At 73.2% G+C, this 50,822-nt stretch carries 49 protein-coding genes and 2 pseudogenes (1 of these 51 only partly in view); 20 read left to right on the top strand and 31 right to left on the bottom strand.

Annotation, left to right across the window (positions count from 1 at the left end):
- The 3 genes from ABZZ38_RS17960 to trxA form a co-directional block, all read left to right on the top strand.
- Positions 1-595 (top strand): alkaline phosphatase D family protein (locus ABZZ38_RS17960; protein WP_356740655.1); only part of this gene is annotated, 595 nt, incomplete at its 5' end.
- Positions 596-697: 102 nt separating this feature from the next.
- Entirely contained in the window at positions 698-1,150 is a 453-nt protein-coding gene (locus ABZZ38_RS17955) for a hypothetical protein (RefSeq protein ID WP_356740653.1), read from the top strand.
- Between the two features lie 96 nt (positions 1,151-1,246).
- Positions 1,247-1,636, top strand: a complete 390-nt coding sequence (trxA, locus tag ABZZ38_RS17950; RefSeq protein ID WP_356740651.1) for a thioredoxin — start codon at positions 1,247-1,249, stop codon at positions 1,634-1,636.
- A gap of 116 nt (positions 1,637-1,752) precedes the next feature.
- On the opposite strand, the gene ABZZ38_RS17945 is transcribed toward trxA, so the two are convergent.
- The 5 genes from ABZZ38_RS17945 to ABZZ38_RS17925 form a co-directional block, all read right to left on the bottom strand.
- Entirely contained in the window at positions 1,753-2,937 is a 1,185-nt protein-coding gene (locus tag ABZZ38_RS17945; protein ID WP_356740649.1) for a thiolase family protein, read from the bottom strand.
- Positions 2,938-3,060: 123 nt separating this feature from the next.
- Complete coding sequence (locus ABZZ38_RS17940) at positions 3,061-3,330, bottom strand: hypothetical protein (protein ID WP_356740647.1); 270 nt, start codon at positions 3,328-3,330, stop codon at positions 3,061-3,063.
- A gap of 100 nt (positions 3,331-3,430) precedes the next feature.
- The gene (locus tag ABZZ38_RS17935) at positions 3,431-4,399 is read right to left on the bottom strand and encodes a LacI family DNA-binding transcriptional regulator (protein ID WP_356740657.1); all 969 of its coding nucleotides are present in this window, start codon (positions 4,397-4,399) and stop codon (positions 3,431-3,433) included.
- 35 nt (positions 4,400-4,434) lie between these two features.
- Positions 4,435-5,235: a VOC family protein gene (locus tag ABZZ38_RS17930; RefSeq protein ID WP_356740645.1), complete on the bottom strand. Its 801-nt coding sequence runs from the start codon at positions 5,233-5,235 to the stop codon at positions 4,435-4,437.
- A 142-nt stretch (positions 5,236-5,377) separates the two neighbouring features.
- Entirely contained in the window at positions 5,378-6,244 is an 867-nt protein-coding gene (locus ABZZ38_RS17925) for a TIGR02452 family protein (RefSeq protein ID WP_356740643.1), read from the bottom strand.
- Between the two features lie 160 nt (positions 6,245-6,404).
- Between ABZZ38_RS17925 and egtA the strand changes: the two genes are divergently transcribed.
- Genes egtA through egtD form a run of 4 tightly spaced genes read left to right on the top strand, consistent with a single transcriptional unit; the run spans position 6,405 to position 10,715 of the window.
- Positions 6,405-7,700, top strand: coding sequence for an ergothioneine biosynthesis glutamate--cysteine ligase EgtA (egtA, locus tag ABZZ38_RS17920; protein ID WP_356740641.1), 1,296 nt, complete (start codon positions 6,405-6,407; stop codon positions 7,698-7,700).
- A complete protein-coding gene (gene egtB / locus ABZZ38_RS17915) occupies positions 7,697-8,998 on the top strand; it encodes an ergothioneine biosynthesis protein EgtB (protein ID WP_356740639.1) in 1,302 nt (433 codons plus the stop codon). Before egtA ends, egtB begins: the two co-directional genes overlap by 4 nt.
- Entirely contained in the window at positions 8,998-9,753 is a 756-nt protein-coding gene (gene egtC, locus ABZZ38_RS17910) for an ergothioneine biosynthesis protein EgtC (RefSeq protein WP_356740637.1), read from the top strand. Before egtB ends, egtC begins: the two co-directional genes overlap by 1 nt.
- Positions 9,750-10,715 (top strand): L-histidine N(alpha)-methyltransferase, encoded by a 966-nt coding sequence (gene egtD / locus ABZZ38_RS17905; protein WP_356740635.1) that lies wholly within the window; start codon positions 9,750-9,752, stop codon positions 10,713-10,715. Before egtC ends, egtD begins: the two co-directional genes overlap by 4 nt.
- On the opposite strand, the gene ABZZ38_RS17900 is transcribed toward egtD, so the two are convergent.
- The 4 genes from ABZZ38_RS17900 to ABZZ38_RS17885 form a co-directional block, all read right to left on the bottom strand.
- Positions 10,610-11,536, bottom strand: a complete 927-nt coding sequence (locus tag ABZZ38_RS17900) for a lysophospholipid acyltransferase family protein (protein ID WP_356740633.1) — start codon at positions 11,534-11,536, stop codon at positions 10,610-10,612. The two genes, egtD and ABZZ38_RS17900, sit on opposite strands and share 106 nt — an antisense overlap.
- Entirely contained in the window at positions 11,536-12,429 is an 894-nt protein-coding gene (locus ABZZ38_RS17895) for a GNAT family N-acyltransferase (RefSeq protein WP_356740631.1), read from the bottom strand. The genes ABZZ38_RS17900 and ABZZ38_RS17895 overlap by 1 nt, the downstream gene beginning before the upstream one ends.
- Before the next feature lie 201 nt (positions 12,430-12,630).
- Positions 12,631-13,881: an extracellular solute-binding protein gene (locus ABZZ38_RS17890; protein ID WP_356740629.1), complete on the bottom strand. Its 1,251-nt coding sequence runs from the start codon at positions 13,879-13,881 to the stop codon at positions 12,631-12,633.
- 107 nt (positions 13,882-13,988) lie between these two features.
- Entirely contained in the window at positions 13,989-14,870 is an 882-nt protein-coding gene (locus ABZZ38_RS17885; protein ID WP_356740627.1) for an acyltransferase family protein, read from the bottom strand.
- On the opposite strand from ABZZ38_RS17885, the pseudogene ABZZ38_RS17880 reads away from it, so the two are divergent.
- The 3 genes and pseudogenes from ABZZ38_RS17880 to ABZZ38_RS17870 all read left to right on the top strand — a co-directional run.
- Positions 14,767-15,042: pseudogene (locus ABZZ38_RS17880) on the top strand (iron ABC transporter permease); the annotation flags it as partial. The gene ABZZ38_RS17885 and the pseudogene ABZZ38_RS17880 overlap by 104 nt on opposite strands.
- A complete protein-coding gene (locus tag ABZZ38_RS17875) occupies positions 15,039-16,079 on the top strand; it encodes an ABC transporter ATP-binding protein (protein ID WP_356740625.1) in 1,041 nt (346 codons plus the stop codon). The pseudogene ABZZ38_RS17880 and the gene ABZZ38_RS17875, both read left to right, overlap by 4 nt.
- Before the next feature lie 106 nt (positions 16,080-16,185).
- Positions 16,186-16,413: a dodecin gene (locus ABZZ38_RS17870; protein WP_356740623.1), complete on the top strand. Its 228-nt coding sequence runs from the start codon at positions 16,186-16,188 to the stop codon at positions 16,411-16,413.
- Positions 16,414-16,430: 17 nt separating this feature from the next.
- Here the strand turns inward: ABZZ38_RS17870 and ABZZ38_RS17865 are convergent, their stop codons facing one another.
- Positions 16,431-16,919, bottom strand: coding sequence for an HAD family acid phosphatase (locus tag ABZZ38_RS17865; protein WP_356740621.1), 489 nt, complete (start codon positions 16,917-16,919; stop codon positions 16,431-16,433).
- A gap of 47 nt (positions 16,920-16,966) precedes the next feature.
- Between ABZZ38_RS17865 and ABZZ38_RS17860 the strand changes: the two genes are divergently transcribed.
- Entirely contained in the window at positions 16,967-18,106 is a 1,140-nt protein-coding gene (locus tag ABZZ38_RS17860) for an MsnO8 family LLM class oxidoreductase (RefSeq protein ID WP_356740619.1), read from the top strand.
- Here the strand turns inward: ABZZ38_RS17860 and ABZZ38_RS17855 are convergent.
- From ABZZ38_RS17855 to ABZZ38_RS17835, 5 genes are all read right to left on the bottom strand, one after another.
- Complete coding sequence (locus tag ABZZ38_RS17855; protein WP_356740617.1) at positions 18,088-18,915, bottom strand: tyrosinase family protein; 828 nt, start codon at positions 18,913-18,915, stop codon at positions 18,088-18,090. The genes ABZZ38_RS17860 and ABZZ38_RS17855 overlap by 19 nt on opposite strands.
- A gap of 18 nt (positions 18,916-18,933) precedes the next feature.
- Positions 18,934-19,362 (bottom strand): tyrosinase cofactor, encoded by a 429-nt coding sequence (locus tag ABZZ38_RS17850; RefSeq protein WP_356740615.1) that lies wholly within the window; start codon positions 19,360-19,362, stop codon positions 18,934-18,936.
- A gap of 324 nt (positions 19,363-19,686) precedes the next feature.
- A complete protein-coding gene (locus ABZZ38_RS17845; RefSeq protein WP_356740613.1) occupies positions 19,687-20,433 on the bottom strand; it encodes a succinate dehydrogenase/fumarate reductase iron-sulfur subunit in 747 nt (248 codons plus the stop codon).
- The gene (locus ABZZ38_RS17840; RefSeq protein WP_356740611.1) at positions 20,430-22,376 is read right to left on the bottom strand and encodes a fumarate reductase/succinate dehydrogenase flavoprotein subunit; all 1,947 of its coding nucleotides are present in this window, start codon (positions 22,374-22,376) and stop codon (positions 20,430-20,432) included. Before ABZZ38_RS17840 ends, ABZZ38_RS17845 begins: the two co-directional genes overlap by 4 nt.
- A gap of 1 nt (position 22,377) precedes the next feature.
- Entirely contained in the window at positions 22,378-23,082 is a 705-nt protein-coding gene (locus ABZZ38_RS17835) for a succinate dehydrogenase cytochrome b subunit (protein WP_356740609.1), read from the bottom strand.
- Positions 23,083-23,178: 96 nt separating this feature from the next.
- Between ABZZ38_RS17835 and ABZZ38_RS17830 the strand changes: the two genes are divergently transcribed.
- Positions 23,179-24,060: a LysR substrate-binding domain-containing protein gene (locus ABZZ38_RS17830; RefSeq protein ID WP_356740607.1), complete on the top strand. Its 882-nt coding sequence runs from the start codon at positions 23,179-23,181 to the stop codon at positions 24,058-24,060.
- Positions 24,061-24,150: 90 nt separating this feature from the next.
- Here the strand turns inward: ABZZ38_RS17830 and ABZZ38_RS17825 are convergent, their stop codons facing one another.
- From ABZZ38_RS17825 to ABZZ38_RS17815, 3 genes are all read right to left on the bottom strand, one after another.
- Positions 24,151-26,325 carry an EAL domain-containing protein gene (locus ABZZ38_RS17825; protein ID WP_356740605.1) on the bottom strand — a complete coding sequence of 725 codons (2,175 nt, stop codon included), beginning with the start codon at positions 26,323-26,325 and terminating at the stop codon, positions 24,151-24,153.
- Positions 26,322-27,131 carry an SAM-dependent methyltransferase gene (locus tag ABZZ38_RS17820; RefSeq protein WP_356740602.1) on the bottom strand — a complete coding sequence of 270 codons (810 nt, stop codon included), beginning with the start codon at positions 27,129-27,131 and terminating at the stop codon, positions 26,322-26,324. Before ABZZ38_RS17820 ends, ABZZ38_RS17825 begins: the two co-directional genes overlap by 4 nt.
- 265 nt (positions 27,132-27,396) lie before the next feature.
- Complete coding sequence (locus ABZZ38_RS17815; RefSeq protein ID WP_356740600.1) at positions 27,397-28,404, bottom strand: SCO0930 family lipoprotein; 1,008 nt, start codon at positions 28,402-28,404, stop codon at positions 27,397-27,399.
- 814 nt (positions 28,405-29,218) lie between these two features.
- Here ABZZ38_RS17815 and ABZZ38_RS17810 point away from each other — a divergent pair.
- Together ABZZ38_RS17810 and ABZZ38_RS17805 are read left to right on the top strand one after the other, a co-directional pair.
- Positions 29,219-29,983 (top strand): hypothetical protein, encoded by a 765-nt coding sequence (locus ABZZ38_RS17810; protein ID WP_356740598.1) that lies wholly within the window; start codon positions 29,219-29,221, stop codon positions 29,981-29,983.
- Positions 29,984-30,178: 195 nt separating this feature from the next.
- The gene (locus ABZZ38_RS17805; RefSeq protein ID WP_356740596.1) at positions 30,179-30,733 is read left to right on the top strand and encodes a hypothetical protein; all 555 of its coding nucleotides are present in this window, start codon (positions 30,179-30,181) and stop codon (positions 30,731-30,733) included.
- 133 nt (positions 30,734-30,866) lie between these two features.
- Here ABZZ38_RS17805 and ABZZ38_RS17800 read toward each other — a convergent pair whose 3' ends face one another.
- Positions 30,867-31,370, bottom strand: coding sequence for a hypothetical protein (locus tag ABZZ38_RS17800; protein WP_356740594.1), 504 nt, complete (start codon positions 31,368-31,370; stop codon positions 30,867-30,869).
- Positions 31,371-31,684: 314 nt separating this feature from the next.
- Here ABZZ38_RS17800 and ABZZ38_RS17795 point away from each other — a divergent pair, with 314 nt between their 5' ends.
- Positions 31,685-32,341, top strand: a complete 657-nt coding sequence (locus ABZZ38_RS17795; protein WP_356740592.1) for a class F sortase — start codon at positions 31,685-31,687, stop codon at positions 32,339-32,341.
- Between the two features lie 83 nt (positions 32,342-32,424).
- On the opposite strand, the gene ABZZ38_RS17790 is transcribed toward ABZZ38_RS17795, so the two are convergent.
- Together ABZZ38_RS17790 and ABZZ38_RS17785 are read right to left on the bottom strand one after the other, a co-directional pair.
- Positions 32,425-33,321 (bottom strand): polysaccharide deacetylase family protein, encoded by an 897-nt coding sequence (locus ABZZ38_RS17790; protein WP_356740590.1) that lies wholly within the window; start codon positions 33,319-33,321, stop codon positions 32,425-32,427.
- 95 nt (positions 33,322-33,416) lie between these two features.
- Positions 33,417-34,039 (bottom strand): annotated as a pseudogene (locus ABZZ38_RS17785) (amino acid--tRNA ligase-related protein); the annotation flags it as partial.
- Positions 34,040-34,276: 237 nt separating this feature from the next.
- Between ABZZ38_RS17785 and ABZZ38_RS17780 the strand changes: the two are divergent.
- Positions 34,277-35,716 carry an amino acid permease gene (locus tag ABZZ38_RS17780; RefSeq protein ID WP_356740588.1) on the top strand — a complete coding sequence of 480 codons (1,440 nt, stop codon included), beginning with the start codon at positions 34,277-34,279 and terminating at the stop codon, positions 35,714-35,716.
- Between the two features lie 63 nt (positions 35,717-35,779).
- Here ABZZ38_RS17780 and ABZZ38_RS17775 read toward each other — a convergent pair whose 3' ends face one another.
- Positions 35,780-36,994, bottom strand: coding sequence for a CapA family protein (locus tag ABZZ38_RS17775; RefSeq protein ID WP_356740586.1), 1,215 nt, complete (start codon positions 36,992-36,994; stop codon positions 35,780-35,782).
- A gap of 271 nt (positions 36,995-37,265) precedes the next feature.
- Between ABZZ38_RS17775 and ABZZ38_RS17770 the strand changes: the two genes are divergently transcribed.
- Positions 37,266-37,805: a sigma-70 family RNA polymerase sigma factor gene (locus tag ABZZ38_RS17770; protein WP_356740584.1), complete on the top strand. Its 540-nt coding sequence runs from the start codon at positions 37,266-37,268 to the stop codon at positions 37,803-37,805.
- Between the two features lie 192 nt (positions 37,806-37,997).
- Positions 37,998-38,495 carry a hypothetical protein gene (locus ABZZ38_RS17765; protein WP_356740582.1) on the top strand — a complete coding sequence of 166 codons (498 nt, stop codon included), beginning with the start codon at positions 37,998-38,000 and terminating at the stop codon, positions 38,493-38,495.
- A gap of 40 nt (positions 38,496-38,535) precedes the next feature.
- On the opposite strand, the gene ABZZ38_RS17760 is transcribed toward ABZZ38_RS17765, so the two are convergent.
- The 5 genes from ABZZ38_RS17760 to ABZZ38_RS17740 all read right to left on the bottom strand — a co-directional run bounded on the left by ABZZ38_RS17760 (position 38,536) and on the right by ABZZ38_RS17740 (position 43,167).
- Positions 38,536-38,754 carry a DUF6296 family protein gene (locus ABZZ38_RS17760; RefSeq protein WP_356740580.1) on the bottom strand — a complete coding sequence of 73 codons (219 nt, stop codon included), beginning with the start codon at positions 38,752-38,754 and terminating at the stop codon, positions 38,536-38,538.
- A gap of 58 nt (positions 38,755-38,812) precedes the next feature.
- The gene (locus tag ABZZ38_RS17755) at positions 38,813-40,042 is read right to left on the bottom strand and encodes a histidine kinase (protein ID WP_356740578.1); all 1,230 of its coding nucleotides are present in this window, start codon (positions 40,040-40,042) and stop codon (positions 38,813-38,815) included.
- On the bottom strand, positions 40,039-41,868 hold the full coding sequence (locus tag ABZZ38_RS17750) for a cation acetate symporter (protein ID WP_356740576.1): 1,830 nt from the start codon (positions 41,866-41,868) through the stop codon (positions 40,039-40,041). Before ABZZ38_RS17750 ends, ABZZ38_RS17755 begins: the two co-directional genes overlap by 4 nt.
- Complete coding sequence (locus ABZZ38_RS17745) at positions 41,865-42,263, bottom strand: hypothetical protein (RefSeq protein ID WP_356740574.1); 399 nt, start codon at positions 42,261-42,263, stop codon at positions 41,865-41,867. The genes ABZZ38_RS17750 and ABZZ38_RS17745 overlap by 4 nt, the downstream gene beginning before the upstream one ends.
- 142 nt (positions 42,264-42,405) lie before the next feature.
- Complete coding sequence (locus ABZZ38_RS17740; protein WP_356740571.1) at positions 42,406-43,167, bottom strand: LytTR family DNA-binding domain-containing protein; 762 nt, start codon at positions 43,165-43,167, stop codon at positions 42,406-42,408.
- Between the two features lie 115 nt (positions 43,168-43,282).
- Between ABZZ38_RS17740 and ABZZ38_RS17735 the strand changes: the two genes are divergently transcribed.
- Positions 43,283-43,891, top strand: a complete 609-nt coding sequence (locus tag ABZZ38_RS17735; protein WP_356740569.1) for a hypothetical protein — start codon at positions 43,283-43,285, stop codon at positions 43,889-43,891.
- Between the two features lie 188 nt (positions 43,892-44,079).
- Here the strand turns inward: ABZZ38_RS17735 and ABZZ38_RS17730 are convergent, their stop codons facing one another.
- From ABZZ38_RS17730 to ABZZ38_RS17715, 4 genes are all read right to left on the bottom strand, one after another.
- Complete coding sequence (locus tag ABZZ38_RS17730) at positions 44,080-44,940, bottom strand: DNA-formamidopyrimidine glycosylase family protein (protein WP_356740567.1); 861 nt, start codon at positions 44,938-44,940, stop codon at positions 44,080-44,082.
- 49 nt (positions 44,941-44,989) lie between these two features.
- On the bottom strand, positions 44,990-46,339 hold the full coding sequence (locus tag ABZZ38_RS17725) for a wax ester/triacylglycerol synthase family O-acyltransferase (RefSeq protein WP_356740565.1): 1,350 nt from the start codon (positions 46,337-46,339) through the stop codon (positions 44,990-44,992).
- 320 nt (positions 46,340-46,659) lie between these two features.
- Positions 46,660-48,738, bottom strand: coding sequence for a SpoIIE family protein phosphatase (locus ABZZ38_RS17720; RefSeq protein ID WP_356740563.1), 2,079 nt, complete (start codon positions 48,736-48,738; stop codon positions 46,660-46,662).
- Between the two features lie 72 nt (positions 48,739-48,810).
- A complete protein-coding gene (locus tag ABZZ38_RS17715; protein WP_356740561.1) occupies positions 48,811-50,007 on the bottom strand; it encodes a DUF6777 domain-containing protein in 1,197 nt (398 codons plus the stop codon).
- A gap of 172 nt (positions 50,008-50,179) precedes the next feature.
- Between ABZZ38_RS17715 and ABZZ38_RS17710 the strand changes: the two genes are divergently transcribed.
- A protein-coding gene (locus ABZZ38_RS17710) for a YndJ family protein (RefSeq protein WP_356740559.1) crosses the window boundary here: on the top strand, positions 50,180-50,822 show its 5' portion. It continues 203 nt past the right edge of the window; the window shows 643 of its 846 coding nt (coding positions 1-643); it begins with the start codon at positions 50,180-50,182; its stop codon lies off the right edge, out of view.

The following is a 50,822-nucleotide window of genomic DNA, read 5'->3' as shown; positions in this document are numbered from 1 at the left end:
CTGGCAGACCCCCGGCCCCGAATCCGAGGACCCCGCCCGCACCATGACCGGCGCCGAACAGGAACGGTGGCTCATCGACGGCTGGAAGAACTCCAACGCCGTATGGAACGTCGTACCCCAACAGGTCACCTTCGCCCAGCGGCGCAACGTCCCCACCCCCGACTACAAACTCTCCATGGACGCCTGGGACGGCTACCCCGCCTCCCGCCAACGCGTCCTCGACGGCGCACAGGCAGCGGGCGTGCGGAACCTGATGCTGCTGTCCGGTGACTCGCACGTGGCGTACGCCTTCGACCTGAAGGCCGACTTCGACAATCCGGCGTCCCGCACGGTCGGTACGGAGTTCTCCACGACGTCCCTCACCAGCGGTCGGGACGGCATCGACCGGCCCGCCAACTGGGAGAGTCTGACGCAGGCCAACCCCCATATGAAGTTCTACAACGGGCGCCGCGGCTACACCGTCGTCAGGCTCGGGACGACGCAGGCCCACGCCGCCTTCAAGACCGTCTCCGGCGTCACCACGCCCGGTGGAACGCTCGCGACCGCCGCGTCCTTCGTCACGTCGGCGAGCTCGCCGGGACTGCAGCCCGCCTGACCGGGGCGGCGGGCCCCGTCCGGCCGCGGCATCGACGGGCGGGCATCACCCGTTCGGCCTCACCCGCGAGCACGCCGCCCCGGCCGGGCTTTGCATGGGGACATGGGACACCGCAACCGTCACTCCCCCGCTGTGCGTGCGGCGGCCGTTTCCCTGCTCACGGCAGGTGTCCTCGTCCTGTCCGGTTGCGCCGGCGACCGGGTGCCGCCCGACCTGGAGGCGCGCGTCGCCGCCGACACGCTGTGCGAGGACCTCGGCGGCCTGCGGATGGACGCCGGGGAGCTGTCCGACCTCAGTCCGGCGACGGCCGGCATCGACGACATCAGGGACTTGCGCGAAGACGTCTCCCACGCCCTCGACGTCGTGACGCGGAGCGCTGAGCGGGTGCGGAAGGCGAAGGCCGGGGCGATCTCGGACGCGTACGACGACCTCTCCCGGGCCATCGACGGCCTCCCCCGCGACACCACGGGGGCGTCGGCCACCGAGCGGCTCCGGCCGCAGCTGGAAGCGCTGGACCAGGCCATCGCCGCTTCCCAGGCGGCCGTGAAGTGCTGACGTGTGCTCCCTGGCCACATGGGCAGTCGGAATAGGGCGGGCCCCGGGCACGGTTGTCCTGGGCCCATACCGACGGACCGGGAAGAGGTAGGCAGCATGAGCACTCTGGAGCTCACCAAGGACAATTTCGATCAGGTGGTCAGTGACAACGACTTCGTCCTGATCGACTTCTGGGCCGAGTGGTGCGGGCCGTGCCGCCAGTTCGCCCCGGTGTACGAGCAGGCGTCCGAGCGCCACCCGGATCTGGTGTTCGCCAAGGTCGACACGGAGGCGCAGCCGGAGCTGGCCGCGGCCTTCCAGATCCAGTCGATCCCGACCCTGATGGTCGTGCGCGACAACGTCGCCATCTTCGCCCAGCCCGGGGCGCTGCCCGAGGCCGCCCTGGAGGACGTGATCGGGCAGGCCCGCCGGCTGGACATGGATGAGGTGCGTCAGTCCATCAAGGAGGCCGAGGCTAAGGGCGGCGGGCCGCAGGCACAGGCCTGACCCGCGGCCCGGCAGCGGTCAGCCGAGCCGGTGCCGGGTTGCGCGGCGGCCGGGCGGTGATCCGTTCGCGGGTGCCGGGTCGGGCGGCGAGCGGCCGTCCGGCTGCGCGGTGAGGCTCAGCGTTCCAGCACCAGTGCCAGCCCCTGGCCCACCCCGATGCACAGCGCCGCGAGGCCGGTCCCGGAGCCCGCGGCGGCCAGTTGGTGGGCGACCGCCCCCGCCAGCCGGGCGCCGGAGGCGCCGAGCGGGTGGCCGATGGCGATGGCCCCGCCGCGCGGGTTGACCACGGCCGGGTCGAGCTCCGGCCACTCGGCGAGGCACCCGAGCGACTGCGCGGCGAACGCCTCGTTGAGCTCGAAGGTGGTCAGGTCGGCGAAGGTGCGGCCGGCCTTGGTGAGTGCCCGCTGGACCGCCTCGACCGGGCCCAGGCCGAAGAGCTGCGGCTCGATGCCGGTGACGGCGGAGGTGCGGATACGGGCCAGCGGCTCCCGGCCGCAGGCGCGCAGGCCCTCCTCGTCGACGAGGAGCAGGGCGGCGGCGCCGTCGTTGAGGGGCGAGGCGTTGCCGGCCGTGACCGTCCCGTCCGGGCGGAACGACGGCTTGAGCTTGGCCAGGGCCTCCATCGACGTGCTGTCGCGGACGCACTCGTCGCGGGTGAGCTCGACCCCGTCGTACGGCACGACCTCACCGTCGTAGAGGCCCCTCGCCCAGGCGTCGGCGGCCTGGCGGTGGCTGGCGAGGGCGAAGGCGTCCTGCTGTTCGCGGGTGAGGGCGTGCTTGTCGGCGACCTGTTCGGCGCCCTCGCCGAGCGAGACGGTCCACTCGGCGGGCATCTTCGGGTTGGTCATGCGCCAGCCGAGGGTGGTGGAGTGGAGCTGCTGGTGCCCGGCGGGGAAGGCGCGTTCCGGCTTCTGCAGTACCCAAGGCGCGCGGGACATCGACTCGACGCCGCCCGCCAGCACGACGGAGGCGTCGCCGAGCGCGATGGCGCGGGCGGCCTGGATGACGGCTTCGAGGCCGGAACCGCACAGACGGTTGAGGGTGACCCCGGGGACGGACACGGGGAGTCCGGCCAGGAGCACGGCCATGCGGGCGACGTCTCGGTTGTCCTCGCCGGCGCCGTTGGCGTCGCCGAAGTAGACGTCGTCGACGCGGGCCGGGTCCAGGTCCGGGGTGCGGTCCACGAGCGCCTTGACGACGTGTGCGGCGAGGTCGTCCGGTCGTACGGAGGCGAGGGCGCCCCCGAACTTGCCGATCGGCGTGCGGACGGCGTCGACGATGTAGACGTCGCGGATGCTCATCGGGTACTCCCACGTCACCTCGGTTGTTCGCCAGGTGAAGTTATCTTCGCCCTGACCTCAGCAGCCGAGTGTCCTTCCGGACCCCTCCCCTGTCAATGTCCTCCCGGACCGCGGGGAGAGGCCTCACAGGTCGGTACGGTCCGAGACGCGCGCCGACAGCCCGTAGTCCAGCTCGGCACCGTCCACCAGGAGCGCCTCGACGGTGCGGGTCTCGGGGTCGATCTCGGCCTCCATGCCGTCGCCGACGTAGCGGGGGTAGCCGGACACGCCGGTACGGCCGGTGGCGCGCACCACGCCCGAGCGGATGGCGGCCTCCGCGAGGTGGGCCGAGTCACGCCCCTCGACGTGTTCGGGTACGACCAGGATCTCGAAGCGCTGGGGAACGGTGCTCATGCAGGTGACGCTAGAGACGTTCGGCCGGGCGCGCACCTCAGCGGCGCTCGGCGGGCCATCCGGGCTTGCCCTCTGTCCGTCCGGGCGGGAGCGGGGCCGCTCAGGTGGACTCGCGTGCGACGACCCGCACGGCCATGAGGTCGTGCCGCTCCGGGGCCCCGTCGGGGTCGCGGACGACCCGGTCGACCAGTTCCGCCAGCCGCTGCCCGGTCTCCATCGCGATGCGGACCGTGGACAGCCGGGGCCGGAGCAGCCCGCCCAGGAGCAGGTCGTCGGCGCCCATGACGGCCGTGTCTCCGGGGATGCCGACGCCCGCGTCCTGGAGGGCGCGCATCAGGAGCATGGCGTACTCGTCGTTGTACGCGAAGACGGCGTCCAGGCCCAGGGCGGGCCAGCGGGACGCGAGGGCGGCGGCCGACTCCTCGGTGTACGCGAGGGCCAACGGCTCGATCACTGCGTCCGTCCCTGCGGCGGCGGTGCGCGCGCCTTCGAGCCGCGGGCCGGAGAACATCTCCAGGCCCGGCTCCTCGGGCACCACCACGCCGATGCGCCGGTGGCCGCGCTCCAGCAGGTGGGCGCACGCGCTCGCGCCCACGTCCCGCTGGTCCATGGCGAGCGTGTGGGCGCCCTCGACGGGTCGTGGACCGAGCGTGATGACGGCCCGCGCGCCGGAGCGCTTGAGGACGTCGACCCCGTGCGGGGTCAGCGCCACCTCGCCGAACGACACCACCGCGACCGGGCGCAGTTCCGCCCAGGCGCGGGCCGCCTCGTCGCCGTCGAGGCCGGTGCTGCCGTACTGGACGACGGTGTAGTCCAGTCGGCGCAGGGACCACTGGAATTCGTCGAGGAAGCGGCTGTAGAGGGGGCCGACCGGGACGTGCGCGGTGGGCAGGAGCACGATCCGGGTGTGGCCGGCGCGCAGGCTGCGGGCGGCGGCGTGCGGTACGTACCCGAGCTCCTCGGCGGCCTGCCGTACGCGTCGCCGGGTGGGTTCGCTGATCCGTACCGCCGTTGGCACGTACGAGACGGTGGCCCACCGGGGCGACTTGGACGACTTGGACGGCTTCATGACGGCGCCGGAGGGCTGGATCCGACGCCGGCCGTTCACGTCGTGGAGGGATCGCCCTTGATCAGGGCGAACAGGGCGCCGGCCGGGTCCTTCAGCAGGGCGATCCGGCCGACGCCGGGCACGCCGGTCGGCGGCATGACCGGCGTCGCGCCCAGGCCGGTCGCGCCGCCGAAGACGGCGTCGCAGTCGAGCACGCCGAAGTACGGGTGCCACTCGGACGTCGCCCCGGCGAGTACGTTCTCCTTCGACAGGCGGATGATGCCGCCCTGCCCCGGGTCCGCCTCCGCGCCACGGTCGGGGGCGGAGACGACGCTGTAGACCGCGTCGCCGCTCATGTCCATGTCCTGGTACTCCCAGGAGAAGACCGCGCGGTAGAAGTCCTTCGCGGCGGCGGCGTCGGTGGTGGCCAGCTCGGTCCAGCACAGGGCGTTCGGCTCCATGACCAGATCAAGCCCCGTGATGTCCCCCGGCTGCCACACGGCGAAGTCGGCGCCCGTCGGGTCGGTGAAGGCGGCCGACCGGCCGGCCGTGAAGACGTCCATCGGCTCGGCGCGCACGGAGCCGCCCGCCTGCCGCACCGCGTCCAGCGTGGCGTCCGCGTCCGTCGTCATGAAGTACGTCGTCCAGGCGGACGGGGTGCCCTCCTGCATCAGCGGGCCGACGGCGCCCACCGTCCGGCCGTCGAGCTGGAGGAAGCCGTATCCCCCGGCGTCCTGGCCGGCGGACTGGAAGGTCCAGCCGAACACCGCGGAGTAGAAGGCGACGGCGGCGTCGACGTCCGGAGCCCCCAGGTCGATCCAGTTCGGGGCGCCGGGGACGTACTCGGTCGTCAGCATGGCGGGTTCTCCGATCGCGCGGGGCATGACGCCATCCGGCCGCCCGGGGGCCGGATCTCGGCGCCTGCACCAGCATGGCAGGGGGCACTGGCAGCCGCCTGCCGGACGGCTCCGGCGGGGAGGGGGCCGACCCCGCCCGTGGTCAATACGCCTGGGCGCTGTCCGCGAAGGCGTCCCGGAAGGCCCCGAGCGTCGTCGCCCCCGCCGTGCGGTCCAGTACCGCGAAGACGATCTCGTCGAAGTGGCCCGCGAACCGGCCCCGGCCCGTCAGCAGCGACCGGAACGCCCCCGCCACCCGCGCCGGGTCGTTGCGGAACACCCCGCACCCCCACGCCCCCAGCACCAGACGCCGGTAGCCGCCCGCCACGGCCGTCTCCAGCACGCGCTCGGCGCGCGAGGTGAGCGCCGCCGGTATCCGGTGGGCCTCCTCGGGCATGCGGCTGCGGATGACGCCCGCGTTCGGCGCGGGCGAGGTGAGGAAGCCGACCGTGTACGGAGAGTCCAGGAGCCGCCCCCGGTCGTCGCGGAAGACGGGCACGCCCGGTGAGTGGATGACGCGATCGGTGTAGAAGGGGCTGCGCTCGGTGCGGTGGTGGTCGTAGAACTCGGGGGCGCGCAGGAGGGTGGCGTAGAGCGCGGAGGCGCGGCACACCGCCTCTTCCTGCGCCTGCGCGCCGTTGAGGTAGCCGCCGCCGGGGTTGCGGGCGGACGCGAAGTTGAGGACGGCGACCGGGCGGTCGGGGGCGGCGCCGGTGAGGCGGCGCGCGGCCTCCAGGCTGGACTCGCCGGTGACCTCGATACGGGTGGTCCGGTCGGTGTCGGGGGTGACCGGGAGGGGTTCGGGGCCGAACATCCGGGTGCCGGCCAGGGCGGCGGCCACGGCGGGGCCGATGGTGACCTCGCGGCCTCCCCCATGGCCTTCGGCGCGGGAGCCCCCAGGGGCGTCGTACCGGCCTGCCGCGACAATCTCCTCAGTCCTTCGCGCGGTCTCCCGCAAACGTGCACTCATACCCGGCATGGTCGATGATCAATCGAGCGCGCGGCAACCCGTTTTCCCTCCCCGGTCCCCACGTCCGGCGGGTCCGGAGCCGTCCTGCGGGGCGCTCTTGTGCGAACGGACAGCGGTGGCTTTAGGTGGTAGGGGAAGCCTTCGACGCCAGGGAGCCATCATGCCACCGTGCGACTTTCCGGAGGGCGGCACGCCGCTCTCCGCGGACGAGGCCGAGGACCTGTTGCGGTGCATCTGTTTCAAGACGGGCCCGCCTCGCATCACCGGGGTCGAACTGGAATGGTTCGTCCATGAATTGCACGTCCCGCAACTCACCGTCTCCACCGACCGGTTGCGCACCGCGTTCACCACGCTGCGGTCCCTGCCGCTGAAGTCGGCGCTCACCTTCGAACCCGGCGGACAGCTGGAGCTCAGCTCGCCACCCGCCGCGTCCCTCACGGAGTGCCTCACCACCGTCTCGGCCGATCTGACGGCCGTGCGCACCGCGCTGCGCGCCATGGATCTCGCCCTCGCCGGTTACGGCATCGACCCGTGGCAGCCCCCGCGCCCGCGTCTGCTGCACGAGCCGCGGTACGACGCCATGGAGACCTACCTCGACCGCTCCGGCCCCGCCGGGCGTGCCATGATGCGCGACTCGGCAGCCCTCCAGATCTCCCTGGACGCCGGTTACGAGGAACCGGGCCCCCTCGGATTCGCACGGCGCTGGCGGCTCGCCCACGCGCTGGGCCCGGTCCTGATAGCCGCTTTCGCCAACTCCCCCAGCCTCCACGGCGTCCGGACCGGCCTGCGCTCCACACGGCAGCAGTTGTGGTCGGACCTCGACCCGGTACGGGTCCTGGCGCCGCCGCTCGCCGGGGATCCGCGCGCCGCGTGGGCCGCGCACGTGCTGGACACGCCGGTCATGTGCGTCCGGGGCGACGACGGGCCGTGGGCGGTCCCGGACGGGCTGACGTTCCGGGACTGGCTGCGCGGTGGCGGTCCCCGGCCCGCGACCCGCGCGGATCTCGACTACCACGTGTCCACCCTCTTCCCGCCCGTACGGCCGCGCGGCCATATCGAGCTGCGCATGATCGACGCCCAGCCCGGCGAGGACGGCTGGATCGTGCCGCTCGCCGTCACGGCCGCGCTGTTCGACGACCCGGAGGCCGCCGAGGCGGTGTACCGCGCCGTCGAGCCCCTCCTGGACGACACCGGGCCCATGGCCCCGCCGCGCGCCCCGCTGTGGACGGCCGCCGCCCGGGACGGGCTGACCCATCCGGCGCTCCACGCCGCCGCCGTCACCTGCTTCGAGCTCGCCCTGGAGGCGCTGCCCCGCGTCGGCGCCGACACCTCCGTGCGGGACGCGGTGGCCGCCTTCCACGACCGCTGTGTCGTACCGGGCCGATGTCCGGCCGACGACCACCTCACCTGCGTACCAGGAGCGTCCGGGACCTCCGGGAAGGACGTCCGTACATGACCGACCCCGACACGCTCCGGCGACGGGCGCTCGACGCGCTGACCACCGCCAGGGCGCGCACCGCGCTGCTCACCGACTGCGTCGACGACGGCGAACTGACCGCCCAGCACTCTCCGTTGATGTCCCCGCTGGTGTGGGACCTGGCCCACATCTCCAACCAGGAGGAGCAGTGGCTGTGGCGTGCCGTCGACGGCCGTGAGGCGCTGCGCCCCGAGATCGACTCCGTCTACGACGCCTTCGAACACCCGAGGGCGACCCGCCCCTCGCTGCCGCTGCTTGCGCCGTCGGAGGCCCGCGCGTACGCGTCGGACGTACGCGGCCGGGTCCTCGACGTCCTCGACCGCACCCCACTGGAGGGTCGGCCGCTGGTCGACGCGGCGTTCGTCTTCGGGATGGTCGCCCAGCACGAGCAGCAGCACGACGAGACGATGCTCATCACCCACCAGCTGCGCCGGGGTCCCGCCGCGCTGCAGGCCCCCGAGCCGCCACCGGCCACCGATACGGACGGGTTCCCGGCCGAAGTGCGGGTCCCCGGCGGGCCGTTCACCATGGGCACCTCGGCCGAGCCCTGGGCGCTGGACAACGAACGCCCGGCCCACACGCGCGTGGTACCGGATTTCCTCATCGACACGGCGCCCGTCACCAACGGCGCCTACCTCCACTTCATCGCCGACGGCGGCTACCACGACGAGCGCTGGTGGGCCCCCGAGGGCTGGGCGCAGATCCGCGCGCACGACATCGGGGCGCCGCTGTTCTGGCGCCGCGAGGGCGGGCAGTGGCTGCGGCGGCGCTTCGGGGTCGTGGAACCGGTGCCCGAGGACGAACCGGTGCTGCACGTCAGCTGGTACGAGGCCGACGCGTACGCCCGGTGGGCGGGGCGTCGGCTGCCGTCCGAGGAGGAGTGGGAGAAGGCCGCGCGCCACGACCCGGCCACGGGCCGCTCCCGGCGCTACCCCTGGGGCGACGAGGACCCGACGCCCGAGCACGCCAACCTCGGCCAGCGGCACCTGCGCCCCGCGGCGGCGGGAGGCTACCCGGCGGGGCGGTCACCGCTGGGGGTGGGGCAGTTGATCGGCGACGTGTGGGAGTGGACGTCCAGCGACTTCCTCCCCTACCCCGGTTTCGTCGCCTTCCCGTACCGGGAGTACTCCGAGGTCTTCTTCGGCCCGGCGCACAAGGTACTGCGGGGCGGCTCGTTCGCCGTCGACCCGGTGGCGTGCCGGGGTACGTTCCGCAACTGGGACCTGCCGGTGCGCCGCCAGATCTTCTCCGGGTTCCGCACCGCGAGGGACGCCTGATGTGCCGTCACCTGGCCTATTTGGGCCCGGCCGTGCCGTTCGGGGACGTGCTGGTGGAGCCCGCGCACGGCCTGTACCGGCAATCCTGGGAGCCGCGCCGGCAGAGCTCCGGTGTGGTGAACGCCGACGGTTTCGGGGTCGGCTGGTACGCGGACGGGGACCCCGTGCCCGCCCGCTACCGGCGCGCCGGACCCATCTGGGCCGACCTATCGTTCGCGGACCTGGCCCGGGTGGTTCGTACGGGGGCCCTGCTGGCCGCCGTGCGGGACGCCACGCTGGCCGGCGCCGACGCGGAGGCCGCCGCCGCGCCGTACGCCGCCGGACCCTGGCTGTTCAGCCACAACGGCGCGGTGCGGGGGTGGCCCGGTTCCCTCACGCCGCTCGCCCGGCGGCTGCCGGGCGAGGAGCTGTTGTCGCTGGAGGCCCGCAACGACTCCGCACTCGTGTGGGCGCTGGTCCTGCACCGCCTCCGGGACGGCGACGAACCGGGCGAGGCGCTGGCCGACACCGTGTACGAGGTGGCCGCGGCGGCCTCCGGGTCGCGGCTGAACCTGCTGCTCACCGACGGCGTGACGATCGCCGCCACCGCCTGGGGCGACACCCTCTGGTACCTGACCGGGCCCGGCCGCCGCACGGTCGTGGCGTCGGAGCCGTACGACGACGATCCCCGCTGGCGCGAGGTGCCCGACCGCACCCTGCTCACCGCCGGCCGTACCGACGTGTCCCTCACCCCGCTCAAGGAGCCCCCCGCGTGAGCCCGTTCCTGTTGACCCGCACCCTGCCCGAGGACGCCGTCGAGGCCGATCTGCGCGCCGACGTCCTGCACGGGCTGACCCGCACGCCCAAGGAGCTCCCGCCGAAATGGTTCTACGACGCGCGGGGCAGTGAACTGTTCGAGGAGATCACCCGCCTGCCCGAGTACTACCCGACCCGCGCCGAGCGGGAGATCCTGATCGCCCGGGCATCGGAGATAGCCGCGGCGACCGGGGCCCGCACCCTGGTGGAGCTCGGATCGGGCTCCTCGGAGAAGACCCGCCATCTGATCGACGCGTTGCTGCCGGGGCTGGAGAACTATGTGCCGGTGGACGTCAGCGAGAGCGCGCTGCGCGGCGCCGCCGAGGCGCTGAACGCCGAGCGGCCCGGGCTGATGGTGCACGCCCTGGTCGCCGACTTCACCCGGGGCCTCGCGCTGCCGGGCACGCCGGGGCCCCGGCTCGTCGCCTTCCTGGGCGGCACGATCGGCAACCTCCTGCCGGAGGAGCGGAGGCTGTTCCTGCGCTCCGCGCGGTCGCTGCTGTCGCCCGGTGACGCGCTCCTGCTCGGCACCGACCTGGTGAAGGAGGAGCGGACGCTGATCGCGGCGTACGACGACGCGGCCGGCGTGACGGCGGAGTTCAACAAGAACGTCCTGTCCGTGCTCGCCCGGGAGCTCGGTGCGGACGTGGACCCCGGCGACTTCGACCACGTGGCGGTGTGGGACCGGGACAACGAGTGGATCGAGATGCGGCTGCGGGCGCGGGAGGCGCTGACCGTGAAGATCCGGGAGCTGGATCTGGCGGTGTCGTTCGCGGCCGGTGAGGAGCTGCGTACGGAGGTGTCGGCGAAGTTCCGTCAGGAGGGGGTGCGCGCGGAACTGGCGAGCTGCGGGCTGGAGTTGGCCCGCTGGTGGACGGACGGGGAAGGGCGGTTCGCGCTGTCGCTGGCGACAGCGGTGTGAAGTCCGGCGGTGGTGTGCAGGGCGGCCGTGTGCGGGACCCTCGGGCGGCCGGTCCCGGTGACGGCCGCCTCGGCGGCCCGCGCCAGGGAACGGCGGTCGGTGTGGCGGCCGGCGGGAACCGGGTCCAGGATCCGGATCTCCGCGGTCAGCCGGCCGGCCGTCACCACCCGCCACAGCGAGGCGGCCAGCGGGTCCTCGCCGACGAACGCCGCCGGCCCTGCCGGGTCGTAGCCGATGCGCACGGGCTGTACGCCGGTGCCCGCGTCCAGCGCGGCCTGGAAGGCCGCCGGGCGGAACCGCCCCTGGGCACGGCCGCACCAGGTCGAGCCCTCCGGGAAGACGACCACGCGCGAGCCGCCGCTCAGCGCCCGTGCGAGCTCCCGGACCGTGCCGGGCAGGGCGCGCAGCCGGTCGCGGTCGAGGAAGAGGGTGCCGCCGCGGGCGGCGAGCGCGCCGAGCACCGGCCACCGCCGCACCTCGCTCTTGGCGAGCATACGTCCGGGCAGGACAGCGGCGACGAGCGGTATGTCCAGCCACGAGATGTGGTTGGCGACCACCAGGTGCGGGCCGCCCCGGGGCGTACCGACGATCCGCAGCCGTACGCCGAAGGCGCGGATCACCGCCCGGCACCACAGCCGCGTGAGGAGTCGGCGGGCGGCCGGGCCGAGCGGCACGGTCAGCGGCGAGAGCAGCACCCCGGCGAGCACGGCCAGGATCCCGGCCACCAGCCGCACGACGGCCCGGGGACGGGAGGCCGCCCTTCCCGGTGTGCGGGCGCAGTGGCGCGGCGTGCAGGGCGCGGCGGGCAGCCAGGCGTTCATCACGCCGGGGCGAGGGAGAGGAAGTGCCGCAGGTAGCGGGGGTTGGCGCGGCGCAGGGACAGCAGGACGTAGAGGTCGGCGACGCCGAAGTCGACGTCGTGGGCGGGTGCCCCGCAGACCCAGGCGCCCAGGCGGAGGTAGCCGCGCAGCAGCGGCGGGAGCTCGTTGCGGGCGGCGGGGCGGGTGGTGGTGTCGGCTGACCAGAGCTTGTGCGGCGTGACCCAGTACTCCTCGGGTGCCAGGTGCCGGGCCTTGACCGTGTCCCAGGTGGCGGCGGCCAGGCCGCCGCCGTCGGCGAGCGGGACGGAGCAGCAGCCGGCGAGCCAGGTGTGACCGGTGCGGGTCATGTAGCGGGCGATGCCGGCCCAGACGAGGGAGATGACGGCGCCGTTGCGGTGGGCGGGGTGGACGCAGGAGCGGCCGACCTCGACGAGGTCGTCGCGGATGGGCGCGAGCCGGGTCAGGTCGAACTCGCTCTCGGAGTAGAGCCGTCCGGCGACACGGGCGCGGTCGGGCGGCAGCAGCCGGTAGGTGCCGACGACCTCGCCGGTGGCCTCCTCCCGCACCAGGAGGTGGTCGCAGTACGCGTCGAACGCGTCGCTGTCCAGACCGGGTTCGGGCCCGTCGATCCGGGCGCCCAGCTCACCGGCGAACACCTGGTGGCGCAGCCGCTGGGCGGCCCGCACCTCGTCCTGTTCGCGGGCGAGCGAGACGACGTACCGGAGCGGGGGTCCGTCCGCCGCCAGGCCGTCACCGGCCTCGTACGCGGGCGCCGGGCCGGTACCGGAGCCGGCGCCGGAGTCGGAGCCGACACCGACGGCGGGGGCCGGTACGGGGCCGGGGAGCGGGCCGGGGAGCGGGCCGGGCGTGAGGGTGGCGGGGGATGCGGGCATGGCGGTCTCCTGGGCCGGACGGAAGGGCGGACGGAACCGGGCGGGCCGTCGCTACGGAGGCCCGCCCCCTACTTCTTCCGTGACCGGCTGGATTCGACATGACCGCCCGGCGGAGCGCGGATGTGCGCCTGCTGAATGACGCGTACCGCGCCCCGCACGGGTGGCCGCCCCCGGCCCTCCGGGAACCCCTCGTGCGCAGGCTCAGCCGTTCGCGAGGAGGCTGGTGATCCTGGCCGACGCCGTCTCGGCCGCCCGCTCGGCGTCCTCGCCCTCCAGCACGGCCGTCATGTAGGGCTTGATGGGGTTGGCCTCCTCGACGGCCGCCCACTGGGGCGAGTTGGGGGTGGCCCGGCCCCGCGCCGCGCCCGCGGCCATGGCGGCGGTGGCTTCCCGGTTTCTGACCACGGACGCCAGGGACGGCTTGTTGGGCACGTAGTTCATGGTGCGGGCGAGGTCGGTCTGCCACTTCTCGCCCGCCAGGGCCTTGACGACCTCGATGGCCGAGTCCCGCTGCCTGGCCTTCTCGGGGATGATGAGGTCGGAGCCGCCCGTGAAGACGGCGCACGGCTTGTCGGCGGTCCTGCCGGGGATCGGGAAGAAGCCGAGCTTGCCCTTGAGCGCGGGGTTGCGTTTCTGGATGGCCGTGGCGGCGCTCGGCGGCGCGATGATCTGGGCGACGTCGCCCTTGGCGAAGACGTCGGCCTGCGGGGGCGTCTGCTCGTCCGCGTCCTTGGGGCCCGGGCCGAGTGCCTGGAGCCGCTTGTAGAACTCCATGCCCCGCAGTGCGGCGGGGGTGTGCAGCGCGCCGGTCCACGCGCCGCCCTCGTCGACCGCGAGATCGCCGCCCTCGTCCCAGATGAACCCGGCGAGGGTGTACCAGTCCTGGCCGGAGAGGTAGAGGCCGTGCGTGCCGTCGCCGTTGAGCTTCTCGGTGTCCTCGATCCACTGGGCGCGGGTCTTCGGCGGCTGCGTGATGCCCGCCCGCGCGAAGAGGTCCTTGCGGTGGATGACGACGCGGTTGGCGGCGTACCAGGGGATGCCGTACTGGGAGCCCCTGACGTTTCCGGGGTCCTTGAGGCCGGGCAGCCAGTCCTCGTGGCCGAGGTCCCGGACGGACTCCAGCGTCAGGTCGTACAGCAGCCCGGTCTCGGCGTACTGCGCGACCTGGGTGTTGCCGACCTCGATGACGTCGGGCGCCTCGTCGCTGCCCAGCGCGGCCGTGACCTTCCTGCCGATGCCGGTCCAGTCCTGGAAGGTGATCTCCAGGTCGACGGAGTGCTCCTTCTCGTACGCGTCGGTGAACCGCTTCAGGAAGTCGTCCGAGACGCTGTCCCGCATCAACCAGATCCGCACCGTGCGGGTGCCCGCCTCGTCGTCGGGCAGGAGGCCGCAGCCGGCGGAGGTCAGGGACACGAGCAGGGCGACGGCGCAGCTGAGGATGCGCTTCTTCACGTAGGTCACCTTTTGCGTATGCGGAGAGCGGACCCGACGTGGGGGGAAGCGAAAGGGAGTTCGCCACGGGCGTGATGGCTGGATTTTGGTATGGACCAAGGGGCGGGTCAAGCCCTTCGGCGCCGCACGGCGCGCAGCGCACGGGTGACGCGGGTGGCCAGGGCCGCGTACGCGATACCGGCGGCGAGGGACGCGCCGAGGGCCACCCAGCCCGAGAGGTGGTCGATACGCGGGAAGACCTGCCAGTGGACCACGTAGATGTGGAGCGAGCTGCCCGCCAGCACGCCCGCCGCGCGGTTGACGGACCGCAGACTCGGCAGGCTCGGCACCCACACGAGCAGGGCGAACCCCGCCACGATCAGGGCTTCGCGCGCCGGCTCGCCGTCGAAGAAGCCCGGGACGGTGGCGAGGGCGGCGGCCGTGACGAGCAGTCGCTGACGTACCGTGCCCGCCTTCGCCGCCGCCCAGCCCAGCGCGAACAGCCAGGGCACCACGACCGCCGACGGCAGGTGGATCCGGTCGCGCAGGCCCAACACGTCATAGCGCGTGAGGAGCCCCAGCGCCATGAGCGCCATCGGCAGGCCGAACGGGTGGCGCCGCTCCAGCCGGTCCACGGCCGGGAGGGTGAGCAGCGCGCCGACGACGAGCAGGGTGAAGAGGAGGACCTCGATGAACCAGAAGGGCGGAACGTGGTCGGGGCGCGGCGGGAGGAAGCTCTCGAAGAGGAAGAGGGTGGGGAGCCCGTAGTCGTCGGTGAGGAGCAGCATCAGAGCCGTCCAGGCCATGGTGGGCACGGCGATGCGCAGCACGCTGCGCCGGACGTGGCGGACGCGGTCCCGCCGCCCGGCCGAGGTGAGGTGGAAGCGGGCTGCTCGTGGCGCTGTACGTGCCCTGGGGCGCACGCCGCTGGGCGTGCTGCGGGAGGTGACCGTGCCGCTGGCCGCCCCCGGTGTCGCGGCCGGGGCGGCCCTCACGTTCGTGGTGTGCATGAAGGAGCTGCCCGCCACGCTGCTGCTGCGGCCCACCGGCATGGACACCCTCGCGACCCGGCTGTGGACGGAGACGGGCGCGGGGTCGTTCGCCGCCGCGGCGCCCTACGCGGCGGCCCTCATCCTGCTCGCCGCCGTCCCCTCCTACCTCCTCGGAAGGCACCGCGCATGACCGACGACCTGAGGATCGAGGGCCTGGTCAAGGCGTACGGGCCGGAGGGCGCCGTGCTGCAGGGCCTGGACCTGACCGTGCCGGGCGGCGCCCTGGCCGCCGTGCTCGGCCCTTCGGGCTGCGGCAAGACAACCCTGCTGCGGGTCGTCGCCGGTTTCCTGGCGGCGGACGCGGGCACGGTGGCGGTCGGCGGCCGGGTGCTGAGCGGACCGGGCACGCGGGTGCCGCCGGAGCGCCGCCGGATCGGGATCGTTCCACAGGAGGGCGCGCTCTTCCCGCACCTGAGTGTCGCGCGCAACGTCGCCTTCGGGCTGACCGGTCTCGACCGGGGCGCACGAGCCCGCCGCACCGAGGAGATGCTGGACCTCGTCGGCCTCGGCGGCTACGGGGGCCGGATGCCGCACGAGCTGTCCGGCGGCCAGCAGCAGCGCGTCGCCCTGGCCCGCGCGCTGGCTCCCGAGCCGCAGCTGGTGCTGCTGGACGAGCCGTTCAACGCGCTCGACAGCGCCCTGCGCGCGGGGGTCCGCGCCGATGTGCGGGCCGCGCTGCGCGCCACGGGCGCCACGGCCGTCCTCGTCACGCACGACCAGCAGGAGGCGCTGTCCACGGCGGACCTGGTCGCGGTCGTACGGGACGGGCGGGTCGCGCAGTGCGGTACGCCGCAGGAGGTGTACCGCCGCCCGGCCGACCCGTGGGTGGCCGGTTTCGTCGGGGACGCCGTGGTCGTGCCCGGCACCGTCGAGGGCGGCACGGCCGCGACGGCCCTCGGTCCGGTCCCGGTCACGGGCCCCACGCCGGCCTGTGAGGGGATGGTGCTGCTGCGCCCGGAGCAGCTGCGGCTCACCGCGGAGCCGGCGCAGGCCCCCGCGCGGGGCACGGTCGTCGACGTCCGCTTCCACGGCCACGACGCCATGGTCACCGTCGACGTCGCGGGGCTCGACGGCCCGGTGGAGGTGCGCGCGGCCGGACCGGTCACGGTGCGGCCCGGTGACGCGGTCGGCATCCGGGTCACCGGCGAGGCGAGCGTGCACCCGTGAGCGGTGGTCCGGTCGGCCGACGCCTCGCGGACCCCGTCGGCGTGCGGCACGGTGGAAGGGAGGCACCCATGACGGTGCTGACCACCGGGTGAACGAGGAGACCCCCATGTCGCACCACACCTACCGCGTCACCGAAATCGTCGGCACCTCGCACGAGGGGGTGGACGACGCCCTGCGCAACGGCATCGCGCGGGCGTCGGAGACGCTGCGCAACCTCGACTGGTTCGAGGTGACGCAGGTCAGGGGGAACATCGAGAACGGCCGGATCGCCCACTACCAGGTCGGCATCAAGGTCGGCTTCCGGCTGGAGGAGGCGTCGGAGCACGGCGCCTGACCGGTGACCCGCGGGGGTCAGGTACGGCCCTCCTTCTCCTGGGCGACGCGCAGCTCCGGCGAGCTGTCGGCCCAGCGGGCCCGTACGACCCGGAACCCCGCCCGTTCGGCCTCGTCGCACACCAGCTCGTCGTCGTCGACGAGCACGCGGATCTCCCTCTTCCGTGCCAGCCGCCGCAGCGTGTCCAGCTTGGTGCGCAGCGCCGGCCGCCGGTCATCGTCGCGCCGCATGTGGAGGCGGCCGTCGGGCAGCCCCTGCGCGGCCAGCCAGGCCACGGTGTCCTCGCGGCACCGCTCGGGCCGGCCGGTCAGGTAGACCACCTCGCAGTCGGTGGCCGCCTCCCGGCACAGCGCGACGCCTTCGGCCAGCGGCGGGTCCTGTGGCGCGGCGGCGAAGAAGGCGTCCCAGTCGCGCGGTCGGCGCTCCAGGAAGCGCTGCCGGTGGCGGGCGTCGGAGAGCGTGTTGTCGAGGTCGAAAACGGCCAGGGGCCTGCTGTTTCCTGTCACGGGCCCAGCGTAGGGAATCCCGCCGCGGCACAGACGTTGTAAGGGGCGTGAGTTCTTCGATCGCCTCCGCCCGCTTCTCCGTCCTGGACCGTTCCCGCACCCGCGAGGGGCAGGACGCCCCCGGGGCGCTGCGCGGCACGGTGGACTTCGCCCGGGAGGTGGAGGCGCTCGGCTACCACCGGTTCTGGGTGTCCGAGCACCACGGCGTGCCGGGGGTGGCCGGCTCCGCCCCGACCGTGCTGGCGGCGGCCGTGGCCGCGGCGACGCGCACCATCCGGGTCGGCACGGGCGGGGTGATGCTGCCCAACCACCAACCCTTGGTGGTGGCGGAGCAGTTCGGGGTGCTGGAGTCCCTCTTCCCGGGCCGGATCGACATGGGGCTGGGCCGTTCGGTGGCCTTCACGGACGGGATACGGCGTGCGCTGGGCCGGGACAAAAAGGACGCCGACGACTTCGCGGGGCAGCTGGACGAGCTGCTGGGGTACTTCCGGGGGCCCGGTGACGGCCCCCCGGAAGGGCGCGGGACGGGCGCGCCGTCGGCCCGCGCCCGGGTACGTGCCCTTCCGGCCGAGGGCCTGCGGGTGGAGCCGTACGTGCTGGCCACCGGGGAGGGCGCGGACATCGCCGCCGCCGCGGGGCTGCCGCTGGTGATAGGCGACCTGAAGGGGCGGGCGAAGGTGCTCGCCGCGATCGAGCGGTACCGTTCCGCCTTCCGCCCGTCGGTGTGGGCCGAGGAGCCGTACGTCGTCGTGGCGGGGACGGTGGCGGTCGCCGCGAGCGAGGAGGAGGCGGCGCGGCTGCTGGCGCCGGAGGCGTGGTCCCTGGCGTACTCCCGTACCCGGGGCGTCTTCCCGCCGCTCGTGCCGCCGGAGCGGATCGCGGACGTGGCGATGACCGGCAAGCAGCGGGAGTTGTACGAGGCGGGGCTGCGCGGGCACGTCCACGGGACGGAGGAGCAGGTGCGGGTCGCGCTGGAGGAGGTCCTCGCCGAGACGGCCGCCGACGAGATCCTGGTGACGACCAGTACGTACGACCGGGGCGCGCTGCTGGACTCGTACCGTCGCCTCGCCCGGGTCGCGGGCCTGGCCGGGGCGGACGCCCGGTCCCCGGTCGCGGGCCTGGCCGGGGCGGATGCTCCGCGTCCGTACAGGCCCGCCGGCGCCGCGCGTCAGGCCGCCGTGTCGTAGGTGTAGTGGCGGGTGTGGTCGAGCATGTCGGCCGGGGTCACGTCGTTCCACGGGCGCATGGTGTCGCGCAGGTCCACGACGTTCGGGGTGCCCGCGGCCGGGAGGTAGCCGGAGCGGGGGTGCAGGGCCTGCCAGTCGGCCCACAGCTTGTCGATGAAGGCGTGGTGGAGCCAGAACACCGGGTCGTTCGGGGACGCGCCGGTGCCCATGTGGCCGCCGACCCACACATGGACGCGGTTGTGCAGGTTGACGCCGCGCCAGCCCTCCAGGTGGTTGCGGAAGCCGTCGGAGGAGCTGTTCCAGGGCGCCATGTCGTAGGTCTCCATGGCGAGGACGGAGTCCACCTCGGCGCGGGTGGGCAGTTGGCGGCCGTTGGCGCCGAGCGCGCGGCGCAGGTAGTCGCGGCCGTCGACACGGACGCTGATGGGCCAGCGGCCCCCGGATGCGGCGAACGGCCCGTCCATGACCCGCCCGTCGCGGCTGCGGCCGGTGCCGCCGAGGAAGTCGGGCGCCCACAGGGAGGAGCCCGGCGTGCGGTCCACCGTCCAGTCCCAGTACGGCAGGGTGACGGACGCGTCGACGGACTGGAGGGCCTGCTCGAACTGGAGCAGGAACCTGCGGTGCCAGGGCAGGAAGGACGGTGAGCGGTGGCCGACGCGGTCACCGCTGTCCGTGTCGCTCATGATGAAGTCGTTGTGGGTGGAGACGAAGGTGTCGTACCGGCCGCTGCGCTTGAGCTCAAGCAGCGCGTCGATGAAGCGCTTCTTCTCGTCGGCGGTCAGGCGGGCCTGGTTCTTGCGTACGGTCATGGTGCCGGGGCTCCTGGGTCAGGACGAGGTGAGCGGGACGAGCGGGGCGCCCTGCAGGTCGCGGACTGCGGCGCGGGCCACGGCGTGGGGCGTGGCGAGCGGCTCGTAGTGGTTGATCACGCTGATCCAGGTCGCGTCGGCGTTCTGCATGACGTGCAGTTCCTCGCCGTCGATACGTACGGAGTAGCCGCCGCCGTGGTGTCCCCCGTGGTGGCCGCCGGTCGGTGCGGGGCCGCCCTGGATGCGGCGGCCCAGGAATATCTCGTCGAAGGGCGCCGGGCCCGCCCCGTGGGCCCCCCGGGCGACGGGGCCGGGCGTCGCGGTGCCCGCCGTGGCGGTGCGGGGAGCGGGTACGCCGGGAGCGGCGGTCGCGTGGCCGGCGACGGCGAGGCCGATCGCGGTGCCGGTCGTGACGCTCAGCGCCTGCCGACGGGTGATTCTGGACATGGATCTCCCCCAGAGAGTGCGATGGTCGGGTGTGCCGGGGGTCGGTCATGTGCCCCCGGCATGCCTCATACCTACGCGGCAGCCGTGACCAGCGGAAATCTCCGGGGAGGGGTTGGCCGCGATACGGACATGTCCCCATTCGTTGTGCAGGGTTGAACCAAGTGGATCTTGCTGTCCGCCCTCGCGGAGACGCCCCGGGACGGAATTCTTGCGGAGAATGTGACGGCTCCGAGGGGAATATTCTGTTCCGGGGCGGCGAGCGTGGTCGGGGTCACGCCCCGAAGCTGTCCGGAAACAGCCGCCCGCACTCAGCAGTGGAGCGGTTCAGCGGCGCGCCTTCCGGGTGGCGCGGAGCCACTCCTTGTTCATCGCGGCGATGGACGGCAGCGGGATCCCCTTGGGGCAGGCCGTCGCGCACTCGCCGGTCAGCGTGCAGCCGCCGAAGCCCTCCTCGTCCATGACCCGGACCATGTCGAGGACGCGGGTCTCCCGCTCGGGCGCGCCCTGCGGCAGCACGTTGAGGTGGTTGACCTTCGCCGAGGTGAAGAGCATCGCGGAGCCGTTGGGGCACGCCGCGACGCACGCGCCGCAGCCGATGCACTCGGCGTGCTCGAAGGCGTGGTCGGCGTCGGCCTTGGGCACCGGGGTGGCGTGTGCCTCCGGCGCCGAGCCCGTCGGGACGCTGATGTAGCCGCCGGCCTGGATGATCCGGTCGAAGGCGGACCGGTCCACCACCAGGTCCTTGACCACCGGGAAGGCGGCGGCCCGCCATGGCTCGATGTCGATGGTGTCGCCGTCCTGGAACGACCTCATGTGCAGTTGGCAGGTGGTGGTGCGCTCGGGGCCGTGGGCGTCGCCGTTGATGACCAGGCTGCACGCGCCGCAGATGCCCTCGCGGCAGTCGTGGTCGAAGGCGACCGGCTCCTCGCCGCGCAGGATGAGTTCCTCGTTGAGGGTGTCGAGCATCTCCAGGAACGACATGTCGGCGGAGATGTCGTCGACCTCGTAGGTGGACATGGCGCCGGGGGCGTCGGCGTTCTTCTGGCGCCAGACGCGCAGGGTGAGCCTCATGCGTAGCTCCGCTGGGTGGGGTGGACGTACTCGAAGACGAGGTCTTCCTTGTGCAGGACGGGGGCGGCACCGGTGCCGCTGAACTCCCAGGCGGCGGCGTACGAGAACTCCTCGTCCTTGCGGGCCGCCTCACCGTCCGGTGTCCGGGACTCCTCGCGGAAGTGACCGCCGCAGGACTCGGTGCGGTGCAGCGCGTCGAGGCACATGAGCTCGGCGAGCTCCAGGTAGTCGACGACGCGGTTGGCCTTCTCCAGCGACTGGTTGAGCTCCTCACCGGTGCCCGGGACCTTGACGCGGCGCCAGAACTCCTCGCGGATCCGGGGGATCCGCTCCAGCGCCTTGCGCAGGCCCTCGTCGGAGCGGGCCATGCCGCAGAACTCCCACATCACCTCGCCCAGTTCACGGTGGAACGAGTCGGGGGTGCGGTCGCCGTCGACGGCCAGCAGCCGGGCCAGCCGGTCCTCGGTCTCGGTGACCACCTCCCGTACCACCGGATGGTCCGGGGTGACCTTCTCCGTGAGCGGGTTGCGGGCGAGGTAGTCGTTGATGGTGGACGGCAGGACGAAGTACCCGTCGGCCAGGCCCTGCATCAGCGCGGAGGCGCCGAGCCGGTTGGCGCCGTGGTCGGAGAAGTTGGCCTCGCCGATGGCGAACAGGCCGGGGACGGTGGTCCTGAGGTCGTAGTCGACCCACAGGCCGCCCATCGTGTAGTGCACGGCGGGGTAGATCCGCATCGGCACCTCGTACGGGTTCTCCGCGGTGATCCGCTCGTACATGTCGAAGAGGTTGCCGTACTTCTCCTCGACCTTCGCCCGGCCCATACGGCGGATGGCGTCGGCGAAGTCCAGGTACACGCCCTGGCCGCCGGGGCCGACGCCGCGGCCCTCGTCGCAGACGTTCTTGGCGGCGCGGGAGGCGATGTCACGCGGGACGAGGTTGCCGAAGGACGGGTAGATCCGCTCCAGGTAGTAGTCGCGCTCCTCCTCGGGGATGTCGTTCGGCGGCCGCCGGTCGCCGCGCGCCCTGGGCACCCAGATGCGGCCGTCGTTGCGCAGCGACTCGCTCATCAGGGTCAGCTTGGACTGGTGGTCGCCGGTGCGCGGGATGCAGGTGGGGTGGATCTGGGTGAAGCAGGGGTTGGCGAAGTAGGCGCCGCGCCGGTGGGCCCGCCAGATGGCGGTGGCGTTGGAGTTCATGGCGTTCGTCGACAGGTGGAAGACGTTGCCGTAGCCGCCGGACGCCAGCACCACCGCGTCCGCGAAGTGCGTGGTGATCCCGCCGGTGATCAGGTCGCGGGCGACGATGCCGCGCGCCCGCCCGTCGATCACGATCAGGTCCAGCATCTCGGTGCGCGGGTACAGCTCGACGTTGCCCGCCGCGACCTGCCGGGACAGTGCCTGGTAGGCGCCGAGCAGCAGTTGCTGACCCGTCTGGCCACGTGCGTAGAAGGTGCGGGAGACCTGGACGCCACCGAAGGAGCGGGTGTCGAGCAGGCCGCCGTACTCACGGGCGAAGGGCACGCCCTGGGCGACGCACTGGTCGATGATCTCCACCGATATCTGGGCGAGGCGGTGGACGTTGGACTCGCGGGCGCGGAAGTCGCCGCCCTTGACCGTGTCGTAGAAGAGGCGGTGCACGGAGTCGCCGTCGTTGCGGTAGTTCTTGGCGGCGTTGATGCCGCCCTGCGCGGCGATGGAGTGGGCCCGGCGCGGTGAGTCCTGGTAGCAGAACTGCACGACGTGGTAGCCCTGTTCGGCCAGCGTCGCGCCGGCGGAGCCGCCCGCGAGGCCGGTGCCGACGACGATGATCGTGTGCTTGCGGCGGTTGGCCGGGTTGACCAGCCCGGCTTCGAAGCGGCGCTTGTCCCACCGTTCGGCGATGGGGCCGGTGGGCGCCGCCCCGTCGGTGATCGGCGCGCCGATCTCGTAGTCGAGGTAGCTCATGTCAGCTCACCACTCCGGTCATGACGGCGACGGGTACGGAGATGAAGCCCGCGGTCAGCACCAGCGCGAGGATGTCGGCGAGGGCCTTCAGCGCGCGGTCGCGGGAGGCGTTGCCCACGCCGAGGGTCTGGGCGGCGGACCAGAAGCCGTGCCGGATGTGCAGCCCGACGGCGAGCATCGCGACGATGTAGATGACGTTGCCGTACCAGGTGGAGAAGGTCGCGACGACGTTCTCGTACGGATGGCCCGGCTGGGCGTTCGGGTTCACGGTGAGCGTCGTCAGGTCGAGGATGTGCCAGACGATGAACAGCGCCACGATCACCCCGCCCCAGCGCATGGTGCGGGTCGCGTAGCTCGCGCGGCGCCGCTTGTGGACGTAGGCGGTGGGGCGGGCCCTGATGTCGCGCCTGCTGAGCTGGTACGCGGAGACGCCGTGGGCGATGACCGCCGTGAGCAGCACCACGCGGGCGATCCACAGGCCCCACTCGTGGTGCAGGACGGGCTCGCCCATGGTGCGCAGCCAGTGGCCGTACGCGTTGAACTCGCCGGGGCCGAAGAAGACCTTCAGGTTGCCCATCACGTGGGCGACGAGGTAACCGATCATGATCAGGCCGCTGACGGCCATCACCGTCTTCTTGCCGACGGTGGATCCCCAGAACGTGCGCGTGAGGGACGGTTGTCGATCCGTCCGCGTTGCCAGAGCCATGGCACAGACGCTAGGCGCGGTGGTGGCCAGAGGTCCAAGACATGGTTCCGCTGATCTCCATAGGGCCGGGCTATGGTCGCCACCTATCGTGGACGTATGCAGTTCCAGCAGCTGGTCTACTTCGTGGCGGTGGCCGAGACCCGGCACTTCACCCATGCCGCCGAGCGGGTCCATGTCTCGCAGCCGTCGCTGTCACAGCAGATCAGGGCCCTGGAGAAGGAGCTGGGCGCGGAGCTGTTCAGCCGGGCGCGCGGCAACATCGCGCTCACCGACGCGGGCGAGGCGCTGCTGCCGCTGGCCCGCCGCATCCTCGCGGACGCCGACACCGCGCGCCACGAGGTACAGGAACTGGCCCAGCTGCGGCGCGGGCGGGTGCGGCTGGGGGCGACGCCCAGCCTGTGCACCGGGCTGCTGCCCGACGTCCTGCGGGCCTTCCACGATCTGCACCCGGGCGTCCAGCTGCTGATCGAGGAGAGCGGCTCCCACGACCTGGTACGCGAGCTGGCGCGCGGCGGGCTCGACCTGGCCCTGGTGGTGCTGCCCCTGCCGACCCCCTCGCCCGCGCTCACCACGGTGGAGCTGCTCCGGGAGGACCTGGTGGTGGTGTCTTCGGCCGCGGCCCCGGCGCCGCGCCGTCCGGTACGGATCGCCGATCTGCGCGACCAGCCGCTGGTGATGTTCCGGCACGGCTACGACCTGCGGGAGCTGACCGTCGCGGCGTGCCGGGCGGAGGGCTTCGAGCCGTCGTTCACGGTGGAGGGCGGGGAGATGGACGCGGTGCTCGGGTTCGTACGGGCGGGGCTGGGCGTGGCCGTCGTGCCGAGCATGGTGGCGGCCAGGGCGGGCCGGGACCTGCGGGTCACCGCCCTGGCCCGCCCCGGGCTGCGCCGCACGATCGCGCTGGCGCACCGCAGCGACGTGGCGCCGCCGCGGGCCGCGCGGGAGCTTCAGCGGTTGCTGCTGGCACGCCGCGGGTGACCCTGGGGGGTGCGGGGCGCGGGGGCCGCGCCTTTGTGGCCGGGGCCCTCCCCCCGGCGCTTCGTACCGGGGGGAGAGTGTCCGCGGGTCTCACACCGCGTCGGCCAGGAGCAGCGAGTGGATCCGGTCCGGGGCGCCCGGGCGGGCGTAGTACCACCCCTGGGCCGTGTCGCAGCCCAGTTCCCGCAGCTGCTCGGCCTGCGCGCCCGTTTCGACGCCCTCCACTGTCACCGCCAGCTCCAGGCTGTGCGCCAGTGACACGATCCCCTCGACGATCTTCAGGTCGACCGGGTCGGCGGGGTGCTGCTGCATGCCCTGGGTGAAGGAGCGGTCCAGCTTCAGCACGCTCACGGGCAGCCGGCGCAGGTTGGCGAGGTTGGAGTAGCCGGTGCCGAAGTCGTCCAGGGCGATGTTCACGCCCATCTCGGCGAGCTGCCGCAGCGGCTTGAGCAGATCCGCGTCGGCGCCGATCAGCGCGGACTCGGTGACCTCCAGGCAGAGCGCGCCCGGCTCCAGCCCGGAGCGGTCCAGGACGTCGACGATGTCGGTGACCAGGCCGGGGTGGTGCAGCTGGGTCGGCGACAGGTTGACGTTGATCCGCAGGGGCCCGCCGTCGGAGTGGCGTCGGCTCCAGAACCGGGCCTGGCGGACGGCCTCCTGGAGCACCCAGCGCCCGAGCGGCACGATCAGCCCGGTGTGTTCGGCGAGCGGGATGAACCGGTCGGGGCCGAGGACCCCGTGCTGCGGGTGGCACCAGCGCACCAGGGCCTCCGCGCCGTGCACGCTGCCGTCGCCGAGGTGGACCAGCGGCTGGTACTCGATGAAGAACTCCTCGCGCTCCAGGGCCGCCGGCAGCGCGGTGGTCAGGCCGTGCCGCGTGATGGCCCGGGCGTCGGCCTCGGGGTCGGCCCGCTCGAAGCGGTTGCCGCCCGCCGACTTGGCGCGGTACATGGTGATGTCGGCGCTGCGCAGCACGTCCGCCGAGCCGCGTTCCCCCGCCGGCCCCTCGACGATGCCGACGCTGCCGCGCACGGTCAGTTCGCGGCCGTCCAGCCGGATGGGCGTGGCCAGGGCCGCGAGGATGCGGTGGGCGAGCTCGTCGGCCGTGCGCTCGGTGTCCGTGCCGGTGGTCAGCGCCACGAACTCGTCGCCGCCGAGCCGGGCCACCATCTCACCGGGCCGGGTCGCGACGGACTGCAGCCGGTCGGCGACCTCGACGAGCAGCCGGTCGCCGGCGGCGTGGCCGAGGCTGTCGTTGATGGCCTTGAAGCCGTCGAGGTCGAGGTAGCAGAGCGCGAAGCGGGCGCCGTCGCCCGCGGAGAGCGCCTTGTCGAGCCGTTCGAAGAAGAGCGTGCGGTTGGGCAGTCCCGTGAGCGCGTCGTGGGTCGCCTCGTACCGCAGCCGCAGATTGAGCAGCCTGCGCTCGGTGGTGTCCTCCATCAGCGCCAGCTGGTACTGCGGGTTGCCGTCGGCGTCCCGCAGCAGGGAGACCGTCAGGTTGGTCCACAGGACGGTGCCGTCACCCCGGTAGAAGGGCTTCTCGACCTGGAAGTGCTCGCGCTCGCCGCGCACCAGCTCCCCGTACATCCTCCAGACGTGTGGCGCGTCCTCGGGATGCACCCACTCGCTCACCCTGCGGCCGCGGACGTGCCGTTCCAGCCCGCCGAACATGCGCGTGAGGGCGCCGTTGACCTCCAGGACGTTGCCGTCGAGGTCGGCGATGCCGATACCGATGGCGGCGCCCTCGAAGACGGCCCGGAACCGCGCCTCGGTGGCGTGCAGCGCCTGTTCGGCGAAGTTGCGCGCGGAGAGCGCCGAGCGGGCGATGGCCTCCTGCTCGGCGCGGGTGCGTTCACGAAGGGCCTGGGCGAAGCCGGCCGCCAGCGCGTGCTGCAACCGCGAGCAGCGGGCCCGGAGCTCGTCGGCCGGCAGGGCCGGGCCGGTGTCACCGCAGTAGAGCACCAGGTAGGAGTCGACTACGCCGAGGGTACGGCTGAGCGCGTCCGGTTCGGTGCAGTGCGCGGCGACCAGGGCGGCCCCGACACGGTGCGCGGGCGCGGTGTCGAACGGCCGGGCGTACAGCGCGCCGCTCAACTCCCGTGCCAGCGGCAGCAGATGTCCCTCGAATTCGGAGCGGGTCAACGACGTGGCGGTGACCGGGAAGATGGCCCGGCTCCAGATCGTCGCGAACCGCCGGAGTCTGTCCTCGAGGCCGTCCGGCTCGTCGCCCGACCCGGCCCCGGACTCCCGCACCGGCACGCTCACGCCTTGCGCCCCACCCCTGCGAAGCCCGAGAAGGCGTATGGATCCTCCTGGTCGAGGGGGCCCTCGGGGCGCCACTCGGGCATCTGCACGAGGCCCGGTTCGACCAGCTCGAACCCGTCGAAGAACCGCGCGACCTCCTGGCGCCCGCGCATGACCAGCGGGTTGCGGATGTCCCGGTAGACGCCCACCGCGCCCCCGGCCCGCTCCTGGGGCAGTGGGATGCCCTCGTACGAGGCGTGCGTGAGGATCAGCAGGCTGCCGGGGGCGAGGGCGTCACGCAGTTCGGCGACGGCCCGCCCGGGTTCGTCGGCATCCTCCAGGAAGTGCAGGACGGCGACCAGCAGCAGCGCCACGGGCCGCTCCAGGTCGAGGAGTCCGACCTCCGGGGCGGCGAGGATGTCCCGTGGCTTGCGCAGGTCGGCGGCGAGGACGTCCGCGTCGTCGTTGCCCTCCAGAACCGCCTTGCTGTGGGCGACGGCGACCGGGTCGTGGTCGACGTAGACCACGCGGGCACCGGGACTGGCGCCCTGGGCCTCCTCGTGGACGCTGCCGAAGGTGGGGATGCCGGAGCCTATGTCGAGGAACTGGGTGATGCCCTCGCTGACGGCGTATCGTACGGCGCGGCGCATGAACGCCCGGTTCGCCTGCATGATTTTCGGCAGGCCCGGCATGAACTCCATCGCCCTGCGCGCCGCTTCCCGGTCCACCTCGAAGTTGTGCGAGCCGCCCAGGTAGTAGTCGTAGATGCGGGACACGCTCGGGACCGAAATATCGATACCCGGCGGGGCCCAGGCGGGACGCTCCATCGATGTCTCCAACAAGTCGCCACGGGAATACGACCATGTTCATGGCCGGTGTTCGAGCCGAGGCTACTGATCGCCCGCCGGGAGGGCGAGAGGAAACGGAAAATAGCGGTCCGTTCTTGGTCACACGCCGTTGGCACGTGCGACCGCCCGCCGGGCACGCGGGGGGCGTGTCCGGCGGGCAGCGGGGGCCCGGCAGGTGGGAGCCGGGCACCCGGTCGGAGCCGCGTGGGGACGTGATGCGGACGCTCCGACCGGCTGAGGGGGGCTACTTGACGACCTTGCCCTCGGGGGAGACGGCGAACCAGGTGCCGCCCACGCCCTGCCCTTTGGTGTCACCGGGCTTCTTGTCGCCGGCGAAGGTGTAGAGGGGCCAGCAGTCGATGGTCTGCTGCTTGATGCCGTCGGGCCGGTTGAACGTCACGTAACCCTTGAGCTTGATGCCCTCGGTGTCGTTCTTGTCGACGGGCTCCACCACCGGCCACTTCTTGAGGCAGTCGCCGGTGCACGCCGTCTTCATCGGCCAGGCCGAGTCCTTCTGGAAGCGGTAGACCGTCATGCCGTTCCTGTCGACGACGACCTCGCCCAGCTTGGGGTCCTTGCGGACCGACAGACCGGCCTGCTCGGCGGGGGTGGTGCCCTCGCCGGTGTCGCCGCTGCCCTCGGCCGCCTCGCCGCCCTCCTCCTCGGGCGCCGCGTCGCCGCCCGCGCCCACGGCGGCCTTCTTTCCGTCGGGGGCCGCCGCGTACCACGTGCCGCCCACGCCCTGGCCCTTGGCCTCGCCGGGCTTGGTGTCCTTGGCGTAGCGGTACATCGGCCAGCCGTCGACGGTGAGTTGCCTGGTGCCGTCGGCGCGGGCCACCTCACCCATGAGGGAGGCGTCGACCCCGGCCGGGGGCTTGGCGCCCTCCGCGGAGACGACGGGCCAGGCCTTGGCGCACTCACCCTCGCAGTTCGACTTCGGCGGGCTCGCCGTGTCCTTGTCGAAGCGGTAGAGGGTGAAGCCCTCGCTGTCGGTGAGTACCTTGCCGAACTCCTTGCTGTCCCACACGGCGAGTTGCCCGGCCGTCTTCGCCGCGGCGCCCTGGGCGGCGCCGCCCGAGCCGTAACCGTCGGATCCGTAGCCGCCGGCGTTCTCGGCGGGTGCGCCGGCCGGTGCGGCGGCGCCGACGGACTGGCTGGGACTCTGCGTGCCCTTCTCCTGACCGCACGCCGTCGTCAGCGCGAGTACGGCCGCCGCAGTGACCGCGAGCGAGGCGTTCCGCCAGGTCTTCATGTCAACTCCCGTGAGGTTCAAGCCGGTTGTGGCGCCCCGTGTTGCGCCGTTCATGGCCATAGGTACGGGCGCGGAGGTGGTCGGTGTTCAACACGTCGCGGGAAAAGTTCCGCGGGGCGGCAACGGGGCACCGAAGAACCGCTCCTTCAGGGGACATCGCACCGGTTCGGCGGGTTCGGCGCCCCTGGTGTGATCATGCTGTGCGGCGTGTACGGAACGATCGTCGCGCGGCTGCTGAGCACCGCCGTCCTCGGCTGGCTGCTGGCGGCTCCGCTGCCCGCGGTGGCCGACAGCTGCGCCTACGCCCATATCGGCCCCTCGGGCCCGGACCACGCGGTGGCGATCGCGGGATCCGCCACCTGCTCGCCGAGCCCCCCGCCCCCTGCGCCGGCCCCCACACCGACGCCGGCCCCGACTCCCCCACCCCCGCCGCCACCGCCGCCACCACCACCACAGAAGCCGTCGCCGAAACCCACGCCGCCGCAGGAGCCTCCGGCGCCGCCACCTCCGCCGCCCGCCCGGGCCGCGCCGGAGCCCCCGCCACCTTCGCCGCCGGCCCCGGCGCCCGGACCGAAGCCGGCGCCCACGCCGGTGCCCGAACCCGAGCCGGCGCCGGCCCCGTCCCTGCGGCCGAAGCCCCCTTCGCCGTCCTTCGTTCCGCTGCCCGCCTACCGGCGCGCCCAGCCCCCGGAACCAGGCGGCGGCCCCTCCCCGGTGTCCGTGATGCTCCTGCTCACGGCCCCCGCGGTGCTCGCCGCCGCCGCTCTGCGCCCCCGCTCGACCCGCTGACCAGCCCTCAACGCCGGAGACCGCCTTGTCGGAATGGCTTGTTCTGTCCATCGCGATGGCCGCAGCGTGCGCCGTCGTCCTCACCATCGTCGTCATCAACCACCGGCGTCTCGGCGACGACGACGATCCGAACGAGACGCCGGACGTCATCGAGTACATGACGATGATGATCGGCGTGGTGTACGCCATCGTCCTCGGCCTGGCCATCGCGGGCGTCTGGGAGGGCCGCAGCGCCGCTCAGGAGACCGTCCGCCAGGAGGCGCAGGCCCTGCACGAGGTGGACGTCCGCGTGGAGGTGTGGCCCGAGGCCGTCCGCGACGTCATCCGCGAGGACGTGCGGGCGTACGTGTCCCATGTCGTCGACACCGAGTGGCGGCGCATGGCGGAGCGGGGGGAGCTGACCGACAAGGGCACCGACCTCCTGGAGCGGATGCGGCGGGACGTCACCGACTACCGGCCCGCCGACGAGCACGAGGGCGAGGCGTACCAGCCGCTGGTCGACCAGGTGGCGGTCGTCGACGACGCCCGCACCGCGCGGGCGGAGAGCGCGGGCGCCACGATGCCGGGGGTGGTGTGGTTCGGGCTGATCACCGGGGCGCTGATCACGGTGGGGCTGATCTTCACGCTGCAGATCCGGCGTACGTTCCGCGAGCTGCTGCTGGCCGGCCTCTTCAGTGTGCTGATCGCCTTCCTGCTCTTCCTGATCTGGGCGTTCGACGCACCGTTCGGCCGGGGTGTGTCCGCGAACGACGAACCGTTCCGGATCCTCTTCCCGCATCTGGGGGGCTGACGACGGCTTCGCCGGCTTCGGCCAACGGCGGGGCCCTGCCGATGTCGGCCGTTCGGGGGACCTCGGTGCCCCATTCGCCCGACTGGGATCGCGGGTGTGGTACGGCGCTCCTAGCGTTTCGGGCATCGAGGTGCATATCAGTCTCCTTGCGGAAATCCGTTCCGCAGCTGCTCCTCGGGACCCGGAGGATCGACCATGCGCGCGATACGTGCCGCGTCCGCCGCTCTGCTCGGAGCGGCCGCTTTCGCCCTGACCGCCCCCGCCGCCGCCGCGGCGTCCGGCAAGTTCGCCCCCGGTGACTTCGTCGTCTCCCCGTCGACGGTGCAGCCGGGTGGCAGGGTCGTGCTCTCGGCCCCCGGCTGCCCGGGGACCGCGATGGCGTCGTCGGGCGTCTTCGACACGGTGACCATCCCGGCCGGCCGCTCGGCGACGGCCACCGTCGACTGGGACGCCAGGCGGGGCGCGGTCTACACGGTGTCGTTCACCTGCGCGGGTGGCACCCCGGGCACGGTGAACCTCACCATCGCCATGGCCACGTCGACCCCGACGACCAACTCCACGGCCGCCCCGACGGTGACCAGGACCGCCACCGCGGTCGCGCCGCCCTCCCAGGGCGTACGCGGCGGTCTGGGCGGCAGCGTCGGCGGCTGGCACACCGGCCAGCTCGCCCTGGGCACGGGCATGGTGGTGGCCGCGGCCACCGGCGTCATCCTCGTGGTGCGCCGACGGGCCGAGACCCGTCGCCACTGAAGAAACCCCCGACCCGTCGCCACTGAAGAACCCCGCGGCCGGGGAGAAACCGAGAAGGAAGCCCGTCGCCCCGAGTCCTCGTCGAGGACTCGGGGCGACGGGCGTATTCGGCCGGACCGGGAGGTTCGGCCGGTCAGACCTTTCCGCCGCTCAGACGGCGGCGCCGGCTGATGAACAGCCCGCCGCCGACGGCCGCCGTGCCGACGAGCGCGGCGCCGATGGCCATCTCGGTGGAGCTCGGGGCCATGGAGCCGCCGATGCCACCCTGGGCGCCCCGGCCGGCGATGACCGTGAAGGTGCGGGTGACGACCAGCTGGCTGTCGTGGCACCGGACGGCGAGGTTGTACTGGCCGGGCGTGGCGTGGTCGTAGATCCGCGGCGTGGCCGCCGAGTTGCCCGCGCGGTTCAGGGTGAGTGCGGTGGGAGGGAAGGCGTTGGACGTGACGCTGCCGCCGCGGTTGCAGCCCGAGGCGCTCACCGCGAGCTGGCCGCCCTGGTGCACCTGCGTGGGACGGACGGTGACATTGGTGGGGCCGTTGCCGCCCCCTCCACTGCCGGTGGCGACCGCGATCGGAGCGCAGACTCCGACGGTCGCGAACGCGGTGGCCGCCACCGCGAAAGCGCGTGAAGCACGCATGGTTGAACCTCCAGTGGAAGACGCCCCAAAGCGGCGCTCCGGGAAATTCGACGAGTACGCCTTCCACGATGAACCATCACAAGCCGGTGTGATCACCGCATTTCGACAATTGGTCCACCCCAGTGAGGCGACACGCCGGTGCGGTGACCCCGCAGCTGATGGAGCCGCAGGTCACACACTGTCAGGGCGGTGTCCGACGATTACTCGGATGGGTCATCACCCGTACGGCCCGTCCGCCACCCGTTCGCCCTCCACTGATCGCCCGCCCCGCGGGCCGCCCTTAGCGTGCGTACAGACGCCTCGAAGGGAGAACCATGGGTCTGGACCGCAGTGGCTTCGAGTGGACGAGACGCTCGCCGTGGGGCGCATTGGCCCTCGTCATGCTCACCGGTCTCGCGATGATGCGGAACGGCGTCGACGACCAGCTCGGCCCGCCGCAACCGGCCGCCCTCGCGACCCCGTCGGAGCGCGGCGTCGCCGAGGCCCCCACTCCGCCGGCCTCACTGCAGACACTGGCGTACGCGCCCGCGTCGCGCATCCGGATCGAGGCGATCAACGTCGACGCCCCGATCATGGACGTGGGTCTGGACAAGGAGGGCTGGATCGACGCGCCGCCGGCCCAGGACCCGAACCTGGCGGGCTGGTACCAGAACGGCATCTCGCCGGGCCAGCGCGGTACGTCCGTGATCGTCGGCCATGTCGACAACGCGGCGGGCCCGGCCGTCTTCTACGGCCTGGGCTCGGTCAAGCGGGGCCAGCTGGTCGAGGTGACCCGGTACGACGGCCGGGTGGCGGTCTTCGAGGTGTACGGCATCGAGGTCTTCTCCAAGCACGACTTCCCGGGCGTGCGCGTCTACGGCGACACCGGCCACGCGGAGCTGCGCGTGATCACCTGCGGCGGTGGCTACTCCAGGGCGGGCGGCTACGACGGCAACGTGGTCGTCTTCGCCCGCATGGTGCAGACCCGCTGAGGCCGCGGCCCCCGCGGGGTGCGCAGGCGTGAAAAGGGCGGGCCCGCCGAGGAGGCGGGCCCGCCCCACAGGAGCCGTACGAATCATCTGCGCGGGACGGTGAGGTGGTACCCCGCGTCCATCAGCCGGGGCAGATAGGTCCGCAGGGCAGCCACGCTCTGCGAGCGGTTCCCGCCCGCGTCGTGGGAGAGCACCACGACACCGGGCGCGGCGCCTTCCATGACCCGGCTCACGATGGTCTGGGTTCCGGGCTCGGTCCAGTCGAGGGTGTCCACGGTCCAGGCGAGCGGCTCCATGCCGAGCTCGGCGCCGATCCGGAACGAGTGCCGGTTCCAGGCGCCGTAGGGCGCGCGGTACCACAGGGGCGGGGCGCCGGTGTGGCGTTCGATCAGCTCGCTGGTGCGGCCCAGCTCGTCGCGGATGGCGGAGGGGGCCAGCTTGGTGATGTTCGGGTGGGACCAGGAGTGGTTGCCGACGACATGGCCGTCGGCGGCCATCTCGCGCAACAGGTCCGGGTGGGAGACGGCCATCCCGCCGCAGACGAAGAACATCGCGCGGACGCCGTGCGCGCGCAGCGTGCGCAGGATGCCGGGGGTGTAGCGGGGGTCGGGCCCGTCGTCGAAGGAGAGGACCATCGTGCGGCCGGTCCCCGACATCCGCAGGAAGGGCCGCTGGCGCACCGGTGGCGCGGCGCGGCGGTAGCGGGGCGGGGCTTCCGCGGTCATGGGCTGGAGGCGGTACGAGGAGGGGGCGTGGCGCGCGCGTGCCGGGGGTCCGGCGGCAGCGGGCGGTGCGGTGGCGGTGCGCGGCCGGGTGGTCGGGGAGCGGCCGGGTGGGGTGGTGGAGGGGCCCGGCGCGGTGGTGGCCGGTCCGGGTGCGAGGCGGTCCGGGGCGAAGAGTCCGACGGTGGTGGTGGCCCCGAGCGCGGCGGCGATGCGCAGCACCATCCGCCGCCCCGTGGGCAGCTGATCCTTTTTCATGATTAATAACTCGCATGGCCGATGCCCCGGGTTCTTGACCCACACCGGCGGGGCGGCCGATTGCACTCGATGGGACGAGCCCGCCCCGGTGCGTTTCAGCGGCGCCGGACGAGCGGGAAGGGCAGCGTCTCGCGGATCGTGAGCCCGGTGAGGAACATGACCAGCCGGTCCACACCGATGCCGAGCCCGCCCGTCGGCGGCATCGCGTACTCCAGCGCGTCGAGGAAGTCATCGTCGAGCTCCATCGCCTCCGGGTCGCCGCCCGCCGCCAGCAGCGACTGTTCGGTGAGGCGCCGCCGCTGCTCCACGGGGTCGGTCAGCTCGCTGTAGCGGTGCCCAGTTCCGTACCGAAGGCGACCAGGTCCCAGCGTTCGGCGAGGCGCGGGTCACGGCGGTGCTCGCGGGTGAGCGGGGAGGCGTCGGTGGGGAAGTCCTGGTAGAAGGTGGGCAGCAGGGTCTTCTCCTCGACCAGCCGCTCGTACATCTCCAGCACCACGTCCCCGCGTGTGTCGTCGGGGCCGTGCGGCACCCCGGCCCGGTCGCACAGACGGCGCAGCACCGTCTCGTCGGTGCCGGCGTCGACCTCCTCGCCGAGCGCCTCGGACAAAGCCCCGTACACGGTCCTGACGGGCCACTCCCCCGCGATGTCGTGCTCGACGAGCCGTCCGTCCCGGTCCGCCTCGCGGGCGACGGGGGCGCCGAAGGCGGCGCCCTGGATCCCCGGCCGTCGCGGAACCGGTCGGTCCGGTGGATCCGGCAGACCCCGCCGGCCCGGAGGAACCCGCGGGCTTGTCGGCGCTGACACTCATGATCCGAACCGTAAGGACGGCCCCGCCGTGCCGCCTGTCGGTGGCGGCGGGCGAATCGCCCCGTGTGTGGCGTCTTCCGTCGCGCCCTCGCCTGCGCCATCATGATCCGCCGTCAGCCGATGCCGGCCCGCGAAGAGGTGACGCTCATGGCCCGAATCCGTGCGGGGCAGGGAATTCTGCGCCGCAAACCCATCGAGCAGATCGAGGAGGGCACGGCCGAGGAGCGGCTCACCCGGACCCTGGGGCTGGGGCAGCTCACGGCGATCGGTGTGGGCGGCATCATCGGCGCGGGGATCTTCACCCTGGCCGGTACGGTCGCCAACGGCACGGCCGGCCCCGCGGTGCTGGTGTCGTTCCTGATCGCGGGGGTGGCCAGCGCGGCGGCCGCGTTCAGCTACGCCGAGTTCGCCGGGCTGATCCCGAAGGCGGGGTCGGCGTACACGTACGGCTACGCGGTCCTCGGCGAGCTCGCCGGCTGGTTCATCGGCTGGGACCTGCTTCTGGAGTACACCGCGATCGTGGCGGTCGTCGCGATCGGCATCTCCGGGTACTTCAACTTCCTGCTCGGCGAGGTGGGCGCGGAGCTGCCCGCGTGGATGCTGGGCGCGCCGGGGACGGGCGAGGGCCACAGGGTGGACCTCTTCGCGGCGCTGCTGTGTCTGCTGATCGCCTATCTGCTCACGCTCGGCATCAGGAACGCGGCCCGTTTCGAAACGGTCGTCGTGGTGCTGAAGGTGCTGGTCGTGCTGCTGGTGATCGTGGTGGGCTTCTTCCACATCGACACCGCGAACTACAACCCGTTCTTCCCGTACGGGGTGGGGGGCGCGTTCACGGGCGCGGCGACGGTGTTCTTCGCGGTCTTCGGCTACGACGCGATGTCGACGGCGGCGGAGGAGTCCAAGGACGCGCAGCGCCACATGCCCAAGGCGATCCTCTACTCGCTCGCCATCTCGATGGTGCTGTACGTGCTGGCCTGCCTGGTGCTGACGGGCATGCAGAACTACACGGAGGTCGACAAGGAGAGCGGGTTCTCCACCGCGTTCAAGTCGGTGGGGCTGGGCGGGCTCGCGAACGTGATCGCGGTGGGCGCGATCATCGGCATCCTCACGGTCATGTTCACCTTCATGCTCGGGGTGACCCGTGTCTGGTTCTCGATGTCGCGGGACGGGCTGCTGCCGAAGTGGTTCGCCAAGACGCACCCGACCCGCCACGTGCCGACGCGCGTGACCTGGATCGCGGGCGTCGCGTCGGCGCTGATCGCCGGGTTCCTGCCGATCGGCGAGGCCGCCGAGCTGACCAACATCGGCATCCTGCTGGCCTTCGTCGTGGTGTGCGTCGCGGTCATCGTGCTGCGCTACAAGCGGCCGGAGCTGCCGCGCACCTTCCGCACGCCGGGCATGCCGTTCGTCCCGGCGATCGGTGTGGTCTTCTCCCTCTGGCTGATCACGTTCCTGCAGTGGCAGACGTGGGCGCGGTTCGCCGTGTGGTTCGCGCTGGGGCTGGTGGTGTACTTCGCCTACTCGTACCGCAGGTCGAATCTGTCCGGGGGCGACGTCCGGGCGGCGCAGGGCCCGCCCGGCGCCTGACGCGCAGACGTGCACGACGACGAGGCACGAGGCACGTGACGCGGGGTACGCGCCGCCGCCGGGCTACTTCCCCTCCACGAGGCCGTCCTTGTCCGCGCCGCGGCTGAGGACGGCCCGCCGGATCTCGTCGCGTACGGGGGTGAGGTTCTCGCCGCGGTCGATGGCGGCGTTCACGTTGGTGACCCGGCCGGTGGCGGTGTTGAACCACTGCGGCAGGTACTCGGCCTTCGCCACCTGCCAGCGTCCGCCGGGCTCGGTCGGCGGCGCGAAGGTGAAGCGGCCGATGGTGCCCTGGTTGCCGCGCGGGTCGAAGGCCCCGGCGTTGTTGATCATGTCCCCTGCGATCTGGTCGCCCATGCCGTAGACGACCCAGGTTCCGTCGACCTTCTCGTACGCCTGCGGGACGTGGGCGTGGGTGCCGAGGATGAGGTCGATGTCGGGACGGCCGCCGCTCCGGGATGCGGTCAGGCCGCGGGCGAGGCCGAGCTGCTGCTCGTCGGGGTCGTTCTGCCACTCGGTGCCCCAGTGCATGCTGACCACGACGACGTCGGCGCCCGACCCCCGGGCCGCCCGGGCGTCGGCGACGATCTTCTCCTCGTCGATCAGGTTGACGGCCCACGGCTGCCCCTCGGGAAGGGGGAAGCCATTGGTGTCGTAGGTGTAGGCGAGGTGGGCGACGGTGGCGCCGCCCGCCTTGAGGAGGGTGGGGCGGGCGGCCTCCTCGGCGGTGCGGGCGGAGCCGGCGTGCCGTACGCCCGCCTTGTCGAGGGCGTCCAGGGTGCGGCGCAGGCCGTCGGCGCCGTCGTCCAGCGTGTGGTTGGAGGCGGTGGAGCAGGAGTCGTAGCCGGTCTCGCGCAGTGCCGTGGCGATCTGGGGCGGGGACTTGAAGGCCGGGTAGCCGGTGAAGGGGCCGCCGTCGGGGCCGTACACCGTCTCCATGTGGCAGATCGCCAGGTCCGCCCGGGCGACGACGGGGCGTACCCCGGCGAGCATCGGCCGGAAGTCGTAGCCGCTGCCGTTCGCGTCCCGCTGGGCCTGGCGGATGATCGAGGCGTGCGGCAGGACGTCGCCGCTGGCCACCAGCGTGAAGCCGTCCGCCCCGGCGTGCGCGGCGGGGCCGCCGGCCGACGTGGACGCGGGAGACGTCGTGGCGCGGTGGGCGGCCGGGGCGGTGGGGCGGTGCGACTGCGGACTCGCGCAGCCCGCCGTCACGGCGAGCAGTGCGGCGGTCGAGACCACCGTCTTCCGTCGGGTGCGTCTGGTGCGTGAGGGGGTCATCGCCGGGCTCCGTAGGACTTCGGGGGCATCGGGGCAGCTGGTGCGGGCTCCCTGGATCCATACGGGAAATGGGGATGTTCCAACCCTATAAATCACAAAATCACACAAATCCAGCGAAGAGGGCGTACTGCCTCCGGGTGACCGCTCACCGCACCATTCGCCGCTCGGTGCGACCGCTCGCCGCACACCGCGGTGCGCCGCCTGTCCCTCCGCGCCCGGATGCGCTCGGATACGGACCGAGTGCCCGGCACGGCGCGAAAGGGTGTGAACGATGACGACGGCCACGGCGACGACCCCCGCAACCACCGACGAACGGACCCTGGCGGAGCTCCAGCGCGACCACGGGCCCGCGCTGCTGAGCTTCCTGCTCGGCCTGACCTACGGGGACCAGCAGCGCGCCGAGGACCTCCTGCAGGAGACGCTGGTACGCGCGTGGCAGCACCCCGAGGCGTTCCGGGCGCCGTACGAGTCGATGCGACCCTGGCTCTTCACCGTCGGCCGACGCCTCGCCATCGACGCCCGGCGCTCCCGGATGGCCCGCCCCACCGAGATCGGGGACGGCGCGCTCGCCACCACGCCCGACCCGGCGGACGCCACGGAGTCCGCGATGGCCGCGCTCGACGTCCGGGCGGCGGTACGCGAGCTGAGCCCCGAACACCGCGCGGTGCTCGTACGGATCTACTTCGACGGCCTGACGGTGAACGAGGCGGCGGCGGACCTCGGTATACCGGCCGGGACGGTGAAGTCGCGCTCGCACTACGCGCTGCGCGCGCTCGGACGCTGCCTGCCGGGTTATCCCGTACGTCACTGACGGCGCTCCGGCGACCTCCTGCCCCGCGGGTCACGGCGTCCGGGCCGACGTAGCCGAAACCACACCGCCGAGTTGGCGAAAGCGCGCCCCCGGCCGTGTCCGACGGTGGAGGCTCGTCGTCGACATATGCGCGCCGTGCGCGCCGGTACGAGCGCGCAGGCGGAAAAGAACCTCCGGGAGAAGGTGGGAACGTTGCGGCCCGAGAGCACGAACGGCACGGACGAGGGCGGGCCGGCGGTCCCGATGGCCTGGCTCTGTGCCGAATATGTGGCCGATGAGCTGTTGCGGACGGGCGGACTGGTCGAGCCCGGGTCGCTCGAATACCAGGCGGGGCGCCGGACGCTCGCCCTGACGGTCTACCTCTGCGACGGCGCGGAGAGCTCCTTGGGCCCCCGGGACGAGTCCCGCCTGGAGGAGTGGCTGGCCCTCACGGCGTACGGCCACCCGTGGGAGGAGTGGGTACGCGCGCGCCTGACCGACCGGCGTCTGCGCGACGGCGACGACGAGGGGCTCGCGCTCGCCCGCAAGTCGTGGCGCCTGCTGGCCCACACCCACCTGCTCGCCACCGACCTCGGCGCGCTCTCGGCCGCGTCGGCTGCCGGGCTCCCGGTGGACGAGTCGGCCCGGGCCTGGCTGCCGGCCTGGCAGGTCGGCCTGCCGCTCGGCCACCTGGCGCTACGGCTGTGCTGACGCGGCCGGCGGTCGCCCGTCCGGCTCCGGCGGGCCGGGCTCAGTGCGGCTGGACCGGGCGGGCCCGGACGCGTGCGGCTGGGTCCTGGTGGCCGCCGCTGGCGAGCATCCGCACCTCGCCGCGGTCGCTTATCTCGGCCAGGATGATCCCCGTGTCGTCGGCGTACACGGGATGCCCGCCGGGGCCGGTGCGGTCCGTGCGGCGCACCTCCACGACGTCCGTCCCGAAGTCCAGCTCGTATTGATCATGGATGCGCATGGCTTCCTCCCGATGGGGTGTTCGGCACCCCGCCCCCGCGTCCCCCTAACCGGTCTTTTCATTCCTTACCGGGCACGGGTGGGTCGCGGTGAACACCCGGGCGGTACTTGGGGACACGCACGGTGACCTTCATGCCCGCTCCGACGCCCGTCTCGACGACCAGGCCGTAGTCGTCCCCGTACACCTGGCGCAGCCGTTCGTCGACGTTGGACAGACCGATGCCGGACGTCTGGGGCCGCTCACCGGCGAGGATGGCCCGCAGGACGTCCGGGTCCATGCCGACGCCGTCGTCCTCGATGGTGACGACTGCCTCGGCGCCCGCGTCCCGCGCGGCGATCGTCACCCGGCACGCCGTGCGGGGGTCCTCCAGGCCGTGCTTGACGGCGTTCTCGACCAGCGGCTGGAGGCAGAGGAACGGCAGAGTCACCGGCAGCACCTCGGGGGCGATCTGGAGGGTCACCTGGAGCCGGTCACCGAAGCGTGCGCCGGCGAGCGCCAGGTACTGCTCGATGGAGCGCAGTTCGTCGGCGAGCTGGGTGAAGTCACCGTGCCGCCGGAAGGAGTAGCGGGTGAAGTCGGCGAACTCCAGCAGCAGTTCGCGGGCCCGCTCCGGGTCGGTGCGGACGAAGGAGGCGATGGCGGCCAGCGAGTTGAAGATGAAGTGCGGGGAGATCTGGGCGCGCAGGGCGCGGATCTCGGCCTCGATGAGCCGGGTGCGGGAGCGGTCGAGCTCGGCCAGTTCGAGCTGGACGGAGACCCAGCGGGCGACCTCGGTCGCCGCGCGCACCAGGACGGCCGACTCCCGGGAGCCGTACGCGACCAGCGCGCCCTGCACGCCCTCCTCCCCGGTCAGGGGTGCGATCACGGCCCAGCGCAGCGGGCAGCCGAGGTCGTCGCACTCGGTGCGCACGCTCTGACTGCGGCCCGAGTCGAGCAGTTCGGCGACCTGCTCCATCACCTGGTCGCGGTGGTGGGCGGCGCCGGGGCCGTCCCAGGCGAGCACGGCGGCGCGGTCGGTGAGGCACAGCGCCTCGGTGCCGAGGAGGGGGCGCAGGCGGCGGGCGGCCTTGCGGGCGGTCTCCTCGGTGAGCCCGGCGCGCAGGGGCGGCGCGGCGAGGGAGGCGGTGTGCAGGGTGTGGAAGGTGGCGCGTTCGACGGGGGTGCCGAGGTCGAGGACGTCCCTGCCGGCGCGCCGCGCGGCGAGCCGTCCGAGGGCGAACCCGGCGGCGAGGAGGACGGCTCCGGCGGCGCAGAGGGCGGCCAGGAGGGTGCCGGTCGCCCCGCTCACCGCTCGGCGCCTTCGCGGGACGGGCGGTCGCCGGGTGCCGCACGGTCGTCCTGCCCCGGCTGGTCGTCGGGCCGGGGGCGGTCATCCGGGTGCGGGCGGTCCTCCGGCTGGGCGCGCCCGATCAGGTCCTCGGGGAGGTGGAGCCGGGCCAGGATCGCCGGGGTCCCGGGCGGTACGTGGCGGGGGGTGGCCAGGGACACGGCCACCATGGTGAGGAAGCCGAGCGGCACCGACCAGACGGCGGGCCAGGCCATCAGGGCGTGCGGCCAGCCCTCGGGGGCGAGCCCCGCGCGGGTCGCCATGACGGCGGTGAGCGCCGCGCCGCCCCCGGTGACGAGCCCGGCCATCGCGCCGGGCGGGGTGAGCCGCCGCCACCAGATGCCGAGCACCAGCAGCGGGCAGAACGAGGACGCGGAGACGGCGAAGGCCAGGCCCACCGCGTCCGCCACCGGCACCTTGGTGGCCACCAGGCTCGCGCCGAGCGGTACCGCCATGGCGAGCGGGGTCGCCAGCCGGAAGTGCCGTACGCCCCGCGAGGGCAGCACGTCCTGCGTGAGCACGCCCGCCACGGACATGGTCAGGCCGGAGGCCGTCGACAGGAACGCCGCGAACGCGCCGCCCGCGAGCAGCGCGCCCAGCAACTCCCCCACCGGCCCGCCCACGACCCGGTCGGGCAGGACGAGCACGGCGGCGTCCGCCGCGCCGGTGAGGGCGAGCTCGGGCGCGTAGATCCGGCCGAGGGCGCCGTAGACCGGGGGCAGCAGGTAGAAGGCACCGACCAGACCGAGGACGACGAGGGTCGTGCGGCGGGCGGCGCGCCCGTTGGGGCTGGTGTAGAAGCGGACGGCGACGTGCGGCAGGCCCATGGTGCCGAGGAAGGTGGCGAGGATCAGCCCGTAGGTGGCGTACAGCCGGCTGCCGTCGTTACCGCCGGCGAGCGGTTGCGACCAGCTGTGGGGATCGGTCCCGGTGGCGGCGCGCTCGGGCACCCGCGCGCCCTCGGGGAAGCTCAGGGTGGTGCCGGCCTCGATGCGGTGGGTGCCCTCGGCGAGGGTGACCGGGCCGTCGCCCTCCTCGTACGGGACGGAGTCGACGCGGCCGGAGACGGTGAGGGTCAGCGGCGCGTCGACGTCGACGCGCACGGTGTCGTCGACGCGTACCTCCGTGTGCGCGCGGAAGACGGCGGGCGCGTCGAAGCGGGCGCGCGGCGCGTCGTCGCCGAGCCAGGCGGTGATCAGGAAGAGCGCGGGCACCAGCAGGGCGGTGAGCTTGAGCCAGTACTGGAACGCCTGGACGAAGGTGATGCTGCGCATGCCGCCCGCCGCGACGGCCCCGGTGACGACGACGGCGACGACGAGCCCGCCGACCCATTCGGGGGCGCCGGTGAGGATCTCCAGCGTCAGCCCCGCGCCCTGGAGCTGCGGCAGCAGATACAGCCAGCCGATGCCGACGACGAAGAGGCTGGCGAGGCGGCGGGCGCGGGCGGACTCCAGGCGGGCCTCGGCGAAGTCGGACAGGGTGTACGCGCCGGAGCGGCGCAGCGGGGCCGCTACGAGGACGAGGAGAACCAGGTATCCGGCGGTGTAGCCGACCGGGTACCAGAGCATGTCGGGACCCTGGAGGAGGACGAGTCCGGCGATGCCGAGGAAGGAGGCGGCGGAGAGGTACTCGCCGCTGATGGCGGCGGCGTTGAGGCCGGGCCGCACGGTGCGGGAGGCGACGTAGAAGTCGGAGGTGGTGCGGGAGATGCGCAGGCCGAGGGAGCCGATGAGCACGGTGACGAGGACGACGACGGTGACGGCGGCCACCGCGTAGGTCTGGTTCACCGGTCTTCCAGAAGGCCGATGAAGTCGCGCTCGTTGCGCTCGGCGCGACGGACGTACCAGCGGGCGGTGAGCCACATGACGGGGTGGACACCGACGCCGAGGGCCGCCCACACGAAGGGCGACGGCGCGGTGGAGTCCAGGGCCTCCGGAAGGGCGAACAGCAGGGGCAGGGTGCCGACGGCCAGGGCGAGGGTCGCGAGCGCGGTGAGCGCGGCCCTCAGCTGGCTGCGCATCAGGGACCGTACGTAGGTGTGACCGAGGGAGGTCTGCTCGCTGATCTCGGAGCGGGCCGGGGCGTGACCGAGCGGGCGGGGCGGTCTGCGCGCCGAGCGCGGCACGCCGGTCACGGTCTCGCGGCGGGGGCGGCGCGCTGCTGCTGGCTGCTCTGCGGGCATCGTCGTCCGGGGGTCGGCTGGCTCGGGCTGTGGAGTCTACGCAGCAGGTCCGAGCGGGGGTAGAGGCTCGGGAACCGTCTCCCGGACCTCGCCGGGCCCGCGTGCGCCGGCACGCGTCCGCGACCGCGTACGGAATCAGACCCTAGCCGCGGACGTGCCGCGTCAGCAGGTCGCGCAGTTGGCGGGCGTGCCGGCGGCTGACCGCGAGTTCGGCGCTGCCGACGCGGACGGTCGTCGCCCCGGCGTCGAGGCGGAGCTCGTCGATGCGGCCGAGCGCGACGAGGTGGCTGCGGTGAATCCGGACGAAGCCGCGCGGCGCCCACCGCTCCTCCAGCGTGGACAGCGGGACGCGCACGAGGTGGCTGCCCTCGGAGGTGTGCAGGCGGGCGTAGTCGCCCTGCGCCTCGACGTAGGCGATGTCGTCGATCGGGACGAAGCGGGTGACGCCGCCGAGTTCGACCGGTATCTGTTCCACCGGCGCGCCCACGGGCGGGGCGGTGGGCGGGGATGCGGGGGCGGTGAGGTCGCTGACCCGGCGTACGGCTTCGGCCAGACGCTCCTTGCGGACCGGCTTGAGGACGTAGTCGACGGCCTTCAGATCGAACGCCTGGACGGCGAACCCCTCGTGGGCGGTGACGAAGACGATGAGGGGCGGGCGGGCGAAGCCGGCGAGCAGGCGGGCGACGTCGAGTCCGGTGAGCCCGGCCATGTGGATGTCGAGGAAGACGACGTCGATGCCGTCCTCACCGTCGGGGCCCGCGTCCAGGGCGCGGCCCATGCGGCGCAGTGCCTCGGTCGCGTCGGTGGCGCCCTCCGCGCCGCGCACCCTCGGGTCGGAGCGGAGCAGGTAGAGCAGCTCTTCGAGGGCGGGCTTCTCGTCGTCGACGGCAAGTACGCGCAGCATGGTGCGGAGTGTAGGCGCGTGGTCATTGAGCGAGAAGCCGCTCGTATGCGTACCCCTTCACGACAGCACAGCGGGGACCATGTCGGCACACGATGACGGGGAATGAGGCACACCCATGGGTCTGCGGGAGCGGCATCACGATGTCGCCGCTTATGCGCTGGGCGTGCTGGAGCCGGCCGACGCGCTGCACTGCGAGGAGCACCTGGCGCGGTGCGTGCCGTGCGCGGTGCGTCTGACGGACTTCACGCAGGTCGCCTCGGCGCTGGCCCAGCTGGCCGACCGGGAGCCGCTGCGGCCGGGCCCCCTTCCCGCCGCCGTCCCCCTTCCGCGCGTACGACGGTGGCGACGGGGGCTGGTCGCGGCGGCCGCGACACTGGCCGTGGGCGTGCCGGGCGCCGCCCTGCTGGTGCCGGACGGGGATTCGGGGCTGCGGCGGGTGTCGGCGACGGACCCCGCCACGGGGGTGGCGGCGGCGATGGCGCTGCGGGACCGTGCCTGGGGCACGGAGGTGGCGCTGCGGGTGGCGGGGGTGCGCGGGCCTCGCGTCTGCGAACTGGTGGTGGTGGGCACGGACGGGCGGGAGCGTCCGGTGTTCAGCTGGGGCGTGGCGGTGCGGGACGAGGAGCCGGTCATCGAGGGCGGCACGGCGCTGCGGCGCGACGAGATCTCCCGGCTGGAGGTGCGGGACAGGAGCGGCGGGCGGCTGGTGTCAGTGCTTCCCTGACCCCGCCGGCGGGTGACCGGTGCCGTTGCTTCCCCGACCCAACCGGCGAGCGCGGCGCTCCCCCGGCCCGGCCGGCGGGCGCGGCTGGTCTCGGCCACTTCCCCCGGCCCGGCCGGCGGGCGCGGCTGGTCTCGCCTCCTTCCCCCGATCCGTACCGGCCCCCGTGCACGGCGAGCCGTGCCAGGCCGCTATTTGAGCAGCCGGGACAGGCGGCGGTCGGCGAGCGGTTTGCCGCCGGTCTGGCAGGTGGGGCAGTACTGCAGCGAGCGGTCGCGGTACGACACCTCGCGGATGGTGTCGCCGCAGACGGGGCAGGGCTCACCGGTGCGGCCGTGGACGCGCAGGCCGCTCTTCTTCTCTGCCTTGAGCCGGCCGGCGGCCAGCCCGTGCGAGCGCTCCACCGCCTCCCTCAGGGTGGTGCGCAGGGCCTCGTGGAGAGCGGTGACCTCGTCCTCGGTGAGGTTTTGGACGGGCTTGAAGGGGGACATGCGGGCGGCGTGCAGGATCTCGTCGCTGTAGGCGTTGCCGATGCCGGCGATGAGGCCCTGGTCGCGCAGGGCGCCCTTGATCTGCCGTCGCTCCCCGGCGAGCAGCGCGGCGAAGGCATCCCGGTCGAAGTCGTCGGCGAGTGGGTCGGGGCCGAGACGGGCCACGCCGGGGACGTCGGCCGGGTCGCGCACGAGGTGGACGGCGAGGCGCTTGGTGATGCCGGCCTCGGTGAGGTCGAAGCCGTCGCCCCCCGTGAGCGCGACACGCAGCGCGAGGGGGCCCTTGCCCGGACGGGGCGGCCCGGAGGGGAGCACGTCCCGCCACTGGAGCCAGCCGGCCCGCGCCAGGTGGATCACCAGATGGAGCCCGCCCGCGGCGATGTCCAGGAATTTGCCGTGCCGGGCGACACCGGTGACCTCGGTCCCGTCGAGAGCGCCGAGCGGCGGGTCGTACGTCTTGAGCACGCTGATCGCGACGGGCAGGGCGCGGGCGATCTCCTTGCCGACGAGGTTCTCGTCGAGGAACTCTCGCAGCGCTTCGACCTCGGGCAGTTCGGGCATGGTTCCAGCCTGCCGCAGTGCGGTGCGGTGCGCCCGCGGGTCCGGGCGGTCAGGGTGACCGGTCGGCGGCCTTGACGAGCGCGGCGAGCTCCGCGTGCAGGGCGTGTGCGAGCCGGTCGAGGTCGGGCAGGGCCTTCCCGTCGCCGACGAGGCCGATGTGCGCCTGGCCGCCGTACGGCGACATCGCGATGGCCAGGGACTGGCCGCGGGCCAGCGGCGCCATGGGGTGCAGGGCGCGCAGCGGGCTGCCGCCGAGCGAGAGGGTCGAGCGGGGCAGCGGCACGTTGGTGACCAGGACGTCGAACAGCATGCGCGCCGCGCCCCCGGCCAGAGGTGCGCCGAACCGGTGGGCCAGCGGCGGGAGTTGATCGGCCAGGACGGCGACGGCCCCGGCGCCGCGCGAGGGCCCGGCGGCCTTGTTGCGGTCCATGCCGCGCCGGACCGCGTCGAGTCGGCTCAGCGGGTCGTCGTCGCCGACCGGCAGGTCGAGGAGGTACGCGGAGAACGTGTTGCCGCAGTCGGGCGCGGAGCCGGGCCTGCGCCGGGATACCGGCACCAGGGCCCTCGGATCGGCCGCCGGGGGGTGGTCGCCGCGCTCCAGCATCCAGTGGCGCAGCGCCCCGGCGACCACGGCGAGCAGCACGTCGTTGGCGGTGCCGCCCGCGACGCGGCGCACCCGCCGCACCTCGTCCAGGTCGAGGTCGGCGGTGACCAGGCGCCGGGTACCGCTGGAGTCCGCGGTGAGCGCCGGCGTACCGCTCACGTCGAGGCGGCTGGCCCGTACGACGGACGCGCCGACGCCCAGGGCACGGCCGAGCTCCTCGATACGGCCGCGGGCGGCGCCCGCCACGTTCCAGGGGCCGGGGAGCCAGGAGCGGGGCGGCACGGGACGGGGGCGGCGCCGGCCGGTGCGGACGCGGGCGTCGGCGATCTCGTCGAAGATGCCGGCGCCGATGGCGACGGCGCGCATCCCGTCGGCGAGGGCGTGGTGGAGTTTGACGAGGACGGCGAAGGGGCCGCCGGGCGCCCCGGTCAGCAGGTACATCTCCCAGGGCGGCAGGCCCCGTTCGAGCGGGCGTTCCATCAGCTCACCGGCGAGCCGGGCCGCGTCGGCGGCGAAGTCGCCGTTCTCCGGCAGCCGGACATGGCGCACATGGCGGTGTACGTCGAAGGTCTTGTCCACGCTCCAGCGGGCGCCGCCGACCGGCAGCAGGACGTCCCGCACGCGCATCCTGAGGCGGGGGATGGCGGCGGCGCGCTCGGCGAGCAGCTCGCGCACGGCGTCCGGGTCACCGGGGACGGGATCGAAGCGCGCGAGGGCGCCGAGATGCATGGGGTGGCCGTCCGATTCGAGGTGCCAGAAGGCCAGGTCGAGAGGTGCCAGCAGCTCACTGCTCAAGGGGTCCCCATGTCGTCGTGGGCCAGGCCCCGGGGACGACGTGTCGCCGCGGAAGGCCATGGAAAAGGGCAGTCAATCGCCTTCGGCCGGTTACGGTCAAGCATGATCCATGCACGGAGCGTTAATTGATCGTGTCGGCTCCGTTTCCGGGTCACATCGGGTTCCCTTCCGGGATCGCTTCGGGGATCCTCGGCCGTCGCCGGGTCCGCACGTACGGCCGGAGCCGGACGCTCCCGGGGCGGGCGAGGCCCGGCCGGTGCGCGCGTGCGTACGGCCGGAGCAGGACGTTCGCGGGGCGGCGAGGCCCGGCCGGTGCGCGATCACGGGAGGTTTTCCGGGCGCTCCGGGACGGTGAACTCGCACCACACGCACTTGCCGCTGCCGCGCGACTCCACGCCCCACACGTCGGCGAGCCGGTCGACCAGCAGCAGCCCCCGCCCCGACACCCCGGACTCCCCCGCCTCGCGGCGGCGCGGCAGGGCACTGGAACGGTCGTCCACCTCGACCCTGAGGCGCCGCTCGTGACCGGCCAGCATCCGCAGGGTGACGATCGCCCCGCCGTCGGTGTGCGTCAGCGCGTTGGTGATCAGCTCGTCGGCGACCAGCTCGACGTCGTCGGCGCGCGCCCCCGCGCCCCAGGCCCGTACCGCCGCCCGGATCATGTGCCGGGATGAGCGCAACGCCTCCGGGTCGCCCTGCGCCACGTGCTGCTGGAGCCGTCCGCCCGCCTGCGGGGTGTAGCCGCCCCGGCGGCGCAGCAGCAGGAGCGCCACGTCGTCGTCACCGCCGCGCTCGTCCACCGCGTCGCACAGATGGTCGGCGAGCTGCTGGAGGTCCTCCGGTCCGCCGCGCACACGGGCCGTCAGCCACTGCATGCCCTCGTCGAGATCGGCGCCCGGCTGCTCGACGAGCCCGTCGGTGTACAGCAGCAGGGTCTGCCCGGGGTCCAGCTCCATGAGGGAGACGGGGTAGTCGAGCCGCCCGAACTCCGCCGACAGACCCAGGGGCATTCCGCCCGGCACGGGGAGGCGGCGGCAGCTTCCGTCGCCGTACCGCAGCAGCGGGTCGACATGGCCGGCCCGCACGATCTGCACCACGCCGGTCGCCAGATCGGCCTCCAGATAGGTGCAGGTGGCGAACCGGTCGGTGTCCAGCTCGTGCAGGAAGACCGACGCCCGCGCCATCACGGTGGCCGGGGTGTGCCCTTCGGCGGCGTACGCCCGCAGGACGATGCGCAGCTGGCCCATCACGGCCGCCGCGTGCGTGTCGTGTCCCTGTACGTCCCCGATGACGGCGCCGACCCGCCCTCCGGGCAGCGGGATGATGTCGTACCAGTCGCCGCCGATGTCCTGGCCGAGCCGGGCGGAGCGGTACCGGACGGCGATCTGCGCCCCCGGGACGTGCGGGATCCGGCGCGGCAGCATCGCCTGCTGGAGGCCCTCGGCGAGGTCGTGCTCCTGCTCGAAGAGCATGGCGCGCTGAATGCTCTGGGCGATGCTGCTGCCGAGCGCGACCAGCACGTTGCGGTCCTCGGCGGAGAAGCCGTACTTGTCGCTGTAGAGCAGCCCGAGCGCGCCGATGGGGCGGGCCTGGGCGATCAGCGGCAGGTAGGCGGCGGAGGTGATGCCGAGGCCGCTGATGTTCGGCCACAGGATGGGGTATGAGCCCGCGAAGTCCTCGGGCGACTCGATGAACCGGGGCGCGAGGGTGCGCACCACCTCGCTCATCGGGTACTGCTCGTCCACCCGGGTGTAGCGGGTGCCGGGGACGAAGGAGCCCTCCGGCCCGTCGGCGACCAGGTGGATGCGGCCCGCCTCCAGCAGGCCCATCACCACGCTGGTGGCCCCGAGGTGTTCCAGTCCGTGCGAGTCCTTGAGGACGTCGATGACGTCCTGGACGGTCCGGGCGTGGGCGAGGGCCGCGGTGGTCGACTCCACGACGCTGGTCTGGCGCCGCCGCTCAACGTCGACCTCGAACCGCGCGGTGGACTCGGTGAGCTCCTGGGTGGCGTCGCGGACGATGCCGATGATGCGGCGCGGGCGGCCGGTCTCGTCGCGCCGGATGAACCCCTGGGTGTGGGTCCAGCGCAGGTTGCCCTCACGGTCGCGGACGCGGAAGTAGGCGCCGTAGTGGGTGCTGCCGTTCTTGAGCGCCTGGGTCACCATGCCGTCGAGGCGGATGGACTCGCTGGGCGGGACCACCGCGCCGAGGCTTTCGGGCCGCCCGTCGTACTCGGTGGGGTCCATTTGGAACACGTCGAGGGCGGCCCGGTCCATGTGCATCAGCCCGGTGCCGAGGTCCCAGTCGAAGCTGCCCATACGGTTGAGGGACAGGCTCAGATCCGGATGGGCGGGCCAGTCCTCGGGAAGCGACAGGGCATCCGCTGCCGGATCAACCATGGAGCCACTCTGCCATCATTCGTCCGCTTTTTCGACCGCTTGAAGGGCGGGGGGGAGGGTCTACGAGGTCCGTCAGCCCGCGTACGCCTCCGGCTCGACGGACGTGTTGTCCGGACCCATGAGCTGCCCGTCCCCCTCGTCGTCCGGAGCCTGCCCTGGGTCCTGCTCCACGTCCTGGCCCTGGCCCTGACCCTGGCCCTGCTCCGGGTCCTGTTCCTCGTCCGGGTGCAGGTCCAGCCCGTGGTCCTGGGGGCCGCCGTCGGCCTGGAACTCCGGTTCGGGGTCGACGGATGGGGGCGCCGGGCACCCGGGCGGGGTGGGCGGCTCGGTGGGGCAGTCGGCCGGTGCGGCCGGCTCGGACGCGGTGGTGTCCGGGACGGCGGGCTCGGGGGCGGCGGGCTCGGACCGCTGCTGAGGCTGCGCGGGCTGCTGCGGCTGCCGCTCGGACTGGGGCTGCTGGGACTGGGGGGAGGTGGCGGGCTCGTCGGTGACGACGCGGTCCGCCTCACCGTCGGTGCCGGTCCTGCGCTCGATCAGGGTGTTGCTGACGACGCTGACGACGAGCAGGCTCTCCAGCGTGTGCTGGGTGGCGTTGACGGTCACGACCCGGCCGGGGTCGAAGCCGGGCCAGGGGTGCCCCTTGTGGACGACCGCCTCCTCGACCGTGAGCGGTGAGCGCAGCGGGCTGCCGGAGGCGCAGCGCACGCGCGGCGCGCCGTACTCGTCCACCAGAACGGCGGTGCCGGCCTGAAGGACGGCCTGGAACTCGGCGGCGGAATCGTCACGGTAGCCGTGTCCGGTGACCCGGGTGTCGGACCGCAGCACCACGGGGGTGAGGCCGCGCAGCCACGGGGCGAGCCGGGTCTGGCTGACCCCGGCGGCCAGGGCGAAGGCGGCGGCCTTCCGCCCGTCCCCGGTCAGCAGCCGCACCTGGCGTTCGACATCGCAGCTGGCGACCGAGCGGGTGCCGGCGTACAGCCCGGGGGCGGCGCCGGAGACCACTCCGGTCACCGGTGTGGTGCCGGGCGCGGCCGACGACGAGGGGCCCGGCGCATCGGGTGACGGCTTGACCGTCGACGGTGTGAAGGGGTCGGGGCCCTGGGCGGCGGCGGACTGGAGGAGGACCTCCCTGGCGTCCCCCTTCGCCGCGTGGGCTTCGGCGCCCTCGATCGGCGGGCCGTCCAGGTCACCGCCACAGCCCGCGACCAGCAGTCCCGCGGTCAGCGCGGCGAGCGCGCCGGACCGACGACGACGTGTGGTGGTACGCACGGCGACCTCCCGCCTTCAGGACATCCAGGTGATCGGCTGGTTCTCCATATCTGCCGGACCCGGCACCTCGCCGCAACCGGAAGCGTCCACCCGCCAGGACTTGAACACGTTCAAACAACCCTCTAGGCTCACGGTACGGAGTTGAACACGTTCAACAAAGGGGGGTGGGGGCGTGACCGTGCTGGTCGGGCTGATCGTGACGCTCGGAATGCTGGTGATCGTGCCGACGGGCCTGCGCCTGATCGACGCGGACGGAACAGCGTCCATACGGAGACTGTGGCCGCTGTTCGCCGTACCGGGAGCGGTGTCACTGTGGCTGCCGCGCGGCACCGCCGCCGCCGCGCTCGCGGCCTGCTACGCGCTCGGCACCGTCCTCCTGGCGCTCCACGTGCCGCGCCGCCTGGCCCGCACGCGCTCGGCGGAACCGGCTGAGATCGCCGTGCTCACCGCCCTGGCGAGCCCGTCGGTCGCCGCGCTCGCCCTGGTCTCCGAGCGCCTCGGTCACCGGCTCCTCGGCTTCGACCTGGACATCCTGGCGCTGACCGTGCCGCACTTCCACTTCGCCGGCTTCGCCGCCGCGCTGGTCGCGGGGCTGGTGTGCCGCGCGGCGGACGGGCCGGCGGGGCGGTTCGCCGCGTGCAGCGTGCCGCTCGGCACCCTCCTCGTCCTGCTCGGCTACTTCATCGACGACTGGGCCGAACTGGCCGGCGCGCTCGTCCTCACCGCGGGTATGTGGACCGTCGCCCTGCTCACGTGGCGGGACATCCGGGCCGACGGGCGCGACCGGCTCACCAGCGCGCTGCTCGCGGTCTCGG

This window comes from Streptomyces sp. NPDC006368, assembly GCF_040612535.1.
Taxonomy (GTDB): domain Bacteria; phylum Actinomycetota; class Actinomycetes; order Streptomycetales; family Streptomycetaceae; genus Streptomyces.
The sequence above is the reverse complement of the archived record's forward strand: the minus strand, read 5'-3'. Positions and strand labels throughout refer to the sequence as shown.

Coding starts and splice junctions, on each gene's coding strand:
- ABZZ38_RS17720 (WP_356740563.1), bottom strand. CDS start 48,738: ATGGTTGATCCGGCAGCGGATGCCCTGTCGCTTCCCGAGGACTGGCCC.
- ABZZ38_RS17930 (WP_356740645.1), bottom strand. CDS start 5,235: ATGCTGACGACCGAGTACGTCCCCGGCGCCCCGAACTGGATCGACCTG.
- ABZZ38_RS17790 (WP_356740590.1), bottom strand. CDS start 33,321: ATGAAAAAGGATCAGCTGCCCACGGGGCGGCGGATGGTGCTGCGCATC.
- trxA (WP_356740651.1), top strand. CDS start 1,247: ATGAGCACTCTGGAGCTCACCAAGGACAATTTCGATCAGGTGGTCAGT.
- ABZZ38_RS17820 (WP_356740602.1), bottom strand. CDS start 27,131: ATGGAGCGTCCCGCCTGGGCCCCGCCGGGTATCGATATTTCGGTCCCG.
- ABZZ38_RS17840 (WP_356740611.1), bottom strand. CDS start 22,376: ATGAGCTACCTCGACTACGAGATCGGCGCGCCGATCACCGACGGGGCG.
- ABZZ38_RS17870 (WP_356740623.1), top strand. CDS start 16,186: ATGTCGCACCACACCTACCGCGTCACCGAAATCGTCGGCACCTCGCAC.
- ABZZ38_RS17935 (WP_356740657.1), bottom strand. CDS start 4,399: ATGAAGCCGTCCAAGTCGTCCAAGTCGCCCCGGTGGGCCACCGTCTCG.
- ABZZ38_RS17815 (WP_356740600.1), bottom strand. CDS start 28,404: ATGAAGACCTGGCGGAACGCCTCGCTCGCGGTCACTGCGGCGGCCGTA.
- egtC (WP_356740637.1), top strand. CDS start 8,998: ATGTGCCGTCACCTGGCCTATTTGGGCCCGGCCGTGCCGTTCGGGGAC.
- ABZZ38_RS17875 (WP_356740625.1), top strand. CDS start 15,039: ATGACCGACGACCTGAGGATCGAGGGCCTGGTCAAGGCGTACGGGCCG.
- ABZZ38_RS17885 (WP_356740627.1), bottom strand. CDS start 14,870: ATGCACACCACGAACGTGAGGGCCGCCCCGGCCGCGACACCGGGGGCG.
- ABZZ38_RS17740 (WP_356740571.1), bottom strand. CDS start 43,167: ATGCTGCGCGTACTTGCCGTCGACGACGAGAAGCCCGCCCTCGAAGAG.
- ABZZ38_RS17940 (WP_356740647.1), bottom strand. CDS start 3,330: ATGAGCACCGTTCCCCAGCGCTTCGAGATCCTGGTCGTACCCGAACAC.
- ABZZ38_RS17795 (WP_356740592.1), top strand. CDS start 31,685: ATGGGTCTGGACCGCAGTGGCTTCGAGTGGACGAGACGCTCGCCGTGG.
- ABZZ38_RS17835 (WP_356740609.1), bottom strand. CDS start 23,082: ATGGCTCTGGCAACGCGGACGGATCGACAACCGTCCCTCACGCGCACG.
- ABZZ38_RS17760 (WP_356740580.1), bottom strand. CDS start 38,754: ATGCGCATCCATGATCAATACGAGCTGGACTTCGGGACGGACGTCGTG.
- ABZZ38_RS17780 (WP_356740588.1), top strand. CDS start 34,277: ATGGCCCGAATCCGTGCGGGGCAGGGAATTCTGCGCCGCAAACCCATC.
- ABZZ38_RS17770 (WP_356740584.1), top strand. CDS start 37,266: ATGACGACGGCCACGGCGACGACCCCCGCAACCACCGACGAACGGACC.
- ABZZ38_RS17900 (WP_356740633.1), bottom strand. CDS start 11,536: ATGAACGCCTGGCTGCCCGCCGCGCCCTGCACGCCGCGCCACTGCGCC.
- egtB (WP_356740639.1), top strand. CDS start 7,697: ATGACCGACCCCGACACGCTCCGGCGACGGGCGCTCGACGCGCTGACC.
- ABZZ38_RS17745 (WP_356740574.1), bottom strand. CDS start 42,263: ATGCCCGCAGAGCAGCCAGCAGCAGCGCGCCGCCCCCGCCGCGAGACC.
- ABZZ38_RS17805 (WP_356740596.1), top strand. CDS start 30,179: ATGCGCGCGATACGTGCCGCGTCCGCCGCTCTGCTCGGAGCGGCCGCT.
- ABZZ38_RS17955 (WP_356740653.1), top strand. CDS start 698: ATGGGACACCGCAACCGTCACTCCCCCGCTGTGCGTGCGGCGGCCGTT.
- ABZZ38_RS17925 (WP_356740643.1), bottom strand. CDS start 6,244: ATGAGTGCACGTTTGCGGGAGACCGCGCGAAGGACTGAGGAGATTGTC.
- ABZZ38_RS17800 (WP_356740594.1), bottom strand. CDS start 31,370: ATGCGTGCTTCACGCGCTTTCGCGGTGGCGGCCACCGCGTTCGCGACC.
- ABZZ38_RS17850 (WP_356740615.1), bottom strand. CDS start 19,362: ATGTCCAGAATCACCCGTCGGCAGGCGCTGAGCGTCACGACCGGCACC.
- egtA (WP_356740641.1), top strand. CDS start 6,405: ATGCCACCGTGCGACTTTCCGGAGGGCGGCACGCCGCTCTCCGCGGAC.
- ABZZ38_RS17945 (WP_356740649.1), bottom strand. CDS start 2,937: ATGAGCATCCGCGACGTCTACATCGTCGACGCCGTCCGCACGCCGATC.
- ABZZ38_RS17855 (WP_356740617.1), bottom strand. CDS start 18,915: ATGACCGTACGCAAGAACCAGGCCCGCCTGACCGCCGACGAGAAGAAG.
- ABZZ38_RS17845 (WP_356740613.1), bottom strand. CDS start 20,433: ATGAGGCTCACCCTGCGCGTCTGGCGCCAGAAGAACGCCGACGCCCCC.
- ABZZ38_RS17730 (WP_356740567.1), bottom strand. CDS start 44,940: ATGCCCGAACTGCCCGAGGTCGAAGCGCTGCGAGAGTTCCTCGACGAG.
- ABZZ38_RS17735 (WP_356740569.1), top strand. CDS start 43,283: ATGGGTCTGCGGGAGCGGCATCACGATGTCGCCGCTTATGCGCTGGGC.
- ABZZ38_RS17775 (WP_356740586.1), bottom strand. CDS start 36,994: ATGACCCCCTCACGCACCAGACGCACCCGACGGAAGACGGTGGTCTCG.
- ABZZ38_RS17895 (WP_356740631.1), bottom strand. CDS start 12,429: ATGCCCGCATCCCCCGCCACCCTCACGCCCGGCCCGCTCCCCGGCCCG.
- ABZZ38_RS17830 (WP_356740607.1), top strand. CDS start 23,179: ATGCAGTTCCAGCAGCTGGTCTACTTCGTGGCGGTGGCCGAGACCCGG.